The sequence below is a fragment of the Bacillus carboniphilus genome (assembly GCF_020524035.2).
Lineage (GTDB): Bacteria > Bacillota > Bacilli > Bacillales > JAIVKR01 > Bacillus_CC.
Window position 1 is genome coordinate 2,980,343 of record NZ_CP129013.1, and the last position, 57,671, is coordinate 3,038,013.

The 57,671-nt window shown below is 37.8% G+C and carries 47 protein-coding genes, 15 tRNA genes, 3 rRNA genes and 8 pseudogenes (1 of these 73 cut by a window edge); 56 read left to right on the top strand and 17 right to left on the bottom strand.

Annotated features, from left to right (window positions below; genetic code table 11):
- Window positions 1-90: 90 nt before the first annotated feature.
- From LC087_RS15380 to LC087_RS15395, 4 genes and pseudogenes are all read left to right on the top strand, one after another.
- Window positions 91-450 (top strand): annotated as a pseudogene (locus LC087_RS15380) (CAP domain-containing protein); the annotation flags it as partial.
- A gap of 339 nt (window positions 451-789) precedes the next feature.
- Window positions 790-1,155, top strand: a pseudogene (locus LC087_RS15385) (CAP domain-containing protein); the annotation flags it as partial.
- Window positions 1,156-2,028: 873 nt separating this feature from the next.
- Window positions 2,029-2,478, top strand: coding sequence for a hypothetical protein (locus LC087_RS15390; RefSeq protein WP_306019688.1), 450 nt, complete (start codon window positions 2,029-2,031; stop codon window positions 2,476-2,478).
- Window positions 2,456-2,965, top strand: coding sequence for a YncE family protein (locus tag LC087_RS15395; protein WP_306019689.1), 510 nt, complete (start codon window positions 2,456-2,458; stop codon window positions 2,963-2,965). Before LC087_RS15390 ends, LC087_RS15395 begins: the two co-directional genes overlap by 23 nt.
- 610 nt (window positions 2,966-3,575) lie before the next feature.
- Here LC087_RS15395 and LC087_RS15400 read toward each other — a convergent pair.
- Window positions 3,576-4,028 (bottom strand): 2-thiouracil desulfurase family protein, encoded by a 453-nt coding sequence (locus tag LC087_RS15400; RefSeq protein ID WP_226540588.1) that lies wholly within the window; start codon window positions 4,026-4,028, stop codon window positions 3,576-3,578.
- A 95-nt stretch (window positions 4,029-4,123) separates the two neighbouring features.
- Between LC087_RS15400 and LC087_RS19780 the strand changes: the two genes are divergently transcribed.
- The 5 genes from LC087_RS19780 (at window position 4,124) to LC087_RS15420 (ending at window position 7,658) form a co-directional block, all read left to right on the top strand.
- Window positions 4,124-4,216 carry a putative holin-like toxin gene (locus LC087_RS19780; RefSeq protein WP_226540589.1) on the top strand — a complete coding sequence of 31 codons (93 nt, stop codon included), beginning with the start codon at window positions 4,124-4,126 and terminating at the stop codon, window positions 4,214-4,216.
- A gap of 233 nt (window positions 4,217-4,449) precedes the next feature.
- Entirely contained in the window at window positions 4,450-5,097 is a 648-nt protein-coding gene (locus tag LC087_RS15405) for an HAD family hydrolase (protein WP_226540590.1), read from the top strand.
- A 264-nt stretch (window positions 5,098-5,361) separates the two neighbouring features.
- On the top strand, window positions 5,362-5,565 hold the full coding sequence (locus LC087_RS15410; RefSeq protein WP_226540591.1) for an SGNH/GDSL hydrolase family protein: 204 nt from the start codon (window positions 5,362-5,364) through the stop codon (window positions 5,563-5,565).
- A gap of 492 nt (window positions 5,566-6,057) precedes the next feature.
- Window positions 6,058-6,852, top strand: coding sequence for an MBL fold metallo-hydrolase (locus LC087_RS15415; RefSeq protein WP_226540592.1), 795 nt, complete (start codon window positions 6,058-6,060; stop codon window positions 6,850-6,852).
- A 53-nt stretch (window positions 6,853-6,905) separates the two neighbouring features.
- Window positions 6,906-7,658 (top strand): class I SAM-dependent methyltransferase, encoded by a 753-nt coding sequence (locus LC087_RS15420; RefSeq protein ID WP_226540593.1) that lies wholly within the window; start codon window positions 6,906-6,908, stop codon window positions 7,656-7,658.
- Between the two features lie 25 nt (window positions 7,659-7,683).
- Here the strand turns inward: LC087_RS15420 and LC087_RS15425 are convergent, their stop codons facing one another.
- Entirely contained in the window at window positions 7,684-8,001 is a 318-nt protein-coding gene (locus LC087_RS15425) for a thioredoxin family protein (RefSeq protein WP_226540595.1), read from the bottom strand.
- Window positions 8,002-8,563: 562 nt separating this feature from the next.
- Here LC087_RS15425 and LC087_RS15430 point away from each other — a divergent pair.
- Window positions 8,564-9,637 (top strand): D-alanine--D-alanine ligase, encoded by a 1,074-nt coding sequence (locus tag LC087_RS15430; RefSeq protein WP_226540597.1) that lies wholly within the window; start codon window positions 8,564-8,566, stop codon window positions 9,635-9,637.
- Window positions 9,638-9,812: 175 nt separating this feature from the next.
- Window positions 9,813-11,178: pseudogene (locus tag LC087_RS15435) on the top strand (UDP-N-acetylmuramoyl-tripeptide--D-alanyl-D-alanine ligase).
- A 27-nt stretch (window positions 11,179-11,205) separates the two neighbouring features.
- On the opposite strand, the gene LC087_RS15440 reads toward LC087_RS15435, so the two are convergent.
- From LC087_RS15440 to LC087_RS15450, 3 genes are all read right to left on the bottom strand, one after another.
- Entirely contained in the window at window positions 11,206-11,913 is a 708-nt protein-coding gene (locus tag LC087_RS15440) for an ABC transporter permease (RefSeq protein ID WP_226540601.1), read from the bottom strand.
- A complete protein-coding gene (locus LC087_RS15445; RefSeq protein WP_226540603.1) occupies window positions 11,910-12,758 on the bottom strand; it encodes an ABC transporter ATP-binding protein in 849 nt (282 codons plus the stop codon). Before LC087_RS15445 ends, LC087_RS15440 begins: the two co-directional genes overlap by 4 nt.
- A 135-nt stretch (window positions 12,759-12,893) precedes the next feature.
- Entirely contained in the window at window positions 12,894-13,892 is a 999-nt protein-coding gene (locus LC087_RS15450) for a LytTR family transcriptional regulator DNA-binding domain-containing protein (RefSeq protein ID WP_226540605.1), read from the bottom strand.
- A 132-nt stretch (window positions 13,893-14,024) separates the two neighbouring features.
- Between LC087_RS15450 and LC087_RS15455 the strand changes: the two genes are divergently transcribed.
- The 4 genes and pseudogenes from LC087_RS15455 (at window position 14,025) to LC087_RS15470 (ending at window position 18,845) form a co-directional block, all read left to right on the top strand.
- Window positions 14,025-14,717 carry an alpha/beta hydrolase gene (locus tag LC087_RS15455; protein WP_226540607.1) on the top strand — a complete coding sequence of 231 codons (693 nt, stop codon included), beginning with the start codon at window positions 14,025-14,027 and terminating at the stop codon, window positions 14,715-14,717.
- A gap of 531 nt (window positions 14,718-15,248) precedes the next feature.
- Window positions 15,249-16,728 (top strand): annotated as a pseudogene (locus LC087_RS15460) (DEAD/DEAH box helicase).
- 112 nt (window positions 16,729-16,840) lie between these two features.
- Window positions 16,841-17,320, top strand: coding sequence for a PH domain-containing protein (locus LC087_RS15465; protein WP_226540613.1), 480 nt, complete (start codon window positions 16,841-16,843; stop codon window positions 17,318-17,320).
- Window positions 17,313-18,845 (top strand): PH domain-containing protein, encoded by a 1,533-nt coding sequence (locus LC087_RS15470; RefSeq protein WP_226540616.1) that lies wholly within the window; start codon window positions 17,313-17,315, stop codon window positions 18,843-18,845. Before LC087_RS15465 ends, LC087_RS15470 begins: the two co-directional genes overlap by 8 nt.
- Here LC087_RS15470 and LC087_RS15475 read toward each other — a convergent pair.
- Window positions 18,750-19,343: a rhomboid family intramembrane serine protease gene (locus tag LC087_RS15475; protein ID WP_306019690.1), complete on the bottom strand. Its 594-nt coding sequence runs from the start codon at window positions 19,341-19,343 to the stop codon at window positions 18,750-18,752. The two genes, LC087_RS15470 and LC087_RS15475, sit on opposite strands and share 96 nt — an antisense overlap.
- A 97-nt stretch (window positions 19,344-19,440) precedes the next feature.
- Here LC087_RS15475 and acpS point away from each other — a divergent pair, with 97 nt between their 5' ends.
- The 6 genes and pseudogenes from acpS (at window position 19,441) to LC087_RS15505 (ending at window position 25,290) form a co-directional block, all read left to right on the top strand.
- Window positions 19,441-19,803, top strand: coding sequence for a holo-ACP synthase (acpS, locus tag LC087_RS15480; RefSeq protein WP_226540625.1), 363 nt, complete (start codon window positions 19,441-19,443; stop codon window positions 19,801-19,803).
- Between the two features lie 99 nt (window positions 19,804-19,902).
- Window positions 19,903-20,920 (top strand): annotated as a pseudogene (locus tag LC087_RS15485) (LolA family protein).
- Window positions 20,921-21,149: 229 nt separating this feature from the next.
- A pseudogene (gene alr, locus LC087_RS15490) lies at window positions 21,150-22,226 on the top strand (alanine racemase).
- Between the two features lie 192 nt (window positions 22,227-22,418).
- Window positions 22,419-22,700 carry a CopG family ribbon-helix-helix protein gene (locus LC087_RS15495; RefSeq protein ID WP_226540628.1) on the top strand — a complete coding sequence of 94 codons (282 nt, stop codon included), beginning with the start codon at window positions 22,419-22,421 and terminating at the stop codon, window positions 22,698-22,700.
- 4 nt (window positions 22,701-22,704) lie between these two features.
- A complete protein-coding gene (gene ndoA / locus LC087_RS15500) occupies window positions 22,705-23,055 on the top strand; it encodes a type II toxin-antitoxin system endoribonuclease NdoA (RefSeq protein ID WP_226540629.1) in 351 nt (116 codons plus the stop codon).
- A 79-nt stretch (window positions 23,056-23,134) separates the two neighbouring features.
- Window positions 23,135-25,290: pseudogene (locus tag LC087_RS15505) on the top strand (Tex family protein).
- 46 nt (window positions 25,291-25,336) lie between these two features.
- Here the strand turns inward: LC087_RS15505 and cmpA are convergent.
- On the bottom strand, window positions 25,337-25,450 hold the full coding sequence (cmpA, locus tag LC087_RS15510) for a cortex morphogenetic protein CmpA (RefSeq protein ID WP_226540632.1): 114 nt from the start codon (window positions 25,448-25,450) through the stop codon (window positions 25,337-25,339).
- A 76-nt stretch (window positions 25,451-25,526) separates the two neighbouring features.
- Here cmpA and LC087_RS15515 point away from each other — a divergent pair, with 76 nt between their 5' ends.
- From LC087_RS15515 to LC087_RS15605, 19 genes are all read left to right on the top strand, one after another.
- Complete coding sequence (locus LC087_RS15515; RefSeq protein ID WP_226540634.1) at window positions 25,527-25,991, top strand: SprT family protein; 465 nt, start codon at window positions 25,527-25,529, stop codon at window positions 25,989-25,991.
- A gap of 159 nt (window positions 25,992-26,150) precedes the next feature.
- Window positions 26,151-26,225: transfer RNA gene (locus LC087_RS15520), tRNA-Asn, on the top strand.
- A 3-nt stretch (window positions 26,226-26,228) separates the two neighbouring features.
- Window positions 26,229-26,319, top strand: a tRNA-Ser gene (locus tag LC087_RS15525).
- A 20-nt stretch (window positions 26,320-26,339) separates the two neighbouring features.
- Window positions 26,340-26,414: transfer RNA gene (locus LC087_RS15530), tRNA-Glu, on the top strand.
- A 3-nt stretch (window positions 26,415-26,417) separates the two neighbouring features.
- A tRNA-Val gene (locus LC087_RS15535) sits at window positions 26,418-26,493 on the top strand.
- Window positions 26,494-27,074: 581 nt separating this feature from the next.
- Window positions 27,075-27,151: transfer RNA gene (locus LC087_RS15540), tRNA-Met, on the top strand.
- Between the two features lie 4 nt (window positions 27,152-27,155).
- Window positions 27,156-27,231 (top strand) — tRNA-Asp (locus tag LC087_RS15545).
- A 438-nt stretch (window positions 27,232-27,669) separates the two neighbouring features.
- Window positions 27,670-27,744 (top strand) — tRNA-Gln (locus tag LC087_RS15550).
- Between the two features lie 7 nt (window positions 27,745-27,751).
- Window positions 27,752-27,827 (top strand) — tRNA-Lys (locus LC087_RS15555).
- Between the two features lie 11 nt (window positions 27,828-27,838).
- Window positions 27,839-27,921, top strand: a tRNA-Leu gene (locus LC087_RS15560).
- 15 nt (window positions 27,922-27,936) lie between these two features.
- A tRNA-Leu gene (locus LC087_RS15565) sits at window positions 27,937-28,020 on the top strand.
- 99 nt (window positions 28,021-28,119) lie between these two features.
- Window positions 28,120-28,196, top strand: a tRNA-Arg gene (locus tag LC087_RS15570).
- 4 nt (window positions 28,197-28,200) lie between these two features.
- Window positions 28,201-28,277, top strand: a tRNA-Pro gene (locus tag LC087_RS15575).
- A 16-nt stretch (window positions 28,278-28,293) separates the two neighbouring features.
- Window positions 28,294-28,367 (top strand) — tRNA-Gly (locus LC087_RS15580).
- 103 nt (window positions 28,368-28,470) lie between these two features.
- A 16S ribosomal RNA gene (locus LC087_RS15585) occupies window positions 28,471-30,031 on the top strand.
- 175 nt (window positions 30,032-30,206) lie between these two features.
- Window positions 30,207-33,135: ribosomal RNA gene (locus LC087_RS15590) — 23S ribosomal RNA — on the top strand.
- Between the two features lie 66 nt (window positions 33,136-33,201).
- A 5S ribosomal RNA gene (rrf, locus tag LC087_RS15595) occupies window positions 33,202-33,317 on the top strand.
- The 16S, 23S and 5S rRNA genes sit together here with 11 tRNA genes alongside, the layout of an rRNA operon.
- A gap of 326 nt (window positions 33,318-33,643) precedes the next feature.
- Window positions 33,644-33,720, top strand: a tRNA-Met gene (locus tag LC087_RS15600).
- Window positions 33,721-33,725: 5 nt separating this feature from the next.
- Window positions 33,726-33,801 (top strand) — tRNA-Asp (locus tag LC087_RS15605).
- A 185-nt stretch (window positions 33,802-33,986) separates the two neighbouring features.
- On the opposite strand, the gene LC087_RS15610 is transcribed toward LC087_RS15605, so the two are convergent.
- A complete protein-coding gene (locus LC087_RS15610) occupies window positions 33,987-34,772 on the bottom strand; it encodes a PhzF family phenazine biosynthesis protein (RefSeq protein ID WP_226543166.1) in 786 nt (261 codons plus the stop codon).
- Between the two features lie 200 nt (window positions 34,773-34,972).
- On the opposite strand from LC087_RS15610, the gene thiL reads away from it, so the two are divergent.
- The 5 genes from thiL to tsaD are packed head-to-tail and all read left to right on the top strand — an operon-like array spanning window position 34,973 to window position 38,581.
- Window positions 34,973-35,968, top strand: a complete 996-nt coding sequence (gene thiL, locus LC087_RS15615) for a thiamine-phosphate kinase (protein ID WP_226543164.1) — start codon at window positions 34,973-34,975, stop codon at window positions 35,966-35,968.
- 16 nt (window positions 35,969-35,984) lie between these two features.
- On the top strand, window positions 35,985-36,449 hold the full coding sequence (gene tsaE / locus LC087_RS15620; RefSeq protein ID WP_226543169.1) for a tRNA (adenosine(37)-N6)-threonylcarbamoyltransferase complex ATPase subunit type 1 TsaE: 465 nt from the start codon (window positions 35,985-35,987) through the stop codon (window positions 36,447-36,449).
- Entirely contained in the window at window positions 36,430-37,128 is a 699-nt protein-coding gene (tsaB, locus tag LC087_RS15625; protein WP_226543162.1) for a tRNA (adenosine(37)-N6)-threonylcarbamoyltransferase complex dimerization subunit type 1 TsaB, read from the top strand. Before tsaE ends, tsaB begins: the two co-directional genes overlap by 20 nt.
- On the top strand, window positions 37,098-37,565 hold the full coding sequence (gene rimI, locus LC087_RS15630; RefSeq protein WP_226543161.1) for a ribosomal protein S18-alanine N-acetyltransferase: 468 nt from the start codon (window positions 37,098-37,100) through the stop codon (window positions 37,563-37,565). Before tsaB ends, rimI begins: the two co-directional genes overlap by 31 nt.
- A complete protein-coding gene (gene tsaD, locus LC087_RS15635; RefSeq protein WP_226543159.1) occupies window positions 37,562-38,581 on the top strand; it encodes a tRNA (adenosine(37)-N6)-threonylcarbamoyltransferase complex transferase subunit TsaD in 1,020 nt (339 codons plus the stop codon). The genes rimI and tsaD overlap by 4 nt, the downstream gene beginning before the upstream one ends.
- A gap of 254 nt (window positions 38,582-38,835) precedes the next feature.
- Here tsaD and LC087_RS15640 read toward each other — a convergent pair whose 3' ends face one another.
- Both LC087_RS15640 and LC087_RS15645 read right to left on the bottom strand, forming a co-directional pair.
- The gene (locus LC087_RS15640; RefSeq protein ID WP_226543157.1) at window positions 38,836-39,525 is read right to left on the bottom strand and encodes a YjjG family noncanonical pyrimidine nucleotidase; all 690 of its coding nucleotides are present in this window, start codon (window positions 39,523-39,525) and stop codon (window positions 38,836-38,838) included.
- Window positions 39,526-39,538: 13 nt separating this feature from the next.
- Window positions 39,539-40,231, bottom strand: a complete 693-nt coding sequence (locus LC087_RS15645) for a Crp/Fnr family transcriptional regulator (protein ID WP_226543155.1) — start codon at window positions 40,229-40,231, stop codon at window positions 39,539-39,541.
- A gap of 161 nt (window positions 40,232-40,392) precedes the next feature.
- On the opposite strand from LC087_RS15645, the gene LC087_RS15650 reads away from it, so the two are divergent.
- Window positions 40,393-41,034 carry a peroxiredoxin-like family protein gene (locus tag LC087_RS15650; RefSeq protein WP_226543153.1) on the top strand — a complete coding sequence of 214 codons (642 nt, stop codon included), beginning with the start codon at window positions 40,393-40,395 and terminating at the stop codon, window positions 41,032-41,034.
- Between the two features lie 51 nt (window positions 41,035-41,085).
- Here LC087_RS15650 and LC087_RS15655 read toward each other — a convergent pair whose 3' ends face one another.
- On the bottom strand, window positions 41,086-43,005 hold the full coding sequence (locus tag LC087_RS15655) for an ABC-F family ATP-binding cassette domain-containing protein (protein ID WP_226543151.1): 1,920 nt from the start codon (window positions 43,003-43,005) through the stop codon (window positions 41,086-41,088).
- Window positions 43,006-43,323: 318 nt separating this feature from the next.
- Between LC087_RS15655 and LC087_RS15660 the strand changes: the two genes are divergently transcribed.
- The 3 genes from LC087_RS15660 (at window position 43,324) to tatC (ending at window position 44,979) form a co-directional block, all read left to right on the top strand.
- Entirely contained in the window at window positions 43,324-43,962 is a 639-nt protein-coding gene (locus tag LC087_RS15660) for a redox-sensing transcriptional repressor Rex (protein WP_226543149.1), read from the top strand.
- 61 nt (window positions 43,963-44,023) lie between these two features.
- The gene (locus tag LC087_RS15665) at window positions 44,024-44,203 is read left to right on the top strand and encodes a twin-arginine translocase TatA/TatE family subunit (protein WP_371932706.1); all 180 of its coding nucleotides are present in this window, start codon (window positions 44,024-44,026) and stop codon (window positions 44,201-44,203) included.
- Window positions 44,204-44,223: 20 nt separating this feature from the next.
- A complete protein-coding gene (tatC, locus tag LC087_RS15670; protein ID WP_306019691.1) occupies window positions 44,224-44,979 on the top strand; it encodes a twin-arginine translocase subunit TatC in 756 nt (251 codons plus the stop codon).
- Window positions 44,980-45,002: 23 nt separating this feature from the next.
- Here tatC and LC087_RS15675 read toward each other — a convergent pair whose 3' ends face one another.
- Window positions 45,003-45,731, bottom strand: coding sequence for a CPBP family intramembrane glutamic endopeptidase (locus LC087_RS15675; protein WP_226543143.1), 729 nt, complete (start codon window positions 45,729-45,731; stop codon window positions 45,003-45,005).
- A gap of 264 nt (window positions 45,732-45,995) precedes the next feature.
- Between LC087_RS15675 and groES the strand changes: the two genes are divergently transcribed.
- Together groES and groL are read left to right on the top strand one after the other, a co-directional pair.
- A complete protein-coding gene (gene groES / locus LC087_RS15680) occupies window positions 45,996-46,280 on the top strand; it encodes a co-chaperone GroES (RefSeq protein WP_226543141.1) in 285 nt (94 codons plus the stop codon).
- A 49-nt stretch (window positions 46,281-46,329) separates the two neighbouring features.
- Window positions 46,330-47,973, top strand: a complete 1,644-nt coding sequence (groL, locus tag LC087_RS15685) for a chaperonin GroEL (RefSeq protein WP_226543139.1) — start codon at window positions 46,330-46,332, stop codon at window positions 47,971-47,973.
- A 1,398-nt stretch (window positions 47,974-49,371) separates the two neighbouring features.
- On the opposite strand, the pseudogene LC087_RS15690 reads toward groL, so the two are convergent.
- Window positions 49,372-50,525 (bottom strand): annotated as a pseudogene (locus tag LC087_RS15690) (IS3 family transposase).
- A gap of 280 nt (window positions 50,526-50,805) precedes the next feature.
- Here LC087_RS15690 and LC087_RS15695 point away from each other — a divergent pair.
- The gene (locus tag LC087_RS15695) at window positions 50,806-51,507 is read left to right on the top strand and encodes a sulfotransferase family 2 domain-containing protein (protein WP_226543285.1); all 702 of its coding nucleotides are present in this window, start codon (window positions 50,806-50,808) and stop codon (window positions 51,505-51,507) included.
- Between the two features lie 343 nt (window positions 51,508-51,850).
- Here LC087_RS15695 and LC087_RS15700 read toward each other — a convergent pair whose 3' ends face one another.
- Entirely contained in the window at window positions 51,851-51,997 is a 147-nt protein-coding gene (locus tag LC087_RS15700; RefSeq protein WP_226543283.1) for a hypothetical protein, read from the bottom strand.
- 243 nt (window positions 51,998-52,240) lie between these two features.
- Between LC087_RS15700 and LC087_RS15705 the strand changes: the two genes are divergently transcribed.
- From LC087_RS15705 to LC087_RS15715, 3 genes are read left to right on the top strand one after another with little or no spacing between them, the layout of a single operon-like run.
- Window positions 52,241-52,807 carry an SDR family oxidoreductase gene (locus tag LC087_RS15705; RefSeq protein ID WP_306019692.1) on the top strand — a complete coding sequence of 189 codons (567 nt, stop codon included), beginning with the start codon at window positions 52,241-52,243 and terminating at the stop codon, window positions 52,805-52,807.
- Window positions 52,770-53,132 (top strand): hypothetical protein, encoded by a 363-nt coding sequence (locus tag LC087_RS15710; RefSeq protein WP_306019693.1) that lies wholly within the window; start codon window positions 52,770-52,772, stop codon window positions 53,130-53,132. The genes LC087_RS15705 and LC087_RS15710 overlap by 38 nt, the downstream gene beginning before the upstream one ends.
- Before the next feature lie 20 nt (window positions 53,133-53,152).
- Window positions 53,153-53,731: a TetR/AcrR family transcriptional regulator gene (locus LC087_RS15715; RefSeq protein ID WP_226543279.1), complete on the top strand. Its 579-nt coding sequence runs from the start codon at window positions 53,153-53,155 to the stop codon at window positions 53,729-53,731.
- Window positions 53,732-53,866: 135 nt separating this feature from the next.
- Here LC087_RS15715 and LC087_RS15720 read toward each other — a convergent pair whose 3' ends face one another.
- A complete protein-coding gene (locus LC087_RS15720; RefSeq protein WP_226543277.1) occupies window positions 53,867-54,445 on the bottom strand; it encodes a hypothetical protein in 579 nt (192 codons plus the stop codon).
- Between the two features lie 118 nt (window positions 54,446-54,563).
- On the bottom strand, window positions 54,564-55,175 hold the full coding sequence (locus tag LC087_RS15725) for a hypothetical protein (RefSeq protein WP_226543275.1): 612 nt from the start codon (window positions 55,173-55,175) through the stop codon (window positions 54,564-54,566).
- A gap of 554 nt (window positions 55,176-55,729) precedes the next feature.
- Here LC087_RS15725 and LC087_RS15730 point away from each other — a divergent pair.
- A complete protein-coding gene (locus LC087_RS15730; RefSeq protein ID WP_226543273.1) occupies window positions 55,730-56,905 on the top strand; it encodes a chromate transporter in 1,176 nt (391 codons plus the stop codon).
- A gap of 70 nt (window positions 56,906-56,975) precedes the next feature.
- On the opposite strand, the gene LC087_RS15735 is transcribed toward LC087_RS15730, so the two are convergent.
- A protein-coding gene (locus tag LC087_RS15735) for a DUF817 domain-containing protein (RefSeq protein WP_226543271.1) crosses the window boundary here: on the bottom strand, window positions 56,976-57,671 show its 3' portion. It continues 78 nt past the right edge of the window; the window shows 696 of its 774 coding nt (coding positions 79-774); its start codon lies beyond the right edge, outside the window; the stop codon is at window positions 56,976-56,978.

The following is a 57,671-nucleotide window of genomic DNA, read 5'->3' on the forward strand; positions in this document are numbered from 1 at the left end:
AAGTCTAATAAACCTGAAGTTGGTGATGATGTTGAAGAAGGTCCAATAGAGGATGAAGATAATAATCAAACAACTCATCCCTTTCTAGAAGAAGTACTTGAACTAGTCAATTTAGAGAGAGAAAAGGAAGGGTTAAGTCCTGTTAAACTAGCAGAAGAAGTACAAAAAGTAGCGCAAGTTAAAGCGGAAGATATGAGAGATAATAACTATTTTGCACATGAATCCCCAACGTATGGAACTCCGTTTGAGATGATGAATGAATTTGGCGTCACTTATAGGGCAGCAGGAGAGAATATTGCTGCCGGTCAACGTACTCCGGAAAAAGTGATGGAGGGGTGGATGAATAGTGATGGGCATCGAGCTAATATCTTAAGCGAAGATTTTACTCATTTAGGAGTGGGCTATGCTGAGGGTGGAAGCTCCGGAACATACTGGGTGCAGATGTTTATTAAAGATCAAGAAAGCATAGATGATGTTGAAGAAGACCCGATTGAGCCAGAGCCCCCTGAAGAAGATGGAGATGACGGAGGAGAAGAAAACCCATCCGATCCAGAAGAAGGAGGAGATGAAGGAGAAGACGACCCATCTGATCCAGAAGAACCAGAAGAAGGAGGAGATGAAGGAGAGGACGACCCATCCGATCCAGAAGAACCAGAAGAAGGAGGAGATGAAGGAGAAGACAATCCATCTGATCCAGAAGAACCGGAAGAAGGAGGAGATGAAGGAGAAGACGACCCATCCGATCCAGAAGATGATGAGGATAATGACCAATCCCAAGCCTTTTTAGAAGAAGTACTTGAACTGGTGAATGTTGAGAGAGAAAAAGAAGGATTAAGCCCTGTAAGTTTAGCAGAAGAAGTACAAAAAGTAGCGCAAGTTAAAGCGGAAGATATGAGGGACAATAATTATTTTGCACATGAATCCCCGACGTATGGAACTCCATTTGAAATGATGGATCAATTTGGCGTCACTTATAGGGCAGCAGGAGAAAATATTGCTGCCGGTCAACGTACTCCGGAAAAAGTGATGGAGGGGTGGATGAATAGTGACGGTCACCGTGCTAATATTTTAAGTGAAGACTTTACTCATTTAGGAGTAGGGTATGCCGAAGGTGGAAGCTCCGGAACCTATTGGGTGCAAATGTTTATTAAAAAAGATAGTCAATTGCAAAACATTAATATGGAGTCACAATCTCTAAATGAAGCTGAGGAAACGAATGAAAACGAGTTGAATCAAGAGATAAATCAAAGTATAGCTGAATCAAATGAAGAGCAAAAGAAACAAAATTCACAAAAAGACATGGTACAAGCGTCCGAAGAACAGTCAGAAGAGGTTTCTAAATCGCCACAAGAAAAACCTAATGAAAATAAAAATATAGAAGTTGAGGTTAAGTCACCAACAGATGAACAACAAGAAGAGGATTTAGAGTCTCTTGAAAATAATAAGGAAAACGAGGGAGAGGAGTTTAAAGAAGAGCAAAACGATTCTCCTATAGAAGAAAAATCTCAAGAAGAGGTTGACCCATCTCAAGAATCTCAAGAGAAAGAACAAGATGAAAAAGAAGTGTCAAAAGAAGAGATTGATCAGCTTGAGGTAAATCAAGATTCAACTTTGAATGAAGAGGAAAGTGACAGAAAAGATCAATCTTCTTCGGATGCGAATGAAGAAGACCTTGATAATGAGAATAGCTAGTATAAGTATGTAAGTTGAGTAACACTAAGAGCTGTCTAATAAGGCCAAGAAAATTGGTTATTAGATGGCTCCTTTGTTGATATATAGAGAATGTATTGTATGAAGCGGGAAGACGAGGCGCTTAATCAAAAATAGTAAATGGATTAGATGCTCATTGTTCAAAATATGAATTCGAGAAAATATAACCTGTACCATTCAACGATCGAATAACATAAGATTAACTAAACATTTTTGGAAAATAATTAAGAAATTCTGTCCTTCTGCTTTTCTTTTTAAAAAAGTAATGATGAAATGGATTCAGCATATAAGTAAATATAAAAAGGTGGTGAGTAAGAGATGACTGTTTTATATACGACGGGACCGATCCAAAACACGAATCTATATTTAGCTAACATTGAAGTCATTGTGCGAAATACAGACCCGTCAGACAGTGCGACTATAACCACCCGACTTTTCGACGAAAGTTCATCTCCTGAGTCACTTGTTAAATCGAATTCATTTACCGTTAATGCAAAAAGTACGAACAGTGAGTTGTATAATGCTGCCGCTTTAACATCGTTTTTAATTGAGGTGGAGGTGAACTTAGCCAATAAAAGCGACAAGGTTGCCTCTACTGCCGTTCAATCAACAGTGACGGCGTTTAACGGAGTAAGCGAATTTGTTCAATTCATTCGATTGCTGGTATCAAATCCTCAAACTTTGCAAAATATCGAATATCCTATAACTCCTCAGTTCAATCTATTTTTACCCAGTACCATCAGTTGTGAAGGGGAAAATAACGGGTGATGTATCGTTAAACAATGTTCCTCGAGCTGGAGTGGATGTTAGTTTTAAGGCAAATACATCTGGCGTTTCATTTATCCCAAACCCTACAATTACGGATGTGAACGGAGATTATGTGACGAGTGTGGTTTTTCCACCTCAGAAATCTTCGGTGGCTACTAGAATTACTGCGAGTGTAACCGTGGATGGACAAAACGTGCAGTCCGTGGGAGTAGCTGAAGTATTATGTCTACTTTTTGACTTATATGTAACAAATGCTGATTCAAATAACATTTCTGTTATTGATTCTGATACAAATACAGTAATCAGCACACTTACGGGGTTTTTGGGTCCTACCGGAATTGGAGCTAATCCTTCAACAAATTTAGTGTATCCATACAACAGAGATTTGAACCTACTCTCTGTGATTGATGCTACCACCAATTTAATTATTAATACTATTACAGCTGGTGAACAGGTTGTAGCGCTGGAGTTGCTATTAATTCAATAAAGAACCTTATTTGCCTTGTAAACAGTAACCAGCCAACTGTTACAATTATTGATGGTTCGACAAATGCTATCCTCGATACGGTAACAGTAGCAAATGATCTTTTTGCGGCAACATTTGATGAACAACTTAATCTAATCTATGTTACCAGCATTGATTCAACTGTATCCGTTATTGATGGTAATAATAACTTTGTTATTACGGCAACCTTTACTTTTAGTTTGCCTCTCAATGTTGCAGTCGACGAGCAACGAAATTTAGCTTATGTTACTGACGTTACTGCCAATTCTATATCTATAATAGATGGAAATTCATTAGTTATAACGGCTACGTTTAATGTAACTTTGCCAGACAATATTGCTGTAAATGAGGACACAAATCGAATCTACGTAACGACTGATACACCCCCTGGAGGTGTTTTAGCCATAGATGGTGAATCATATAACATAATTGCAACTTTAACTGTTGGAAGTGACCCTCAAAGGATAATCGTTATTGATGAGATAAACCAAATTTATGTTATCAACAGCTTAAGTAATAATGTATCCGTTATAGATGGTGATAATAACATAGTCATTGCAACGATTGGGAGTTGGAAATTCACCACGAGATATCACGTTTCTTTAAGGGTATTTTCCGAAACAACCTCAATACCATTCATTGAAAGTAACGCAGCCGTAACACCTAGTCCTTTTTTCTTTTTGCTTGAGAAGCTACCATCATATATAAAATGACATCCACAAGAAGGGCTATTTTCCTTTAAGATGACCTTATTAACCCCGTGTTCCTTTGCTAATTTCAATGTCTCGTAAGCACCTTTAATGAAGTGTGTCGTTACATCATTTCCATTATTGTCAACGACTTTAGCGGTGCCATTAATGACATCATTTCCACTACCACCAACAATTTCAGCAGGGTTTCGTGGAGTAGAAAGACCTCCTAATAGTTCAGGACAAGCTTCGATTACTTGGTTTTTATGAATAAACTTTTCTACTTGATCATTGGAACAATCAGTCCCATTATAACGACATTTTTTTCCTAATAAACAAGAGCTGATGATATACATGTCTATTCCACCTACATTCATTTGTTGGGTTCTGGTATAATTTAGATGTGTGTAATAGAACTCAAGGGTGAAAGGCTAAACCCCACGTAAAGGGGGTGAGGCCATTGTCAATTTTTGAATCATTGTCATTAATGATCACTTTTGCATTGTTAGTGATTGCGATTTTGTCTTTTGATTCAAAAAAATGACCACCCTTGAGCTTTGGCAGAAGCTTTAGGGTGGTGAATGAGTTGCCATCTAAAGAGTAGAAGCCTTTCCCTCTGAGGATAATTCTATTACACATAAGGGTTGAATGTCTTTCATTCAGCCCTTTCTGCTTTATTATACGTTATTTTATTTATAAGATAACATATTTTTAAAAGAAAAACACATATTTTGAACAAATTCTCAATTAGGACATTTTTCTTTAGGAGATGATTGAATGAAAGCAGTAATTTTTGATTTTGATGGATTAATCGTTGACACTGAAAGTCTTTGGTATGAAGTTTTTTACCAAGTGATGAAGGAATATGGGATGGATTTATCAATTGAAGAATTTTCTCAATGTATTGGTTCTCATGATGGGGTTTTATATGACTTTTTAGATACTAAATGTGGATATTTACTTGATCGCACAGAAGTTAAAATGAAAACGGATCAACTTTACCAAGAAAAAATTAATCAACTTATGTTACGTGAAGGTGTAGAAGAGTATTTAAGAGAAGCGAATGATTTAGGATTAAAAATTGCTTTAGCCTCCAGTTCAAGTAAAATCTGGGTAGAGTCTTTTCTCGATAAATTTAATATTAGGAGTTATTTTTCAGTTATATTCACTCGTGATGATGTGAAAGTTGTTAAACCTGACCCCGAATTGTACATAAAGGCAACAGCCGCCCTGGAATTGTCTCCTTCAGAAATTATTGTTTTTGAAGATTCTTTAAATGGGTTAAAAGCAGCGAAAGAAGCTGGTCTTACTTGCGTGGTTGTTCCAAACCCTATCACGAAAACACTAGCATTTGAAGGACATTTTATGAAGCTGCAGTCTATGACAGAAATAAGACTCGGAGAGCTTTTAGACAAAGTAAAATAAAAAGTTGACAATACTCCTGTAATATTGTTGAATCCAGTCACTATTTCCCGAAAAATAATTTCTTTCTCTAACCCAGTGTATGTCACTTCCTGTACACCTTTTTCATAATGTATAGAAAGAATTTTTAAGTGAAGAGGTGCTTTCATTAGCTTTATAGGGGACTAAAAAGTATGCCGCTATTGGCGATAGTTTAACAGTTGGAACGGGAAGAGGTTTATTTTCGAGAGGGATGGTCGAAGTTTTTCAAAACGGACTTCAGCATAAATGGAAAGAACAAATTGTTTTTGTAAGTGTGCACATGTTAGTTATACGACAAGACAAATTGAGGAAATGGTGAAAAAAGAGTCGGTAACAGATCAAATAAAAAATGTGGAAATCATTACGATTACTGCAGGAGGTAACGATTTAATAGTTGGAATGAAACTCTTTATAGAAAATAACAAAAAAAGAGAGCCGTTCAATCATTAAGAACTTGTCAAGTTGTATATGAGCAATTAATCACCTATATAGTGGGAATCAAAAGAATTCAATATCTTCCATATTTGATCTTGTTGGTAAACCTATATAATACACAAAAACAGGTGAATGATGCTGAAAAATGGGTTCGCTCGTTTAATCAATGGCTCATTTCTTTAGAGAAATAACCACAAGTAAAGGTGGTAAATATTTATCATATATATTTTCTGATAATCGTGATGTTATCGCTAAGGAGGGGGTTCATCCTAACAGAAAGGGTATTATTTGATGAGAAAAGCGTTATTAGAGGCAGTTTAAATAGTAAGAGAATTCTTCATATGTAGGAAATTTTGGTCAGGGGCACTAGAACCCTGACCATAACAATTTTTCAAACTACTCTTGAATTGTATATGAGGATAATAAAAAATGTTGTCGAACAGTGTCTTGAAAATTAAATTTTATGTAAAGTCACTTTTTTAATATTAATTAAGAAGGAGATATTCAGTGAATATTCAATTTAAAAATAATCAACTGACGGTTTTTCAAAGTTCCTTGTATATGACTACATCTACCGTAATTCAAACGAACTCTTCAATAATAGTAGTAGATCCTACATGGCTACCTGATGAAGTGGAAGGAATAAGGAATTATGTCTATCGCATAAAAAAAGATAGACAAATACACCTTATTTTCACACATAGTGACTGGGATCATATCCTTGGTGTAGGCGCCTTTCCAGATGCAAAAATAATTGGTTCAAAGGAACTTTCTGAACACGACCAAAAAGAAAAAATAATTAATCAAATAAAAGAATTTGACGATTTGAATTATTTGTCTAGACATTATCCCGTTTATTACCCTCAAGTTCATGTAGAAATTGAAGGAGATCGGCAACAATTGATCATTGATGAACTTGTCTTAACCTTTTATAAAGCACCTGGACATACTGCAGATGGATTATTCACAGTTATTGAGCCTTATGGTATTTTTGTTGCGGGTGATTATTTATCAGATGTAGAATTTCCTTTTATCTATAGTGGTTTTAAAGATTATTTGCAAACGATACATAAATCGAGAAAAATTGTATCTGATCATGATATACATGTTCTTATACCTGGTCATGGAAATGTTACAACTAGTAAAGATGAAATAAATCAAAGAATACAAGAATCTATAGATTACTTGGAGAATTTAAAGAAAAATATAGACCAAGAAGTTTATTTGAAAAAACGTTATAGGTTTTATAATGGAATGAAATCGACACACGCGAATAATAAAAAGTGGGTGAATAATTGTTAATTGGTTTTGGTCCTTACCATTAAGGGAATCCTAAGGGTGAGGAAGGTGACGATATGATTCATTCTTATGGACAATTGGCAGTAGAAGTCTATGATTTAGAGAAACCTTTAGGAGAATCGTTTAAGGTTGTAGAATATTACTTGCAAAGGTTAGATGGTTGTCAAGGAAGAATACTCGAAGCAGAGGTTGGGCTTGGTAGAGTGTACATCCCCCTTTTAGAGAAGGGGTTAAAAATTGAGGGTTTTGATTCGTCTAAAGATATGTTAGCTTGTTGTGAGGCTCGCTGTAATGAAAAAGGATTGACTCCTTCTTTGTATAAAGGAGAAATGATGTCTTTCTCTCGTCATAAGCTTTTTGATGCTATTATCATACCTGCTGGTACATTTCATCTTGTAGAAAAAAGAAGAGAAGCAATGCAATCACTAAGAAACTTTTTAAAACATTTGTCCCCAAATGGAAGGATAATTATGGATTTATATTTACCGACGCCAGATAAAGGACCTTCTATTCAAACATGGGAAATGAATGATAAAGAGATGATCACATTAACGAAGAGTATCATTGAAAATAATATGCTTGATCAAAAGCGGATTTCTCTTTTGAAGTATGAAAAGTGGTCAAATGGGAAGTCTGTCGCTCAAGAACTTCATAGGATTCCATTTCGGTGGTATGGGTTGAAGGAGTTTAAATTGATCTTGGAGAGAATCGGTTTTTCTGCTGTAACCGTTTCTGCGAACTATCAGTATCGAAAGCAGCCACAATCCTCACAAGACACTTTGACCATCGAAGCGGTAAAAGGAAAGTGAAAGATAGTAGCAACGCTACTATCTTCTATAAATGATTAGATAAAAATGATCTAACTTCCTCTGGTGTCTTAGCATTGGCGCTATGAAGATGACCAAGTTTTTCATTATTTTTGAAAATAAGTATGCTTGGAATACCCATCACTTGATACGTTTCTGCAATTTCAGGGAAGTCATCCTTGTCAATTTCATACCATTGATAGTCGTTATATTCCTCTAATATTTCACCAATAAACATATCCATTCTTGTACAGTCAGGACACCAATTTGTGACAAACTTAATGAGAACTTCCTTATCAGATCCAATTAATTGGTTAAATTGATCGGCTGTTGTGATTTTTTCCATGAGTTATTCCTCCTAAGTAATTGTGATTATTAAATGTGAGCTTTCGCTTTTCTATATTGTCTAGCTCCAGCGCCCAGCGACGAGTAGCGCTTTCGAAGCACACGACGTGCTAGCATCAACGTTAGCCACAGGAAGTGGCTGAACTTAGTTGATGATCCTCTGTGTAGATGATGTTCCATTACCTCTACGTTGACACAGGACGTGTCTGAAATTAGTAGATCATCCACTTTAGGCTTTTCGTGTTTCCTTTATCTCATGCGGCGATGCACACGACGTGCTAGCATCAACGTTAGTTCGCGCTTCGTGACTGTTCTTAGTTGACGTTCCATTTGCTCTGCGTCGCTAAACGGGCGATTGTGCTTTTCTTTATTGTAATCGATTTGGGTAGAAAATTGTTATGAGACGATTTTTGAAACTTAAATAAAATTTCATATCTTCTCTTCAATCTAATAACAATTTCGCCTATAAATGATACAATATATTATCAAGTGTTCCAAATAATCAAATGTTCAATGAACATTTCATGATAAATTTTTAACACATTTTTTCAGGAGGAGTCAAAATGAAAATTAAATTAGGACTCATTTACGGAGGGAAATCTGCTGAACATCAAGTTTCATTACAAACAGCATTAGCTGTTATTAACGCCCTAGATCAAACGAAATTTGATGTACACCCTATCTATATTAAAGAATCAGGTGAGTGGGTACAAGGACCACAAATAGAGGGGACTGTGGAAAGTGTTGAGAACCTGAAGCTGGTAGAAGGAACACAATCAGTATCTCTTTTGAATACACAACTTGTACTTGAAGATAGCTATGAAAATGAAATTGATGTCGTTTTTCCTTTGTTACATGGTCCAAATGGAGAAGATGGAACCATTCAAGGGTTACTTGAAATGATGAATCTACCCTATATAGGAAATGGTGTTTTGGCTTCAGCGACGGGAATGGATAAAGTCATTATGAAAAATATCTTCGCTCAAGCTGGGTTACCTCAGGCAAATTACTTGGCCGCTTTCAGACATGAGTGGGAAGAAAATCGTTTGACTTTATGTGAACAGGTGGAAAATAAGTTAGGTTATCCATGCTTTGTTAAGCCAGCTAACCTCGGTTCAAGTGTTGGGATTAGTAAAGCGAAGGATCAAAGATCATTTGAGCAAGCTTGTGAAGAAGCGTTTAAATATGATCGGAAAATTGTGATCGAAGAAGCTGTAGTAGGAAGAGAAATAGAGATCGGTGTTATGGGAAATGATCAGCCAGAGTGTTCAGTCGTTGGGGAGATTGCACCAAACACTGAATTTTACGATTATCAGGCTAAGTACGTTGATGGAGACACAGACTTAATTATACCAGCGTCTGTAACAGATGAAGAATATGAGCTGATTAAAACACTCGCCATTAAAGCCTTTAAATCCATTGATGGATCAGGATTAGTAAGAGCAGATTTCTTCTTAAAAGAGGATGGTGCGGTCTTAATTAATGAAGTGAATACCATGCCTGGTTTCACACCTTACAGTATGTTCCCGCTTTTGTGGAAGCATTCCGGTGTAAGCTATCCGCAATTAATTGAACGTCTCGTACAGTTAGCGTTAGATCGTTATGAGGAGAAACAAAAGAATAAATATACTATTTAGTAATGTTTAAAAAACAATTGGGGCTGTCCAAAAAGTCCATGTTCTTAGTAAATGAGGACAAATTGAAAACCCAAAAATGTCGATATAATAGCATTTTTGGGTTTTACTTTTATCAAGGTTTTGTCTGAAAAGTTACTTTATAGACAGCCCCTTTTATTTAAGGAAGGTGAATCCATTGATTAAACGTTCAATTGAACAGATCGTAAAGATGTTGAATGGATCTTGCGATGAAACACATAAACAAAAAGAAATTGAAGGCGTTTCAACGAATTCTCGTGAAATAAAAAAGGGTCAGCTGTTTGTCCCAATCGTTGGAGAGAACTTTAATGCTCATCATTTTGCAGAGCAAGCACTTAAAAATGGAGCATTGGCGACTTTTGGAGTGGAATAAACATGAGAAAAAACCTCCTAAAAATGGGATCGTTATTTTTGTAGAAGACACGCTTGTTGCCTTGCAAGCCTTAGCCAAAGCATACATAGTAGATGTGAATCCAACGGTCGTAGGTGTAACGGGAAGTAATGGTAAAACAACAACAAAGGATATGATTTCATCTATTCTAAGTGAGCGTTATGTTGTGCATAAAACAAAAGGGAACTTTAATAATCATATTGGATTGCCTTTAACTATTTTAGAGATGAAGGAACAGACTGACATTGCCGTTTTAGAAATGGGAATGAGTGGTCTTGGTGAAATAGAACTCTTATCTAGACTGGCTGAGCCTGATATTGCGATCATTACGAATATTGGAGAAGCTCACTTGCAGGATTTAGGTTCAAGAGAGGCGATTGCTGAGGCGAAGCTAGAGATTACAAAAGGGTTAAAAAATAATGGGACACTTATATATGATGGTGAGGAACCGTTGTTACAAGAGCGGGTAGATCAACACTATAAAAAAATAACCTTTGGTTATTCGAATAAAATGGATTTTTATCCGTTAACAATTGAACAAACAAATGAAGGAACCACTTTTACTTGTTACCCATTCAATGATTCATTTTACATGCCTGTTTTAGGAAAACATAATGTAAAAAATGCCTTAAGTGCGATGGCTGTAGGTAAAACACTGCACTTATCAGAGGAAGAAATAAAAAGAGGTTTAGCTTCCATAAAGATTTCGAGCATGCGCTTGGAGATGGAAAAAGGAAGCACAGGTGAAGTCATTATTAATGATGCCTATAATTCTAGCCCAACAGCTGTTAGAGCGGTAATGGATCTCGTCTATGATTTGTCTGACTATAAAAGAAAAATTGTCGTACTTGGTGATATGCTCGAACTAGGGGACGATGAAGAGAGACTCCATTATGAGGTCGGTAAAACGATCATTGGCGAAAAGGTTGACTTTGTTTTCACATATGGACCACTAAGTGCGCATATTTCACGGGGAGCTCAAGAAAGATTTAGAGACGGTTATGTTTTTCACTATGAAGATAAACAACGTTTAATTGAGGATTTGAAGGAATTACGTACAAGTGGGGACTTAATTTTAATAAAGGCTTCTCGAGGAATGAAATTAGAAGAAGTGGTGAAAGCATTAAAGTAGGGGCGCTTTGAAACGCCCCCCTTTCTATCAATGATCAAGGGCCCCTCTTTTGTTGAATGCGATGAAAACGAGCAACCAACATAAGACAGTCCAAGCGAGGATAATCATAAAAGGAGAGAATATGTTTCCTGTTGAACTACCTTCTTCGACAATCGTGGCTAAGTGTAGCAACTGTATGTTTGGTAAATATTCTAAAGGTTTTAAAAAACTAGCTCTTGCTATAAGACTTTGTATGAGAAGTGGGAAACCGAATATAAACATGATTGGAAAAGATAACACAGAAGCTTCCGTCACCGATTTAGTATAGAGACCCAGCAAAGTACCTAACCCTAAATAGAAAATAGCAGATATAAAGAGTGCTAAAGAGATGATGGTAAGGTTTTTGGGTTGGTAGCCTATAATAAAGATACAAACAATGACTGTCCCTATTGTCATAAGAAAGGTCAGTATACTCTTTCCAATTAATATTTCTAACGTTGTTGCAGGTGATAGAATCAGACCACGTAGCGTATTTTTTTCTTTTTCTTCAGCAATAAGCGCACTTTGAATAAAAACCGTAACTAAGGCAAATGTTATGCTGATAATTGTATAGCTAATATCTAAGCTATCTCTATCTTTGAAAAAAACAGCATAAATTATTGGGACTGTAATCACACTTAAAACAAACAGGTTTCTAAATAAATCTTTCATGTCTTTTTGGAAAATGGCATAAATACGGCTCATTGAATCGGTCATATTAATTCTCTCCCTGTAATCTTCAAAAATATATCCCCTAAAGTCGGTTCGTTTGAATAAATAGACTCTACCTCGTCTGCCGTCATATATTGATAGATGATTTTCGCACTGTCCTTATCCTTTTGGAGAACTTCCTTTCTTCCATTTTTTAATTCGATTGTAATCGTTGTATCTGAAAAGTCTCTACGAATCTTTTTCGGTTCACCGAGTAATTGAATTTTCCCATGATTAAGAAAGGCAATTCGATCACAGAGCAATTCAGCTTCTTGCATGTTATGGGTAGTTAAAAAAATCGTTGTTCCTTTTTCATTTAACTCTTTGAGTCCTTTGTATATTTGCTGTGCATTTACTGGATCAAGTGCCGATGTCGGTTCATCTAAAAATAGCAGTTCGGGTTCATGTATGAGAACTCTTGCAAGTAACACGCGTTGCTTCATTCCTTTTGAAAGTTCTGATACCTTTTTTCTTTGTTCATCATACAGTTTCACTAATGAAAGTACTTCATCCATTCGTTCTTTTTGTACATCAAATAGCTTACAATATAGCCGTAAGTTCTCTTCAATGGTTAAACGATCATATAAGCCGCTATTATCCGTTAAAATACCTATCTTTTTAAAGAGTCCTTTTTTCCGTATGAGTTGTGAGGGAACGCCAAATAATGTTGCTTCGCCCTTTGTCGGTGAAAGTTGCCCTGTTAATATCTTTATCGTTGTTGTTTTCCCTGACCCACTAGGACCTAAAAATCCGAATATCTCTTTTCGATGAACTGAAAAGTCTATCCCATCTATTGCAATTTGTTTTGAAAAACTCTTTACTAATGATTTTGTTTCGATTACTGGTTCCAATATGATGCCTCCTTTTTTTCTCATTTTATGACAAGGCTCTGAAAAGTACATTAAAATCAGATTGAAAGGAGAATAGGTTAGGCTGAAAAGAGTAAAATGATCGGTAAATGGAGTATTATATAGGTTGAATGGAGACTATTTAACCCCTATAATTTCTTTCAACACGGCCATTTTCGCTTTTGAGAGCGGAACTTCAGATTGGTCCTCCATAATTAAGCTGTAGCTGTTTTTTGTCCAAGTAATGATTTCTTTTACTTTTTGTAAATTAACAATATAGGATCGGTGGCATCGGAAAAAGCCGAAAGGTTGCAACTTCTGCTCAAATTCTATTAAGGTAAAGACGCCTTCAAATTCTTCTCCATTTATATGGACATTTACTGAACCTTCACAGCTCTCGATAAAGGTAATGTCCGTCGGGTCAAATAAAACAATTTTCTTATTGATCTTCATGGGAAGTTTATTAAAAGCATAATGAAGAGGTTTTTCATTTTCTTCCTCTTTCACATCGTCGCTTTCTATCAAGATTGGTTTTAATCCTTCTTTATCTAGATGATAGGCCTTATTCGTGAGTGTCCTCGCGTTTTCTTTGTTATCTGTTAAAACGAGAATACCCTTCTTTTTTTCTTCCAGCCATGTGATTAATCGAACAAAAACTTCTTTGGATTCAATATCTACATTTTGAACAGGCTCTTCGAAAACATATAAACATGCGTCATGAAACAAGGTTCGTCCATACTGTACTCTTCTCTTTTCAGAGGGAGAGAGATTCTTCACTTTTTTTAACTTTTTTTCATCAAGCTTAACTATAGATAAAATGCTTTCTATTGAGTGTGGTGATTGATATAACCTCTTAAAAAACTTAAAATGATCCATAACCGTTAATCTCTCGTAAAGTGCTTCTTTTAATAATAAAAAGGAAACAGAGTGAAGGTTAATTGATATTTTTTCATTATTGATGTGTATTTGCCCAACAGATACGGCTTCCTTCCCAATAAGAATATTAATAAGGGAATTTCTTACGCTTGTATTTGTATGAAGAGATACAGAATCTCCATTGTTTATTTCTAAATTAAATGAGGAGAAGACGGTTGTATCCTTTTCGTGCTTCTCTAAATTAATTATTTTTAAGACCATGATGAATTCCTCTCTTAAGGTAAATAAATATTTTATAATTATGGCTATGATTGTGAGTCTTTCGATGAATAGATGGGAAATCCCTCTATTTATCAATTATACAACAGCTATTTGTACAGGAGGTTCTATAAGATGATCGGTTGTCTATGTATTCACGGGTTTACAGGTGATACTTGGGAAGTTGAACCCATCGCGGACTATTTAAAAAAGGAAACCGATTGGGTTATCGTTACCCCGACATTACCTGGTCATGGGCCCTCTTCAAATTTAAAAGGCTATACGAAACAAGACTGGATTGAAGAGGCGATAACGGCCTATAAAAAGCTTGAAGAACAAGTGGATGAGATCATTGTTGTTGGATTCTCAATGGGAGGAATGATTGCCTCTTATTTAGCTGCTCACTATTCAGTGAAAAAGCTAGTGCTCTTAAGCGCAGCAGCTTATTATGTCAACCCTTCTCAGTTTGCTGTAGATATTAAGCAAATGTTTGAGGATGCCCTCAATCGAAACCTTAAAGATAACGAATTGTTTAATCGATATAAAAAAAAGATTATAGAGACTCCTCTTTCCTCCACTTTAGAATTTCAGAAGCTTGTTCGTGAAGTGAGACCTTTATTAGAGAAGATACACCAACCGACCCTCATTATTCAAGGAGAAGAGGATGGAATTGTTCCTGCTAAAAGTGCTCATTTTTTGTACGACCAGATTGGGTCAAAGGAAAAAGAACTATGTTTTCTTCCTTCATCCAAACACCACGTTTGTCATGGCAATGATTTTGATACGTTAAAGAAGAAGGTTCATGAATTTTTAATTTCTGGAGAGTAGTTTGAATGGGTTTTCAAAAGTCGGAAAAATTGGTTAAGTTGAAATGAAGTCCGACAGATGGTATGATAGCTTTTAAAGTGTATTGTGCTTTGTTTAATAGAATCGGTCGTTAAAAAGGGACTGAGTGGCCATACGTTTATGGTTGAAACCCCTTTTTCTTTTTGTGGAAACGACCTTCCAATTTTTGAGCATAAACATACATGATTCATGTTATGTTTCAGAAGATAGGTGGAGAAAGAAAGCCCCACCTCCTTATAATCTCCGTTTGTAGATAAACATCATTTTTTTCAAGCTTAAGCGTTTGTCAATGACCTAAAATTATTTCTTTCTTTCATTTATTATGGGGAATGCTAATAAAAAGGTAAGGTGTTTGTCTTTTGGAGATACGAAGGAAGAAGACCTTTCATATAAAACGTATTCGTTGAAGGGCTATTAACACGGGTAGGTAAGGTTCACAAAGAAAGCCTAAACAATCCACCTTGACCTCTAAAAAGGCATGCAGGAAGTAATAATGAAAAGAAGAGAAGGAGAATGAAGACATTGACAAAAAAGTTTGAAGAATTAGGGCTAAGCCCGAGTATGATGAAATCAATCGAGAGAATGGGATTTGAGGAAGCGACACCTATTCAAGCTCAAACAATTCCTCTAGGTTTTGAGGGGAAAGATGTAATTGGCCAAGCGCAAACTGGAACGGGAAAAACGGCTGCATTTGGTATTCCACTAATTGAAAAAATTGATGTACATTCATCTATGATTCAAGGAGTGGTCATTGCGCCAACAAGAGAATTAGCGATTCAGGTATCTGAAGAGCTTTATAAAATAGGATCAGGAAAACGCGCGCGTGTTCTTCCGATATATGGTGGACAAGATATTGGACGTCAAATTCGAGCGCTAAAAAAACGCCCACATATTATCGTAGGAACACCTGGACGTTTAATTGATCATATGAATAGAGGAAATATTCGTCTTGATGGAGTCCATACAATGGTATTGGATGAAGCGGACGAAATGTTAAACATGGGCTTTATTGAAGATATTGAAGCTATTCTTTCTAAAGTACCAGAACAGCGTCAAACGTTATTGTTCTCAGCAACAATGCCTGATCCAATTAGAAAAATTGCTGAACGATTTATGGATAATCCAACCGTTGTAAAAGTAAAAGCGAAGGAAGTAACGGTACCTAATATTCAGCAATATTATGTAGACGTGCAAGAGAAGAAAAAGTTTGATGTTTTAACACGCTTATTGGATCTTCAATCACCTGAGCTAGCTATCATCTTTGGTCGTACAAAAAGACGTGTGGATGAATTGTCAGAGGCTTTAACCTTGAGAGGTTATGCAGCTGAAGGAATTCATGGTGATTTAAGTCAAGCGAAGAGAATGTCTGTGTTACGCAAGTTTAAAGAGGGGTCTATTGAAGTACTAGTGGCAACAGATGTTGCGGCTCGTGGGCTTGATATTTCAGGTGTTACCCATGTATATAACTTCGATGTACCACAAGATCCTGAAAGCTACGTTCACCGAATTGGTCGAACAGGTCGTGCCGGAAAAACAGGTTTAGCTCTTACGTTTGTTACACCAAGAGAACATGGTATGTTAAAAATGATCGAAAAAACAACCAAGCGTAAAATGGATAAGATGAATGCCCCTACGTTAGATGAAGCGTTAGAAAGCAAGCAGAAAATAACCATTGAAAAAATACGCTCAACGATTGAGACGGATAACCTTTCTTATTATAAACGCGCGAGCGGAAGAGCTTCTTGAAGAAAATGATTCTGTTGAATTATTAGCGGCTGCAATAAAAATGATGACGAAAGAACCAAGTACGACCCCTGTTAAGCTAACAGAAGAAGCACCGCATGTGGTAAAAAGACATTATGATAATAAGCGTGGGAAAAATAATCGTAAAGATTATTCTCACAAAAAAGGTCAAAGATCATCATCGTACTCGAAAAATCGTTCTCAAAATAGATATAACAAAAAGTCACGTTCACAATCACGTAACTCATAAATTAAAAAAAGGTGCTGATCAGCACCTTTTTTTAATATATCTTGCTAAATCAGGGAACATTGCCTATGCTTATTCGTAGAGAAAATAAACAGTACATGAGGGAGGGGATCGAGTGAGAAAAGAACCGAAAAATAAGATTAGCCCTAAAGCGTTAAAAGTTTGGAGAATTTCAGGTGCGATTAACTCATCTTTCGTTTTGCTAGTTGCAATCGCCCTTACAGTTGCAACGTTCTTTTTTGATTGGCCGCGATGGTTAATTTTTATCTACTATTTGTTATTTGGTATTTTCACCTTTTTCTATGTTTATCTAATACCAAAAATACGCCTGAAAATATGGAGCTACGAGGTACATGAGCATGAGATTGACTTAAAGTTTGGTGTTTTTGTTGTAAGCCGCGTGTTAGTACCAATGGTTCGTGTTCAGCATGTCGATACTGAGCAAGGGCCTATTTTACGAAAATACAACTTGGCATCTGTTTCTATTAGTACAGCGGCGACAGTGCATCAAATCCCAGCTCTTAACATGGAAGAAGCAGAAGAGTTAAGAGATTATATTTCAAGGCTCGCAAGGGTGGCGAAAGATGATGTCTGAGGCAAAACGACTACATCCTATCGGTGTCCTATACCAGATCGTAAAAGTGATAAGAGAATCGATTTTTCCAATCTTGTTATTATTCATTACGGATGTTAAAGAGTTTTTAAATGGATATTTGGTTCTTGTTATTGTGATTGGGATTTTACTAATCGGACTCATCGGTTTTTTACGTTGGTGGAAGTTCACCTATCGAATAGAAAATGATGAATTTAGGGTAGAACAAGGAGTGTTTATAAAAAAACAGAGATACATTCCTATAGAGAGAATACATGCTATTAACATTAAAGCCAATTTATTTAACCAAATGTTTAAGCTTGTTAAGCTTCAAATTGAAACTGCTGGTGGAGGTTTTGAATCAGAAGTAGACTTAACGGCTATTTCCAAAGAAGACGCAGAAAATATTAAATCAACGATACAAAAAAGAAAAGTTCAAAAGGAAGGTCAGTTAGAGGACGAAAGTTTAGGACAGGACTTTGAGGAGCAACAAGTCAACAAAGATTTCGTTTATTCACTTGGAAACAAAGAATTGTTTATTATGGCGACCACATCAAGCGGGATCGGAATCATCTTTTCGGCTTTTGCAGGTGCAAGTCAATTCTTTGATAACTTTTTAAATGTTGAAGAGCTTTGGAATCGATTTTATGGCTTATCTAACGTATTTGAAATTTTACTAACTGTCTTTGTGCTTTTCTTTCTTTGGGCTTTAAGCGTAGTAGGGACCTTTTTGAAATATGCTAATTATCAAATTGAAATGGATGATGAGATGATTTACATATCGAAAGGAATTCTTGAAAAGCAGCAATTGTCTGTTCCGTTGTCGAGAGTACAAGCGATCACAATTGAAGAAAGTTTGTTAAGACAGCCTTTCGGTTATGGAACAGTGAAAATGATTAGTGCAGGATCAGGAAGTATTGAAAATCAAGATGAAAGTTCAATGCTGTTTCCGCTTATACATAAAAAGAATTTGAAACGATCGTTGGCAGAGATTTTCCCTAACTATGAAGCTGATAACGAGACTCAAAAACTACCATTAATATCGAAACGACGATATATTTTTCGTTCTGTCGCTCCATTTGTGATTCTTTCCTTGTTCTTTATCATTATGTTCAAAGGGATAGGAGCACTCTCGCTTCTTGTGTTACCACTTGCTTGGTGGTTTGGTGTGCTGAGATATAAAGATGCTGGATGGAATATTGATCGTGAAAACCATCAACTCACCTTAAAGTATCGTCGCTTAGTGAAGAGCAAAGTGTTAATGAAAAAAGCAAAGATTCAATCGTATCATTACTCTCAATCCTTCTTGCAGAAACGTTACTTACTAACGTCTGTTCATACGAATTGTATGAGTGGAGCAATTGGACTCCATACAAGTGTAAGAGATGTAGATCGACGCTCTGCTGAAGAAATTTACCAATGGCTATCAAGATCACAAACGCTTCATACTCAGGAAGGAACCAATCAAGAAGCCACAGAAACAACCGGCGAAATGAGCAACAATGTTGATGGATGGGTCAATGAATGAGAAAAACAAGGCAATGATAGAGAAGATAATAATTATTTGCGAGTCTTGTTTAGTCATCGTGTAGTTTTTTGAAAATAGTAGAAATAAATAAAACCCAAGAATACCAAATAATGAACCTGATGCTCCGATGTGAACGTAAGAAAGAGGTTCAATAAGAAAGGTAACAATGTTTCCTAAAACACCGCTACTTATAAATAGTAGAGAAAAGCGGAAATGACCAAGTAGTTGCTCAGCAGCAAAGGGAGCTAAAATAATAAGGGTAGCAAGGTTGAAAAACAGATGTTGAAAATCTTTGTGTAAGAATATTGGAGTGATCAATCTCCACCATTCTCCTACTTCAATTGCTCCGTTAAAACCAACAAGCATAGCGAACACTAAAGATAGAATGGGATGGGGAATAAGGAACAACATCCATAGAATAAGGATCATGCATCCGATCGTAAATACTACCGGATAATTATTTCGATAGGACTCAAAGGTTTCTCGATGAATAAACATAAAAAAACACCTCCGTGACGTTGTTGGGAGACTCTCTACATGTTATGAGCTTTTAGGTTATTTTAGTACAAGCATTTTAAAAGTGTAGGAGGTACAGATGATTATTGGAGTTGGCATCGATTTAGTAGAAATAACCCGAATTGACGAATTGAAAAACAAGAGTGAAAAATTCGTCTCTCGTATTCTGACAAATAATGAATTAAGCGTTTATCAAACGTTATCTGAAAGAAGGAAAAATGAGTTTCTAGCAGGAAGGTTCGCGGCAAAAGAGGCATTTAGTAAGGCTTACGGAAGTGGAATTGGTAAAGAAGTGCAATTCCATGATTTAGAAATCATGAACAATAATAAAGGGAAACCCGAACTAATACAAACTATTACACAACATAGAGTGCATATTAGCATTTCCCATAGCGAGCAATATGCGATTGCTCAAGTAATAATTGAAAGCTTGTCAAGCTAGTCTGCATATTTGAACTTCTTGTCTCATATAGATGTAATGCGATAGGGAAGAAGATTGTATCTTCCTTGATACGTCAATTGAGACAAAGGGGTTGAAGTTGTGAGGAAGTTCTATCAAATTAGGTTTATTGGACTTTTTGCCATTATGCTCTTACTACTGACCGCATGTGGTGAAAAATCTCAGTCTGATGTTGCGACTGCTCTAAAAGAAAAAGTAGACGAAATGAATTCATACAAAGCAGATGCAAAAATGACCTTGATGACAGGTGAAGAAGAACAAGTGTATGACATCGAAATCTTGCATATGAAGCCGACCTATTATCGAGTCAAATTAGAGAATGCACAAAAAGAGCAAAGTCAAATTATTATTCGTAATGACGAAGGGGTTTTTGTTTTAACGCCAGCATTAAATAAATCATTCCGCTTTCAAAGTGAATGGCCGCAAAACAGTAGCCAAGTGTACTTGTATGAATCACTTGTAGAAGATGTGCTTGAAGATGCAGAAGCTACATTCGAAGCAGGAGAGGGGCAATATTTATTTGAAACAAAAACAAATTATCAAAATAAAAAAATGCTCCCATTTCAAGAAGTAACGTTTGATAAGAAAACGCTCACTCCGAAAAATGTAAAAGTGATGGATGTCGATCGTAATCCTCTAGTTACTGTCGAATTTTCTTCTTTCAACATGAATGAAACGGTGGAAAAAGCAGCCTTTGATACAGAGAAGAATATGTCCAGCGCTTTGATCGATGTTCCTACACTGGCTCAGCAAGAGGAAGAACCATTTGCTGTTAAGTATCCAATGGAACCAGTCGAAGGGGAGTAAACTAGTTGGGAAGAAAGAAGTTGAAACCGATGTAGGAAAACGAGTGATTATGACATTTGGCGGTGAAAAAAGCTATACGTTAATTCAAGAAAGGGCGACAATTGCAGCGGCGACTACATCAACTTATGTGATGGGAGAACCAGTTGATCTAGGATTTACAGTGGGTGCTTTGAAGGAAAATTCAATCTCTTGGTCTTACGAAGGAGTCAATTACATGCTAGCTTCTGAAGAATTATCACAAGATGAATTAATCAAAGTAGCCTCGTCTGTTCAAGGGCAATCCTCTAAATAAACAAAAAAAAGAAAACTCTATCATTGGGTTTTCTTTTTTGTTGAATTGGGTATATATATTTCTTTATAAAAACCTCTACTTTGAGGTTTTTTGTTTTTCTATTGACAAATACATCATTTTCAAATCATAATCACCCATAAAGAAAAGCTAATTGAGGTGTATAGATTTGTTGTCTTCATATAGAGATACATGGGTTGAAGTAAATCTTGATTGTATTTACGAAAATGTAATGAATTTAAAAAAGCATTTAAATCATAAAACAAAAATAATGGCAGTTGTAAAGGCGAATGCCTATGGCCATGGTTATGTTCCGGTAGCTAAGACGGCTCTAGAAGCAGGTGCAAGTGCTTTAGCGGTTGCCTTCTTAGACGAGGCGATCTTTTTACGGAAATCGGGTATTGAGGCACCGATATTAGTAATGGGTGCAACTAGTGTTGATCACGTAAAATACGCAACCGAATGGAATGTTACCTTGACTGCGATATCATTACAATGGTTAAAACAAGTGATAAACCTAAAGCAAAAGGTGAATATTCATGTGAAACTAGACACTGGGATGAATAGACTGGGACTAAAAACCGAACAAGAAGTAAAAGAAGCAATTGCATTGTTGGAGGGGAATGAAGAGATTCAATTAAAAGGGATATTTACTCATTTAGCTACGGCAGATGAAGATAATACATCCTATCTTGATGAACAAATAAACAAATTCCAAGGTTTGATCTCGTTATTTAATAAAGATCAGCTAATGATTCATTGTGCAAACTCAGCTATGAGTTTAAGATTCCCTGATCAAGTGTTTAATATGGTGAGATTCGGTATTTCGATGTATGGCCTTGCCCCAGCCACAAACTTAAAAAATTCACTTCCTTTCGAGCTAAAAGAGAGTTTTTCTTTACACTCAAAACTTGTACATGTTAAGAAACTTAAAAAAGGAGAAAGTGTTAGTTACGGAGTACTTATACAGCCGAACAAGAAGAATGGATTGGAACTGTTCCAATTGGTTATGCTGATGGATGGATAAGAAAGTTGGCAAAACGTTCTGTTTTGGTAGATGGAAAGAGGGTTCCAATAATTGGTCGTGTATGTATGGATCAATTCATGATAAAATTACCTATTCAAAAACCTGTTGGAACAATTGTAACCTTAATTGGGGAGCAAAAAGGTGAAACGATAGGGATGGATGAGCTTGCAAAGGACTTAGATACCATTAATTATGAAATCCCTTGCATGATTACTTCAAGAGTTCCCCGTATTTTTTTTGCGAAATCAGAGTATAATGGAAGTGAGTAATGCTTTACTATAACAAGAGCTTAGTTGATAAACTAGAGTTTTTTATGTGATTTGGCTTTTTGAAGATATTAAGTTTCCTTAGCGAAGAAAATTGAACATTTTAAAGGATTAGTTAAAGAAAATTGCTTTGCTTACAACCGTTTAAATGATATGATTATTGTTGGAATAGATAAACGGGTTGTAGTTTTGGTGGAGGTGTATGTTTGTGTCTGAATCCAGCGCAACAACAGAAATTCTTATTCGCTTACCACAATCATTAGTGACGGAGTTGGATGGTTTAGTGAAACAGGAAGATGGCAACCGTAATGATCTAATTTATCAAGCTACGAAAATGTATATTCGTGAAAGAAAAAAAAGGCAAATCCGTGAATCCATGAGACGTGGCTACATGGAAATGGCGAAGATTAATTTAAATATTGCTTCTGAAGCATTCTTAGCTGAATATGAAGCGGATCACACCGTTGAACGATTAGTAAGCGGGGGTTAAGCTGTTGATTGTCAAACGTGGCGATGTATACTTTGCTGACTTATCTCCGGTTGTTGGTTCTGAACAAGGTGGGGTACGACCGGTATTAATCATCCAAAACGATATAGGGAATCGCTTCAGCCCTACGGTTATCGTTGCAGCAATAACAGCGCAAATACAAAAAGCAAAGTTGCCAACACATGTTGAAATTGATTCGAAGAAATACGGTTTTGAACGAGATTCTGTTATTTTACTAGAACAAATTCGAACAATAGATAAACAGCGTCTAACAGATAAAATTACCCATCTTGACGATGAAATGATGGATAAAGTAAATGAAGCTTTACAAATTAGTTTAGGACTAATCGATTTTTAAAAGGATAAATATTTTACAAGCATTGCTCCTCTTGAGGAGCTTTTTATTTTATCTTTTATCTAGATACAGAGGTGATGTTATGGAAAAACAAGCGTTATTACAAGTAGTAAGTCAAGAGTTATCTCTACCCTTAAAAGGGGTTTCGAATGTTATTGAATTGATAGAAGAAGGGAATACCGTTCCTTTTATCGCAAGGTATCGAAAAGAAAAAACAGGTGCTTTGGACGAAGTGCAAATTAGAGAAATTTCAGAGCGTTGGCAGTATTTAAATAATTTAGAGACAAGAAAGAAAGAAGTATTGAAATCCATTCATGAACAAGGAAAATTAACGGAATTATTGCAAAAGAAAATACAAGAAGCAACTAAACTGCAACAAGTAGAGGATTTATATCGACCATACAAGCAAAAAAGACGGACGAAAGCAACGGTTGCAAAGGAACAAGGACTTGAACCGTTGGCAAAATGGTTTTTCTCCCTTCCAGAACAGGGGGAAATTTCACAAGAAGCATCTTCGTTTATTGATGTGGAAAAAAAGGTTCAAACCGTAGAAGAAGCTATACAAGGGGCTAAAGATATAATCGCAGAATGGATTTCCGACGATCCTACTTACCGACAACGTCTACGTCAAATGACGAAAAATGAGGCGATGATCGTAACGGAAGTGAAAGACGAAGAAAAAGATGAGAAAAACGTATATGAAATGTATTATCAGTACGAGGAACCGATTAAAAAAATGGTCCCTCATCGAACGTTAGCAATTAACCGCGGTGAGAAAGATGGTATTCTTAAAGTGGATTTGCTTCCACCTACTGACAAGATCATATCCTACTTAGAGGGACAAGTTTTAGGAAAAGAGACGATAGTTCAAAGTCATATACAGGAGGTTATAGAGGATAGTTATAAAAGATTGATTAGACCTTCTATTGAAAGGGGAAATCCGTAAAGAGCTGTCAGAGAAGGCGGAAGAACAAGCGATACATATCTTTTCAGAAAATCTACATAACTTACTTCTTCAGCCTCCCATTAAAGGAAAGACCGTTTTAGGAGTGGACCCAGCCTATCGAACAGGTTGTAAATTAGCCGTCGTTGATGAGACTGGAAAGGTTCTTCAAATAGATGTCATCTATCCTCATGCACCTGTTAAAAAAAAAAGAAGAAGCAATTGTGAAGGTTAAAGAACTGTTAATGAAATACCATGTTCCCATTGTTGCGATTGGTAATGGTACTGCGTCCAGGGAAACAGAACAATTCATTGCAGAAGTGATTCATTCATTAAAACAAGAAGTTGCTTATGTGATTGTCAACGAAGCTGGAGCTAGTGTATATTCTGCTTCAGATATTGGACGAGCTGAGTTTCCTGATTTTCAAGTGGAAGAGAGAAGTGCTGTTTCTATAGCGAGAAGGTTGCAAGACCCTCTTGCAGAACTTGTGAAAATTGATCCGAAATCTGTCGGCGTCGGACAATATCAGCATGATGTTTCGCAAAAGAAGCTGACAGAGCAATTGAGCTTCGTCATAGAAACGGTCGTAAATGGTGTAGGAGTCAATGTTAATACGGCCTCTGTTTCATTATTACAAAATGTATCAGGTTTAACTAAAGCTGTCGCTCAAAATATTGTAAAAAAACGTGATGAACTAGGGAAATTTACGAATCGAAAACAATTGAAAGACATTCCTAGACTAGGTGCCAAAACATATGAGCAAGCAATCGGCTTTTTAAGAATCATCGACGGTGATAATCCTTTAGACCGTACTTCAATTCATCCTGAAAGCTATTCATTCGCAGATCAACTCTTGGATTTACTGAATGTCAGTAAAAAGGATTTAGGTACAGATTCTTTAAAAGAAAAAGTTAAGTCATTAGATCAAGAGAAAGTAAACGAAGAGTTGGATGTAGGTTTATTTACGCTGAAGGATATTTGCCATGCTTTTATCCAGCCAGAACGTGACCCAAGAGACGATGTGGCTCAACCAATCCTAAGGAAAGATGTTTTGAAAATGGAAGATTTAAAAAGTGGTATGGAACTACAAGGTACCGTAAGAAATGTTGTTGATTTTGGGGCGTTTGTTGATATTGGCGTTAAACAAGACGGGCTTGTCCATATCTCAAAACTAAAAAAAGGATTTGTAAAACATCCTTTAGAAGTTGTTTCAGTTGGTGATATTGTTAAAGTATGGGTAGACGATGTTAATATTCAAAAAGGGAGAGTTTCTTTAACAATGATAGGGGATTAGCATTACCTCCCTCTCCTTATTGAGAGAGGGAGGTTAAGTACTCCTTTTAGAGGCAATGTCGTTTTCTATAAAAATACCAGCATTGGTTAAGAAGTTTGATTTGGTAACGATCTTTTTCTAAAAAGGCACGTTGAATCTGATTTTGAAGCCAATTTGGCATGGTTCTCCCCTCCTAGTGATATATTGTATGCACATGGGTTATGTCCTGTTGCACAAACAGTAAGTAGGTGAATAGGTTGAACGATAAAGAACTACAAATATTAGTTGAGAAGATATCATTCAAGTATTTTAACAAACCATTTTTTCACAGAGCGTCCTTCAACAAAAGGCTACGAACAACGGGAGGTCGCTATTTGCTTAAAAGTCATAATATCGAAATTAACTACAGTCATTATGAGAAGTTTGGAGAAAAAGAACTTGAAGGTATTATTAAGCACGAGTTATGTCATTACCACTTACATTTAGAAGGAAAAGGACATATGCACCGTGATCGAGATTTTAAGGAGTTACTTGCTAAAGTAGGTGCCCCAAGGTATTGCAAACCATTAGAGAACACTCAAACAGCAAAAAAGAGATATGTATATCAATGCGACAGTTGCAATCATCAATATATTAGAAAGAAACGAATGGATCCAAGTAAATATTCATGCGGTAGATGTCGAGGGAAAATAAAGCTGGTTGATGCGGTAGTTCAAAGTTAAAAGAGCACTTGGAATAGTTGAAGTTTTTCTTAGAAGCTTGCATAAAAAACTCCTTCAGTTAGCGTGCTTGAAGGAGTTAATAGGTGTATAAAAAAGGTTGACGATAGTCTGAATTTATGATAAATTATAATAGCTTTCGTTAAACAATATGCATTATTTTCCGCAGTAGCTCAGTGGTAGAGCATTCGGCTGTTAACCGAACGGTCGTAGGTTCGAATCCTACCTGCGGAGCCATAAGGAGAAGTACTCAAGTGGCTGAAGAGGCGCCCCTGCTAAGGGTGTAGGTCGCGCGAGCGGCGCGAGGGTTCAAATCCCTCCTTCTCCGCCATTATTTTTTTGCTTAAAATCGGCCCGTTGGTCAAGCGGTTAAGACACCGCCCTTTCACGGCGGTAACACGGGTTCGAATCCCGTACGGGTCACCATTTGGAGGATTAGCTCAGCTGGGAGAGCACTTGCCTTACAAGCAAGGGGTCGGCGGTTCGATCCCGTCATCCTCCACCATTCCTTTACTATTATCGCGGGGTGGAGCAACGAGCAAAAGCATCGTCGAAACTACAGCGAGTTGTACCGATCGAGTAACATCTTGAGTAACCAACCTGAGATCGGGACAGTCCATGCTAACTAAGAGCATAGAAATTCAATGTAGTTTAATATTATCGCGGGGTGGAGCAACGAGCAAAAGCATCGTCGAACCCACAGCGAGTTGTACCGATCGAGCAACATCTTGAGTAACCAACCTGAGATCGGGACAGTCCATGCTAACTAAGAGCATAGAACAACAATATACTTTATTATTATCGCGGGGTGGAGCAACGAGCAACAGCATCGTCGAATTCACAGCGAGTTGTACCGATCGAGCAACACCTTGAGTAAACAACCTGAGATCGGGACAGTCCATGCTAACTAAGAGCATAGAACAACAATATACTTTATTATTATCGCGGGGTGGAGCAACGAGCAACAGCATCGTCGAATTCACAGCGAGTTGTACCGATCGAGTAGCATCAAAGAGTAACAAACCTGAGATCGGGACAGTCAATTGCTAACTAAGAGCATAGAACAACAATATACTTTAATATTATCGCGGGGTGGAGCAGTCTGGTAGCTCGTCGGGCTCATAACCCGAAGGTCATAGGTTCAAATCCTATCCCCGCAACCAAAAAGGTCCCGTGGTGTAGCGGTTAACATGCCTGCCTGTCACGCAGGAGATCGCGGGTTCGATTCCCGTCGGGACCGCCATTTTTAATCTTGACTTCTACCGTTATTTAATATATTATATTTAATCTAGTGAATTTTTGTGACTAGTTGGAAGTTATGTCGATGATTTTTCTTGAAGCAACTCAATGGAGAAAATGCATAAAAAAATATTGTGCGAACTACATTCTTGATGTTTACTTACTATAATTAGTATTTATTTTATAGGTATGTCAATGATTTTTCTTGAAGTAACTCAATGAAGAAAATGCATAAAAAATCATTGTGCGAAGCTAACCTTCAATATAAATTACTATTATGAATTGCGGACATATAGTGGATATCATAATTATTCAGTTTATGTCGATGATTTATATGTTCTTGAAGAGTTTCAAGAAGCTTAGTCTTTCGAACACAAAAATCATCGTGCGAAGTGAATTCATGAAGTATACTCGGAGAAGCTAATTCATGAAGTAACATCAATGGGCTATAGCCAAGCGGTAAGGCAACGGATTTTGATTCCGTGATGCGCTGGTTCGAATCCAGCTAGCCCAGCCATTATTAAGAGCCATTAGCTCAGTTGGTAGAGCATCTGACTTTTAATCAGAGGGTCGAAGGTTCGAGTCCTTCATGGCTCACCATTTTGAATTTCGCGGGTGTGGCGGAACTGGCAGACGCGCTAGACTTAGGATCTAGTGTCCTTGTGACGTGGGGGTTCGACTCCCTTCACCCGCATTCATTTTTATTTACGCGGTAGTGGCGGAATGGCAGACGCGCTAGGTTGAGGGCCTAGTGGGGGTTAACCCCGTGGAGGTTCGACTCCTCTCTACCGCATTATCATCATTTGAAAATAGTTTTTAAAAAAGTGTTGACTATACGATAGATTACATGATAAGATATTTCTTGTCGCTAAAACAAAACAAATTAAAGAAAGCGCCCGTAGCTCAATTGGATAGAGCGTTTGACTACGGATCAAAAGGTTAGGGGTTCGACTCCTCTCGGGCGCGCCATTTGCGGGAAGTAGCTCAGCTTGGTAGAGCACATGGTTTGGGACCATGGGGTCGCAGGTTCGAATCCTGTCTTCCCGACCAGCTGCTTCAATTATTTGCGGGTGTAGTTTAGTGGTAAAACCTCAGCCTTCCAAGCTGATGTCGTGGGTTCGATTCCCATCACCCGCTCCAAATTATGATCTTTGAAAACTAAACAAACCAAAAGCGTCAATTTTTTTGAAACAACAATGAGTTAGCAAACTCATAAAATGATCAGATTGAATCTGACACCATTTTATCGGAGAGTTTGATCCTGGCTCAGGACGAACGCTGGCGGCGTGCCTAATACATGCAAGTCGAGCGGACTTGATGGAAAGCTTGCTTTCCATCAAGTTAGCGGCGAACGGGTGAGTAACACGTGGGCAACCTGCCTGTAAGACGGGGATAACTCCGGGAAACCGGGGCTAATACCGGATAAACCTTAAGACTACCTAGTCTAAAGTTGAAAGGTGGCTTTTAGCTATCGCTTACAGATGGGCCCGCGGCGCATTAGCTAGTTGGTGAGGTAACGGCTCACCAAGGCGACGATGCGTAGCCGACCTGAGAGGGTGATCGGCCACACTGGGACTGAGACACGGCCCAGACTCCTACGGGAGGCAGCAGTAGGGAATCTTCCGCAATGGACGAAAGTCTGACGGAGCAACGCCGCGTGAGTGAAGAAGGTTTTCGGATCGTAAAGCTCTGTTGTTAGGGAAGAACAAGTATCGTTCGAATAGGGCGGTACCTTGACGGTACCTAACCAGAAAGCCACGGCTAACTACGTGCCAGCAGCCGCGGTAATACGTAGGTGGCAAGCGTTGTCCGGAATTATTGGGCGTAAAGCGCGCGCAGGCGGTTCTTTAAGTCTGATGTGAAATCTCGCGGCTCAACCGCGAGCGGTCATTGGAAACTGGGGAACTTGAGTGCAGAAGAGGAGAGTGGAATTCCACGTGTAGCGGTGAAATGCGTAGAGATGTGGAGGAACACCAGTGGCGAAGGCGACTCTCTGGTCTGTAACTGACGCTGAGGCGCGAAAGCGTGGGGAGCGAACAGGATTAGATACCCTGGTAGTCCACGCCGTAAACGATGAGTGCTAAGTGTTAGAGGGTTTCCGCCCTTTAGTCTTTCGCGACAAACGCATTAAGCACTCCGCCTGGGGAGTACGGTCGCAAGACTGAAACTCAAAGGAATTGACGGGGACCCGCACAAGCGGTGGAGCATGTGGTTTAATTCGAAGCAACGCGAAGAACCTTACCAGGTCTTGACATCCTTCGCTACTTCTAGAGATAGAAGGTTCCCCTTCGGGGGACGAAGTGACAGGTGGTGCATGGTTGTCGTCAGCTCGTGTCGTGAGATGTTGGGTTAAGTCCCGCAACGAGCGCAACCCTTGATCTTAGTTGCCAGCATTCAGTTGGGCACTCTAAGGTGACTGCCGGTGACAAACCGGAGGAAGGTGGGGATGACGTCAAATCATCATGCCCCTTATGACCTGGGCTACACACGTGCTACAATGGATGGAACAAAGGGCAGCGAAGCTGCAAAGTGAAGCCAATCCCAAAAATCCATTCTCAGTTCGGATTGTAGGCTGCAACTCGCCTACATGAAGCCGGAATCGCTAGTAATCGCGGATCAGCATGCCGCGGTGAATACGTTCCCGGGTCTTGTACACACCGCCCGTCACACCACGAGAGTTTGTAACACCCGAAGTCGGTAGGGTAACCCTTTTAGGGAGCCAGCCGCCTAAGGTGGGACAGATGATTGGGGTGAAGTCGTAACAAGGTAGCCGTATCGGAAGGTGCGGCTGGATCACCTCCTTTCTAAGGAAAAATGTCTCTTTCGAGACATAAACGTAAGGACGCTTCTTGGTTTGTTTAGTTTTGAGAGATCATCTCTCAAACAGAAAGACTTCGTTCTTTGAAAACTAAATAACGAAATGACAAGACATCAAAATTGTGATTTATGACTTTTAAAGTCGATGTAATAAATTCTAACGGTTAAGTTAGAAAGAGCGCACGGTGGATGCCTTGGCACTAGGAGCCGATGAAGGACGGGACTAACGCCGAAACGCTTCGGGAGCCTGTAAGTAAGCTTTGATCCGGAGATATCCGAATGGGGAAACCCCTACTCGTAATGGAGTAGGATCCATATCTGAATACATAGGATATGGAAGGCACACCCGGGGAACTGAAACATCTAAGTACCCGGAGGAGAGGAAAGCAAACGCGATTTCCTGAGTAGCGGCGAGCGAAACGGAATTAGCCCAAACCAAGAGGTTTCCTCTTGGGGTTGTAGGACACTCTATACGGAGTTACAAAGGAATGAGATAGATGAAGAGGTCTGGAAAGGCCCATCAGAGAAGGTAACAATCCTGTAGTCAAAATCTCATTCTCTCCAGAGTGGATCCTGAGTACGGCGGGACACGAGGAATCCTGCCGGAAGCAGGGAGGACCATCTCCCAAGGCTAAATACTCCCTAGTGACCGATAGTGAACCAGTACCGTGAGGGAAAGGTGAAAAGCACCCTGGCGGGGAGTGAAAGAGATCCTGAAACCGTGTGCTTACAAGTAGTCAGAGCCCGTTAACGGGTGATGGCGTGCCTTTTGTAGAATGAACCGGCGAGTTACGATCCTATGCAAGGTTAAGCTGATAAGGCGGAGCCGTAGCGAAAGCGAGTCTTAAGTAGGGCGAATAGAGTATAGGGTCGTAGACCCGAAACCAGGTGATCTACCCATGTCCAGGGTGAAGTTCAGGTAACACTGAATGGAGGCCCGAACCCACGCACGTTGAAAAGTGCGGGGATGAGGTGTGGGTAGCGGAGAAATTCCAATCGAACTTGGAGATAGCTGGTTCTCTCCGAAATAGCTTTAGGGCTAGCCTCAAGATGAGAGTTATGGAGGTAGAGCACTGATTGGACTAGGGGCCCTCATCGGGTTACCGAATTCAGTCAAACTCCGAATGCCAGAAACTTATTCTTGGGAGTCAGACTGCGAGTGATAAGATCCGTAGTCAAGAGGGAAACAGCCCAGACCGCCAGCTAAGGTCCCAAAGTATACGTTAAGTGGAAAAGGATGTGGAGTTGCTTAGACAACCAGGATGTTGGCTTAGAAGCAGCCACCATTTAAAGAGTGCGTAATACTCACTGGTCGAGTGACTCTGCGCCGAAAATGTACCGGGGCTAAACGTATCACCGAAGGCGCGGACTGTTCCGTATGGAACAGTGGTAGGAGAGCGTTCTAAGGGCGGTGAAGCCAGACCGGAAGGACTGGTGGAGCGCTTAGAAGTGAGAATGCCGGTATGAGTAGCGAAAGAGGGGTGAGAATCCCCTCCACCGAATGCCTAAGGTTTCCTGAGGAAGGCTCGTCCGCTCAGGGTTAGTCGGGACCTAAGCCGAGGCCGAAAGGCGTAGGCGATGGACAACAGGTTGATATTCCTGTACCACCTCCCCACCATTTGAGTGATGGGGGGACGCAGGAGGATAGGGTAAGCGCGGCACTGGATCGCCGCGTCCAAGCAGGTAGGCTGATGAGTAGGCAAATCCGCTCATCATGAAGGCTGAGCTGTGATGGCGAGGGAAATAGAGTACCGAAGTTCCTGATTCCACACTGCCAAGAAAAGCCTCTAACGAGGTGGGAGGTGCCCGTACCGCAAACCGACACAGGTAGGCGAGGAGAGAATCCTAAGGTGATCGAGAGAACTCTCGTTAAGGAACTCGGCAAAATGACCCCGTAACTTCGGGAGAAGGGGTGCTCTGGTAGGGTGCAAGCCCGAGAGAGCCGCAGTGAAAAGGCCCAGGCGACTGTTTAGCAAAAACACAGGTCTCTGCGAAGCCGTAAGGCGAAGTATAGGGGCTGACGCCTGCCCGGTGCTGGAAGGTTAAGGGGAGCGCTTAGCGTAAGCGAAGGTGTGAACCGAAGCCCCAGTAAACGGCGGCCGTAACTATAACGGTCCTAAGGTAGCGAAATTCCTTGTCGGGTAAGTTCCGACCCGCACGAAAGGCGCAACGATCTGGGCACTGTCTCAACGAGAGACTCGGTGAAATTATAGTACCTGTGAAGATGCAGGTTACCCGCGACAGGACGGAAAGACCCCGTGGAGCTTTACTGTAGCCTGATATTGAATGTTGGTACAGCTTGTACAGAATAGGTAGGAGCCATAGAAGCCGGAGCGCTAGCTTCGGTGGAGGCGTCTTTGGGATACTACCCTGGCTGTATTGACCTTCTAACCCGCACCCGTCATCCGGGTGGGAGACAGTGTCAGGTGGGCAGTTTGACTGGGGCGGTCGCCTCCTAAAAAGTAACGGAGGCGCCCAAAGGTTCCCTCAGAATGGTTGGAAATCATTCGTAGAGTGTAAAGGCACAAGGGAGCTTGACTGCGAGACCTACAAGTCGAGCAGGGACGAAAGTCGGGCTTAGTGATCCGGTGGTTCCGCATGGAAGGGCCATCGCTCAACGGATAAAAGCTACCCCGGGGATAACAGGCTTATCTCCCCCAAGAGTCCACATCGACGGGGAGGTTTGGCACCTCGATGTCGGCTCATCGCATCCTGGGGCTGTAGTCGGTCCCAAGGGTTGGGCTGTTCGCCCATTAAAGCGGTACGCGAGCTGGGTTCAGAACGTCGTGAGACAGTTCGGTCCCTATCCGTCGTGGGCGCAGGAAATTTGAGAGGAGCTGTCCTTAGTACGAGAGGATCGGGATGGACGCACCGCTGGTGTACCAGTTGTCTTGCCAAAGGCATCGCTGGGTAGCTATGTGCGGAAGGGATAAGTGCTGAAAGCATCTAAGCATGAAGCCCCCCTCAAGATGAGATTTCCCATCTAGCAATAGAGTAAGATCCCTGAAAGATGATCAGGTTGATAGGTTCGAGGTGGACGTGTGGTGACACATGGAGCTGACGAATACTAATCGATCGAGGACTTAACCACACACATGCGATTCTTGTCACCTTTCGTTATTTAGTTTTGAAAGAATGAACTTTCTTTCAAACATAGCCTGGTAATAAGGGCAAAGAGGCCACACCCGTTCCCATGCCGAACACGGAAGTTAAGCTCTTTAGCGCCGATGGTAGTTGGGGGTCTCCCCCTGTGAGAGTAGGACGTTGCCAGGCTATTTTATTTACATAATATATTTTTAAAAAACACTACTATTATCGCGGGGTGGAGCAACGAGCAAAAGCATCGTCGAATCCACAGCGAGTTGTACCGATGGAGTAGCATCTTGAGTAAACAACCTGAGATCGGGACAGTCAATTGCTAACTAAGAGCATAGAACAACAATGTACTTTAATATTATCGCGGGGTGGAGCAACGAGCAAAAGCATCGTCGAATCCACAGTGAGTTGTACCGATCGAGCAACACCTTGAGTAAACAACCTGAGATCGGGACAGTCCATGCTAACTAAGAGCATAGAACAACAATATACTTTAATATTATCGCGGGGTGGAGCAGTCTGGTAGCTCGTCGGGCTCATAACCCGAAGGTCATAGGTTCAAATCCTATCCCCGCAACCAAAAACGGTCCCGTGGTGTAGCGGTTAACATGCCTGCCTGTCACGCAGGAGATCGCGGGTTCGATTCCCGTCGGGACCGCCATATTAAAATAGTCAAACATTCATTATTGGATGTTTTTTTGTTTTCTAGAAAATATTAAATTTTGACTTTTGTATTACTATGCGTATTATTTATATTGACACCCAGTTCCTTCATATGATAAGACTCTGATTGAGTCTTGTGATCACTATTTTCAAAGGTTAAAGGTATATGAATTAGTTTATTCACTAAATCATAATTGTGTCTTTATGTGTTATTACGCAGCGGCCATATAGGTCTATTCCATCTTCATATACATTTAATTTCAACTCACCACCCTGTTCTGAATGCTGATATGCATAAAGGAGGGATTTGTTAAGCCTTTTTTTCCAATAAGGACCTAAGGCACAATGAGAGGAACCTGTTACAATATCTTCGTTCACACCAATCTTTGGTGCAAAATATCTTGATACAAAATCATATTTATCTCTACAACTGCTCGTAATAATCACACCAGTTCCTTGTAATCGTCGAATACTTTCAAGGTTGGGTACTGCTTTTTGTACTAGTTCTCTTCCCTCTAGTTCGAGAATATACCTATCTTCCGCCCATTCAACATTTACTATATTTTGATTAATGGTGCTTCTTAATTCGTCAGTGAGTGTAACTGGAACTGACTTTTTTGCCTTCATCCTTATGTTAATAAAATCTCCACTTTTTTCAGCATGTAATTTTCCTGAATTTGTGTTAAATATAATAGGGGATTGATTAGAAACGAAACCTTCCTTAAACAATACATAAGCAGCCCCTAAAGTACCATGACCACAAAGGGCTATTTCACATATAGGGGTAAACCATCTTATTTCAAAGCCTTGGTTTTTTTCAACGATAAAACAAGTAATAGGTTGATTGAAAGATGTAGCACAAGCTTGCATCCATTTGCTTGATTGTTCATTCTTCAAAAGGACAATGACAGAGGGGTTACCTCCTTCATATTCTTGATTAGTGAAAGCATTTACTAAATAAAACCTCATCTAAAACACCCCCAATATTGTTTATTGAATATCACGATATTCTCATTTCTAAAAGCCAATACGCTGTTCGTGTTGGAGATTGGTCTAGATTGTTGTAAACTAACTGTATAGCTCATAACTTATAAGATAAAATATATTTAATTGTTCAATAAGTCCGATGTATTATCCTTCATAGCAATTCTTAACTTTATATAGAAAGAGTGGTCATTATTCGAGACGAGTTTTCAATCATTAATTCCATTACACCTTCATCACTAAAAAACAAAGATGTCTTGGTAGGTATTGGTGACGATGCGGCCGTCATAAATAGTCCAAAGCATTTAATTGTTTGTGTTGACACGATGGTAGAGGAGATTCATTTCACAAAACAAACGATGGGGCTAGAAGACATTGGCTATAAAAGTTTGGCGATTAATGTTAGTGATATTGCCGCAATGGGTGGAAAACCTTTGTATTACTTAGTCTCTATTTCAATTCCAAACGCATGGAGTGACGAAGAAATTCAATCCATTTATAAAGGGATGGAGCAATGTGCTAGTCTTTATCAAATGGATCTAATAGGCGGAGAAACGGTTTCAACGAGAGGACCCCTTACAATAGCTGTTACCGCTTTAGGAAAGATGGAAAGTGGTCGCTTTACTAAGAGAAGTAACGCAAAAGCTGGTGATATCATCTTTGTCACAGGATCTTTAGGTGATAGTGCCGGTGGCTTAGATATCCTCTTAAATGATTATATAAAACATACGGATGATCATAGTTACTTAATTAAAAAACACCAAAGACCTACACCTAAAGTAGATTTAGGCTTACAATTGGCAAAGATTAATCGGGTAAGTTTAAATGATATAAGCGATGGATTAAGTAGTGAGCTTTATGAAATAGCCGAAGCCTCATCGGTTTCAATGATGATTGAAGAAGAGGCAATCCCAATGAGCACATCGTTAAAGAACCTATATGGAAAAGATCAATCTTTACAATATGCCTTAACAGGTGGAGAAGATTTTGAACTTTTAGGCACGATGCCATCAGAGGATTTTCATCAGTTACAACAATTAACTGAACAAAAAGGTTGGTCGATTACTCAAATTGGTGAGGTTATTCTCCAAGAGGATAAACCAGAAGTATTTTTAGTTAAAAAAAATAATCCGATTCTTCTTACCAAAGGCGGGTACAATCATTTTTCCGAAGAGAGGTGAGGATTTGGAAAGACATATGATCTATTCTAATTCTGCTGAAAGAACGACACTACTAGCAAAAACATTAGCACAGCTTCTTCAAAAAGGAGATGTGATCACGTTAGAGGGCGATTTAGGAGCAGGAAAAACGGCTTTTACAAAAGGGTTAGCCCAAGGCTTAAATATAGAACGGAATGTGAACAGTCCTACATTTACGATTATCAAAGAATATTTAGACGGGAGACTTCCTCTTTACCATATGGATGTCTATCGATTAGAAAACGGTGTAGAAGAACTAGGATTTGACGAATATTTTCATGGAGACGGAGTAACGGTGATCGAGTGGGCTCATATTATTAAGGAAGAGCTTCCTGAAGAGCGTTTACAAATTGAAATTTATCGAAAATCTGAAAATGAACGGGAGCTTGTATTTATCCCTTTAGGTGACCGATATAAGCAGATGTATAAGGAGTTTGAGGAACATGAATGTGTTGGCCATTGATACGTCCAATGAAACGTTAGGAGTTGCCATAAGTAAAGACAAAAAAATAATCGCAGAATCTATTACGACTGTAAAGAAAAATCATTCTGTCCGAGCGATGCCAACGATTGTTCAACTGTTAGCTGATTGTGATATTCATCCTAAACAGCTAGATAGGATCGTAGTTGCGAAAGGTCCAGGCTCTTATACAGGTGTTCGAATTGGAATGACGATCGCAAAAACGATGGCATGGAGCCTTAAAATCCCAATAGTAGCTGTATCTAGTCTTCAAGTAATGGCGATGAATGGACACTTTTTTAAAGGGAAATTGTCTCCATTATTAGATGCGAGAAGAGGAAATGTATATACTGGCCTTTATTCATTTAATGATCGTCTTTATGTAGAGAAAGAAGATCAAAATGTTTCACTCTCTAAGTGGTTACATGAGCTAAAAGAGGAGCAAGAGGAAAGAATTTTGTTTATAGGAAAGGATACAGTTCAATTCGAGGACGAAATTAGAAGTATTTTAGGTAATAAAGCGTTCTTTACGAATGAGGTATTACATAACGCAAGACCTTCTTCCTTATTGAAAGTATCAGAACTACAAGAGCCTGGAGAGGTTCATTCTTTGACCCCAAATTATATAAGATTAGCTGAGGCAGAGGCAAAATGGTTAGCAGAAAACAAAATGAAGAGCTGATCATCCGTTCAATGACGATACATGACATTGACTCTGTTTATGAAATTGAAAAACAGTGTTTTGCTACTCCATGGTCGAAGGAAGCGTTTTATGAGGAAGTTTCCCAAAATCGCTTCGCTCATTACTTAGTACTGGAAAAAGATCTCGAAATCATTGGTTTTTGTGGGTTATGGGTGATGTTTGATGATGCCCAAATTACCAACATCGCAATTGCTCCAGCTTATCGAGGAAATCAATTAGGAGAACAACTAATGAAAAAAGCAATGGGGATTGCATTATCATTAGGGGCTGAGCAAATGACGTTAGAAGTGCGAGTATCGAATCATGTGGCTCAATCTTTATATAAAAAGCTTGGATTTATAGGTGTTACGTTAAGGAAAAACTATTATCAAGATAATTTAGAAGATGCTTTATTAATGTGGGTGAAATTAAAATGACGAACGAAGATGTGTACATATTAGGAATTGAAACGAGTTGTGATGAAACAGCAGCAGCGATTGTAAAAAATGGGTCTGAATTAATTTCAAACGTTGTTGCATCACAAATTGAAAGTCATAAAAGATTCGGTGGTGTCGTTCCTGAAATTGCATCAAGACATCATGTTGAACAAATAACCATTGTTATGGAAGAAACGTTAGCCAAGGCAAATATGGAAATAGAACAAATAGATGCAATCGCTGTTACAGAGGGACCAGGTCTTGTTGGGGCATTGCTTGTTGGAATTAATGCCGCAAAAGCTCTTGCCTATGTTCATAGTAAACCTCTTGTAGGTGTTCATCATATAGCAGGACATATTTATGCTAATCAGTTAATAGGGAAATTATCTTTTCCGTTATTATCGTTAGTGGTTTCTGGAGGGCATACGGAGCTCATCTACATGAAGGAGCATGGACATTTTCAAGTTATCGGTGAAACTAGAGATGATGCAGCTGGCGAGGCTTATGATAAAGTGGCAAGGACATTAGGTCTTCCTTACCCAGGAGGACCTCATATCGATAAGTTAGCTCAATTAGGAAGCCCAACTATAGACTTACCAAGAGCTTGGTTAGAGAAAGACTCTTATGACTTTAGCTTTAGTGGTTTAAAATCGGCAGTTATTAACACCGTCCACAATGCAAAGCAAAAAGGAATTGAAATTTCAAAAGAAGATTTAGCAGCAAGTTTTCAAGAGAGCGTGATTGATGTACTTGTAACAAAAACGAAGCAAGCAGCAGAAGAACTAGAAGTAGAACAAGTGTTGTTAGCGGGAGGAGTCGCTGCAAACAAAGGACTTCGAGCTGCCCTACAAGAGGTATTTGTGGACAATGGTAAGCTTGAACTAATGATTCCACCTCTTCACTTATGTACAGACAACGCTGCCATGATTGCAGCAGCTGGATACATTTCTTTTCAACAAGGAAAATACGGTGATATGTCGATGAATGCTCATCCTGGTTTGTCAATTGAGGGGTGAGAGTGTCAAAGCGGGTAGCCTTGAAAGAGGTTATCCTTTTTTTATCCACAAAAATACTCACACCTAAAATTAAAATGTGAGTAATCTAAAAAGAACCTGGTACAATAAGCTTTAAAAAATTTATTAGTGATGTTGATAATTTCTACTTATCTTGTGGATAAAGTGGATAAGTTAAAAATTATGAGGAAAACAAAGCCCTTTACTTGTGGATAAAAAAGAAGAGTAAAAGTTATCCACATAAGTTGGTAACTCCATTATTCATTTAGTATAAAATGAATATCTTCAAGACTCTGTATTTCATAGGTTGGGATAATATCAGTATGATTTGTTTGTTTTTGTGGATTAAACCAACAAGTATCTATACCAACAAGGTTTCCTCCCTTCATATCAGAACTTAAAGAATCTCCAATAATTAAAGTTTGTTTGCTTGAGAAATGGGGAATTCGTTTAAATACATAGTCAAAGAATTCCTTCATCGGTTTTTGATACCCCGTATCCTCAGAAACAAAAACCGCTTTAAAAAATTCATGGAGTCCTGAGGAATGTAGTCGCTTGAATTGTGTTTTTGAAACACCATTGGTGACTATATATAAATCATAGTTATTATGAAGCCTTGAAACGGTGTCTAGGGCACCGTTTATCAAATGATTTCCTTGTTCTAAATAACTACAATAAATTTGTTCAAAATATGCGCCATCAACCTTTTGGTTAAACTGATCAAACAATATAGAAAATCGTGTGTTAACTACTTCATCTCTGCTCGTTTCCCCTCTTTCAAATGACTGCCATAATTTTCGATTAATTTTTTGATATTCTGTTTCAATTTCATTTGTTAGGAGAAAATTTTGGCTCTGGAACAATAGTTGTAATGCGGCTTTTTCAGATGCGTGGAAATCAAGTAACGTATGGTCTATGTCAAATAAAAGCGTTTGATATTTCTTCACTACAGCTCCTCCTTCATTCATAAATATTATAGTTTGCGAGTTCTTTTAACCTTTTCTGATCCTTAATGATGATGGAGTCTTTTGACCGTTCAATGACACCTTCTTGAGTCATATTTAGAAGGACTCTATTTAAGTGTCGATAGCTTGTACCGATTAAATTAGCCGTGTCTTTTAAGTAAGAAGTACTTATTTGACCATGTAAACTAGAGGAGTCAACTGAAACTGATAATAAGTAACTGGCTAATCGTACTTCGACTGGATAGAGCATATTCAGGCTCATAGATTGTGATTTGATATAAAATTTTCTTGTGACAATCTCTAATAAAAATTGTAGAAATGGCGTAAAATCATCTGCGTATTTTCGAAGCCACTCATGCTTTATTCCAATCATATGGACAGGAGACATCGCTTCTACTGTATTTAGTAGGGATTTTTTTTGAACATATTCAATATCACCGATGACCTCTAATGGCTGTTTAAAAGAGAGAATAAGTGCTTTTCCTTCTAAGGAAGTGTTGTACACTTTTACTTTACCCTTTACCAAAATAAACATATATTCTGCCTGATCACCTTGTGAACAAATAAAGTCACCTTGTTCAAAGGTGTAAAGGGATAAATGAGGGAATGTTTTTTCGTTAAATATATGGTTAATTTCATAATGATTTAGATAGTGATTTAGTTGATTACGGTCATTTACTTCTCTCATACTTAACGTCCTTTCTAGCAAGTGGTTATTTCCTTTTATTAAAGTATAGCTTGGAATGATTGGAAAGGACATATGTCCTTTAAGACATATTATTTGCTCATTTTTCCAAGAAGGTGTTAGCATTTTAATAAGATTTATTAAAAATTGGGAGGTTAAAATTCATGACCTTACTCGAAGATATAAAGAGTTTCAAGGAAAAATTTAAACAAAATGCTCCTCAAGAGAAGCAGGAACTGATGAAAAGAGCGACAGAAGAATTAGAAAAGTCTGGGGTGGCCAAAGGATTAAAAGAGGGAGAGAGAATTCCCCGTTTTCAATTATCTGACGCGACAGGAAGAATGGTTTCAATTGATGAAGAACTTTCAAAAGGTCCTATGATTCTTACCTTTTATCGTGGTGGATGGTGTCCATATTGTAACTTAGAATTAAGGGCTTATCAAAAAGAACTCCAATCAATTAATAATGCAGGTATTCAATTAGTTGCGATTAGTCCTCAAACTCCTGATGCTTCACTGTCTACAAAAGAAAAGAATGAATTAGCGTTTACTGTTTTGAGTGATGAAGGGAATGAAGTAGCCAACCAATTTAATTTAGTTTTTCAAATGCCTGACTATTTAGTAGAAGTGTATAAAGAATCTGGGCTAGATGTCCCTGCTCATAATGGAAATGATAACTGGGAGCTTCCTAAACCCGCAACCTTTGTGGTCGATCAGTCTGGAAAGATCGTGTATGCAGAGGTTCATTCTGATTATACTGTTCGTGTTGAACCTTTAAAAGTAGTGGAATTAGCCAAAAATATATAAAATGAAAAAAGCTGTATCTCTTTAGGTGAGGTACAGCTTTTCAAATTCTTTCTATTCTTCTACGAGGGTTTCCCATTCTTCTAGAAGGTTCAATAATTGGCTATTTAAATCATTGTTTTCTTCCGTGAGTTGTTGTAAGAGTTCATGATCTTGAGCATTGTTAGGATCGTGTAGTTTCGTTTCAATCGAATTAATATTTTGCTCGATTTTCTCCATTGTTTGCTCAATCTCTTCGATTCTTCTTTTTCTTTGTCTCGCTTGTTTTTTGAGTTCTTTTTCCTCTTCAAACGAGCGGTTAGACTTGTCTTTATCTGTTGTATTGATTTTAGCTTTGTTGTTTTCTAACTCTTTTAGTTCCATCTGTTCGGCCTTTTTTGTTAAGAAATAATCATAGTCTCCTAAATATTCAGTTAAGCTATTTTGACTAAGTTCAAAAACTTTAGAACCGATTCGGTTAATAAAATAACGGTCATGGGAAACAAATAAAATCGTACCAGGATAATCAATAAGTGCATTCTCTAATACTTCTTTACTATCTAAATCTAGGTGGTTGGTCGGTTCGTCTAAAATTAGAAAGTTCGCTTTCTGCATCATCAGTTTAGAAAGAGCTAAGCGGGCTTTTTCACCACCACTTAAGGTAGAAACCGATTTAAGAACATCATCACCTGTAAATAAGAAGTTCCCTAAAATGGTGCGGACATCTTTTTCAGAAGTGAGAGGGAACTCATCCCAGAGCTCATTTAAAACCCTTTTGTTAGATGTTAAGTTTGCTTGTTCCTGATCATAGTAGCCAATGGAAACATTTTTTCCGTATTCAAGCTCGCCTGTTTGGAGTGATAATTTTTTTATAATGGTCTTTAATAATGTGGATTTACCAACACCGTTTGGTCCCACAAGAGCAATGCTATCTCCTCTTGACACATGGAACGAAACATTTTCAAAAATAGGTAGGTCCTCATAAGCAAAAGCAAGTTTTTCTCCTTTAAGAACATCATTTCCACTAGGGCGATCGATGGTGAAAGAAAAATGAGCAGATTTTTCATCCCCTTGAGGTCGATCTAATAGTTCCATTTTCTCTAACTGCTTCCGCCTACTCTGAGCTCTTTTTGTTGTTGACGCTCTAGCTAAATTTTTCTGAATAAATTCTTTTAAGGAAGCAACTTCATCCTGTTGTTTTTCATATAGTTTTAAATCTTTTTCATAATCTGCCGCTTTTTGGTCAAGATAGTCACTATAATTGCCATGGTATTTTTTCGATCTTGTTCTAGAAAGCTCATAAACAAGGTTGACGACTTTATCTAAAAAGTAGCGATCATGAGAGACGATCAAAAGGGCACCGTGATACGTTTGTAAGTATTGCTCAAGCCACGTGAGCGTTTCAATATCAAGATGGTTGGTCGGTTCGTCTAAAATTAATAAATCAGGCTTAATTAATAATAATTTTGCTAAAGCTAGTCTCGTTTTTTGACCCCCACTTAATGTAGAAATGGACGTTTCATAGTCAAAGCTTCCGAAACCTAATCCATGCAGGACTGAACGAATATCCGCTTCATATTGGTAACCACCTTGATCGCTAAATTCATGTTGTAGTTGGTCGTATTTTTTTAAAATCGATTGAAACTGTTGCGAGCTTGGGTCAACTTCTGCCATTTGCATTTCTAAATCACGCATTTGTTGCTCTGTCTCTTTTAAATAAGAAAAAATCAACTCCATCTCATCCCATATTGTAAGGGAAGAAGAAAGGCCACTATTTTGTTCTAAGTAACCAATTGAAACCTCTTTTGGTTTAATAATTTCACCAGAATCATAGCTGAGTTTACTAGCGATAATTTTGAGTAAGGTTGATTTTCCTGCCCCGTTTCGGCCGACAATGGCTACGCGATCGCCACTTTTTACTTCTAATTTTATATTGGATAAGATAACGTCTGCTCCAAATGATTTGGCTAGATCGTTTACTTGTAGTAGTATCATCTATTTCACCTCAAGTAGTATTACTCCAAGTGTAGCTTATTATTTGCACGAGAGGCAACCGTTTAACGGATCTATACATTTTCTTTAACCACTATAATAGCTTACTAAACGCAATAAACGGACAAAAAGTTGTAACAATTAACAACCAAGACAACTTACTTAAAATAGTGTATAGTCAAGGTATATAGTTTTTGTTTAAGATAGTACAAAAAAGTGAATTATGTATGATAAAATAACAGTGATAAAAGTAAATAGGAGGAAGCAGTTAGGTGGTTGTTCGGAAGTTTTTCCTCCTAGATATGAATGTGGGGGAAAAAAGTGTATATTGATCAATCCAAAATACCACAAGCAACAGCAAAGCGCCTTCCACTTTATTATCGATTTTTGAAAAATATCCATGCTTCAGGTAAGCAACGAGTATCTTCTAAAGAGCTTAGTGAAGCAGTAAAGGTAGATTCTGCGACGATAAGACGAGATTTCTCATATTTTGGTGCTTTAGGGAAAAAAGGTTATGGATACAATGTTAACTATTTGTTATCTTTCTTTAGAAAAACGCTTGATCAAGATGAACTAACAAAAGTAACCTTAATTGGTGTTGGAAACTTAGGTACAGCTTTCTTGCATTATAACTTTATAAAAAATAACAACACTCAAATTACACTTGCCTATGACATAGATAAAGATAAAGTGGGTAAAGTTGTTGGGGATGTTCCTATTTTTAATTTAGATGAATTAGAAGAAAGTTTACCGGAAGATGTAACCGCTGCGATTTTAACTGTTCCATCTCAAGTGGCTCAATCTATTACAGATCGTTTAATTTCAAAAGGAATTAAAGGGATACTTAACTTTACGCCAGCAAGGTTGACTGTACCGGAACACATTCGTGTTCATCATATTGATTTGGCGGTTGAATTACAGTCATTGGTTTATTTTATGAAACATTATCCTATAGAATAGGAAAGATTCAAGCATCATAAGACATTATTACAAATATTTTGAAAAAAAGGGGGCAGAAATGATGGGTCCAGGTATGGGGAGTATTCTAGTTATTGGATTAATTGCATTATTAATTTTTGGACCGAAAAAATTACCGGAGCTAGGAAAAGCGGCTGGTAATACGTTGAGAGAGTTCAAAAATGCAACAAAAGGCTTGGCTGACGATGACAGCGAAACAAATACAAATAAAGAAACAAAATAGAAAGATAGGATGGAGCTCATATGAACGAACGAGAGATGTCGGTCCTTGAGCATATTGAAGAACTAAGAAGACGGCTAGTTATAGTAGTCGTTTTCTTTTTAATTGCTTTTATAGGTGGCTTTTTTTTAGCAAAACCGATGATTCTTTATTTACAACAAACGGATGAAGCAAAACAATTAACGCTGAATGCATTTAGACTGACCGATCCATTGTTTGTGTATTTACAATTTGCCATCATCATTGCGTTTGTTATTATTTTTCCAGTTATTTTATATCAATTATGGGCCTTTATTAGCCCAGGTTTATATAAGAAGGAACAACGAGTGACGTTAGGCTATATTCCAATTGCCATTTTGTTATTTTTGTCAGGTATTTCCTTTTCTTATTTTATTTTGTTTCCGTTTATCATTGATTTTATGATCAATATTTCAAACAATTTAGATGTTCAACAAACGATAGGCTTAAACGAATATTTCACTTTTTTATGGCAGTTGACCTTGCCTTTTGGAATTTTATTTCAGTTACCTGTTGTGATTATGTTTTTAACGAGATTAGGAATTATTACTCCGCAATTTTTAACGGTGTCACGTAAATATGCTTACTTTGTGCTCTTAGTGGTGGCAACTTTAATTACACCACCTGAGTTAATGTCTCATCTTTTAGTGACAGTGCCTTTGTTATTACTATATGAATTCAGTATTGTGATCTCTCGATTTACTTACAGGCGAACGTTAAAAAAGCAAGCTGACGAGGAAGAAAAAGAAAAAAGCCGCTAATTATAAAGCGGCTTTTTTGTCGATTAAAATAAAGAAGAAATAAAATTGCTCACTATCTCATCCAACAGAGGTTTATAAAATAGTTGAATAGCAACGACAAATGTATTCATTAAAACATGAGCCATGATTGGTACAATAATACGTTTCGTCTGATAGTATAAGAAGGCAAATGTGAAGCCCATTGCTGTATAAATTAAGGTGTGCTCTAGATCACCATGAACCACTGAGAATAATAATGAGCTGATCAGAGCAGCTATGATGAAATTACTCTTAGAGTAAATCACACCAAAAAGGATTTTTCTAAAAATGATTTCTTCAAGAATTGGACCTATAATTGATGTAACGAGGATGAGTACCGGTATTTGCTGAATAAATGAGGTAATCATCTCTGTATTTTCAGATCCAGGCTCGATATTAAAAATGTACATTTCAATCGATGCGGCAATTCCTTGCGCAATTAAAGCAATAAAGACTCCAGAAATAATCCAAGAGATTGAAATAGGTATTGACACTGGTTTTCCGATCAGTTCATTTCTTTGATATCGTTCATGCCATAACAGACAGATGGTAATCCCCAAACATACGATAAAGCTGCCAATTAACCAGTAAAAGGAGGCGTATAGAATAGCATTTTCAGTGCTTTCAATATGTTCACCTATACCGAACTGAAAATATAATAAAAATCCACCTGGGCCAGCTGATAATTGAGCAATAATGTATGTGAGGACAATAAACCAATATTGTTTTTTCAATAGATGTAACTCCTTTTGACAGAATAAAATGCATATTATAAAACACATTTTATCATAACTTAAGCCCTATGAGTGGCTGTAAAACTTGCTATATTTTATTGAGTGTTTTCAGTATTAGCATGAAAAAATTTGTCGAAGATTTTTTTATGCTTGATACTTGAAATTGTGAACCTAATTATATATTATATTAATTGTGTTAGCACTCAACAAAAGAGAGTGCTAATAAATAAGATCTTACATATTTATTTGAGGAGGTAGTTTCACTTGTTAAAGCCATTAGGTGATCGCGTAGTTATTGAGCTTGTTGAAACAGAAGAAAAAACAGCAAGCGGAATTGTGTTACCCGATTCTGCTAAAGAAAAACCTCAAGAGGGTAAAGTAGTAGCAGTAGGTACAGGTCGTGTTTTAGACAATGGTGAGCGTGTAGCTCTTGATGTAGTAGTAGGTGACCGTATCATCTTCTCAAAATATTCAGGTACTGAAGTGAAGTATGAAGGTACGGAATACTTAGTTTTACGTGAAAGTGACATTTTAGCTGTTATTGGTTAAGAATAGCTTTAGTTAAATAAATATAATCATTTGAGGAGGTTTCAGTACGATGGCAAAAGATATTAAATTTAGTGAAGACGCTCGTCGTTCCATGTTACGTGGTGTGGATACGTTAGCAGATGCAGTAAAAGTAACGCTTGGACCAAAAGGACGTAATGTGGTTCTAGAGAAAAAGTTTGGTTCTCCTTTAATTACTAACGATGGTGTGACAATTGCAAAGGAAATCGAACTTGAAGATGCATTTGAAAACATGGGAGCAAAACTTGTTGCTGAAGTAGCAAGTAAAACAAACGATGTTGCTGGTGACGGAACTACTACAGCAACCGTTCTAGCTCAAGCTATGATTCGTGAAGGATTAAAGAACGTTACTTCAGGTGCAAACCCTGTAGGTGTTCGTAAAGGGATTGAAAAAGCAGTTGAAACAGCTGTTAAAGAGTTAAAAACAATTTCTAAGCCTATTGAAGGTAAAGAATCAATCGCTCAAGTTGCTTCTATTTCTGCTGCTGATGAAGAAGTAGGTCAATTAATTGCTGAAGCTATGGAGCGTGTAGGTAACGATGGTGTTATCACAATTGAAGAATCTAAAGGCTTCAACACTGAGCTTGAAGTTGTTGAAGGTATGCAGTTCGATCGCGGATATGCATCCCCATACATGGTAACGGACTCTGATAAAATGGAAGCCGTTTTAGAGAATCCATACATTCTTATCACAGATAAGAAGATTACCAACATTCAAGAAGTTCTTCCATTGTTAGAACAAGTGGTTCAACAAGGAAAACCATTATTAATGATCGCTGAAGATGTTGAAGGAGAAGCTCTAGCAACATTAGTTGTGAACAAACTTCGCGGTACATTTAATGCAGTTGCTGTTAAAGCTCCTGGATTCGGTGACCGTCGTAAAGCGATGCTTGAAGATATCGCAATCCTAACAGGTGGTGAAGTGATCACTGAAGAACTAGGATTAGACCTTAAGAGTGCGACAATTGATCAACTTGGTACAGCTTCAAAAGTAGTTGTAACAAAAGAAGATACAACGATCGTTGAAGGTGCTGGTGAATCTGATCAAATCGCTGCTCGCGTAAATCAAATTCGTACACAATTAGAAGAAACGACTTCTGAATTTGACCGTGAAAAATTACAAGAGCGTCTTGCTAAATTAGCTGGCGGAGTAGCTGTCATCAAAGTTGGTGCAGCAACTGAAACTGAATTAAAAGAGCGTAAACTTCGTATTGAAGACGCATTAAACTCAACTCGTGCTGCAGTAGAAGAAGGAATTGTTTCTGGTGGTGGTACAGCATTAGTGAACGTTTATAGCAAAGTTTCTTCTATTAAAGCTGAAGGTGACGTAGAAACGGGAATTAACATCGTTCTTCGCGCACTTGAAGAGCCAATTCGCCAAATCGCAGACAACGCTGGTCTTGAAGGATCAATCGTTGTTGACCGCTTAAAACGTGAAAAAATCGGTGTTGGTTACAACGCTGCTACTGGTGAGTGGGTAAACATGATCGACAGCGGTATCGTTGATCCTACAAAAGTGACTCGTTATGCACTTCAAAACGCTGCATCTGTCGCAGCTATGTTCTTAACAACAGAAGCAGTTGTTGCTGACAAACCAGAAGAAAACGAAGGTGCTGCTGGAATGCCTGACATGGGCGGTATGGGCGGCATGGGTGGAATGGGCGGCATGATGTAATCTGCCCCTAAACTCCCTTTATTCATAAGGTTTTGATGGTCGCGGGTTCGCCCGTGACCACATTTTGACTAAGAAAAGTCATTCAAAAAAGTCACAAGAATAATTGAAAATTATCCTTGTGACCTTTTGAAGGATGTTTCCGAAAGTACTTGTTACTTTTCCGGAGGCATCCTTTTTCATTTTATTGATTCCATCTAAAGAACATATAATAGAAAACTAGAAGCCCTTACATTGGTTTCAAGAGGGAAAGAGTTATTGGTGAATTGGTGTTCTCATATGGGATTGTCCCTTTCCTTTATTATGAGAATTCGTGGTTGATTTTTTCGAGGAACGTTCTGAGTTGAAAAGAGCATGATTTTACCAAAGAGGTATTTAACATGCTCTTTGAAGGGGATCTTATGTTAGCTAAGTTTTATTTCACATAGATTGAATAGGGGCAATATTTCTTACAGAGTAAGAAAGCATTCCTTGATTTAAGTAAAAATGAAGATCGGACAATATTATGAAGCGAGATGTCCGAAGTATGAGAGAAAGACCCTTTAATAGATTAAGTAAAACTTTAATACTAATTTTTGCGAGGTGTAACATGAATGGTATTCTTTTACTCCCGTTTTTTATAGCGGGTATGTTTGCAGTATTTCTTATTGTTGTTGTTCGAATGAACAAAAATAAAAAATAACGTCTATTAACAGATAGGTTTTCTCCTCTCTGTTTTTTTAAGGCCCCTTTATGAGGCATGTATTTTTTTGTGGAAATTCACTTTATATGTTCTTTAACTATAGTGCAAATCCATAATAGACTAGATATGTTGTGACTGATTAATAAAATGATATGATTATCCCTATTTAATTTGGTAACCTTCTTTTGTTATAAACGTGTGTTTTACATGGGAAAGCGGACATAATATCTATAGAGAGAAAGGCTTGAGACTTAGTAGGACCGTGTTTTCAAAGAAATTTTTTCGTAGAGGCTCCTAGTTAAACGACGTGGGATACGAATTAAACACCAATAAAGTATCCTTTTAAAAAATAGCGAAATCTGTTTAAATTTAAATATGGTTTACAGATACGGGGAAAGTGCAGGAGATTTAATCGCTTTAATTATTCTAAATGACAAAAAAGTAAATATTCACTACATAAATGCATCCAATTTGGGTGCTTTTTATTTATGTCAACAAGTATTTTATGGATCTGAGTCAAATTTTCGGACACAAAAAAGTTAGTTCACTTTAATACCTATGCTCGAAGAAAACTTGTTTTATTTTGACGCTTGACAGGGTCCCTCCGCGGGCATGATTCTGTTGCCGAGAAACCAGATGCTCCGACATCGGCATCGCCAAAGGAGGCTATCATGCCCGCTACTCCCTATAAAGCTTGATTCACACATGTTAGAGAGTCGCTATGCGCATGCCCGAATGCTGTCTTCTACTTCTTGTGGAGTTCGATACCCGATACTTCCATGGATTCTTTTTCGATTGTACCAGCCTTCAATATATTGAAATAAAGCCATGTTAGCCGATTGATAGTTCAGGTATTTAACTTGATGGACTTCTTCTTTTTTCAAAATGGCGTGAAATGATTCAATACAAGCATTATCATATGGGCAACCTTACGGCTAAATGAATGTTTGATCCCCTTGGAACGGATGGATTCTGCAAATTCTTCACTTGTATATTGAGAGCCTAAATCCGAATGAAAGATGAGGCTCCTTTTTAGGAGATTGCGTTTCATACGCATGATTCAGTGCTTTTATCACTAGGTCTGTCGTCATCGTTTTTGAAAAGGCATAACCTATGATTTTCTTAGAATGTAAATCCATCACTGAAGCTAAGTAGCACCAACCATCTTTAATCGTATGGATATACGTAATATCTCCCACCCATTTTTCATTAATCGTTGTGGTGGTAAAGTCTCGGTTTAATAAGTTTCCTTGTTCTGTTACTTGGTGCTGACTAGTATAAGGGCGATATTTCCTTTGTATAATGGAGCGGATTCCAACTTTTTTCATTAGCCTTTGAACTCTTTTTAGACTCACGGAAAATCCTTTTTTTTCGAGTTCCATATGAATTTTGGGTGCTCCGTACCGTTTTTTACTATCTGTATGAATTTCTATCATTTCTTTGGTTAGTTCCTTGTTCTCACGATCACGATTAGACTCTGTTTCATGTAGTGATTGATAATACGTACTTCTTGGAATATCTAAGACTTCACACAGTGCTTGTATAGGGTGTTGATCTTTATACTTTTCAATCGTAGCGGCTAACTCAGTTTTACTTACTTTTTCGCGAATATGGCCATAGCCTTTTTTAATATTTCATTCTCCTCCTGAAGGCGGCGCATTTGTTTTTTTAATTGGATTAAATCGTCCGTCGTAACGGTCGAACCATCTTCTAAATCGATTGGAGAGAATCGTTTAATCCATTTATAAATCGTTACTTCAGACACGCCATATTCGCTACTTAGATTGCTTACTGAGTTGCCAGAATGATAAAGATTAACCACCGTTTTTTTGAAGTCTTCATTGAATTTTTTATTAACACCTTGGTTACCCATCAAGGACACATCCTTTCGTTTTTTATTATAGTCAATAATTAGAAAGCTTAACTAAGGTGTGTCCATGAAACTATACTAGCATCCTTACTTAGGTGTTAGTGGAATTTATGAGCGAATACTACGAACTATGGACAGGTATCTAAGCAAATGTTAAACCTCATGCATTAACTATATTACAGGTTGAAGATGTCTTATCATGGATATTTATGCCCTGACATCAAATAAGAGGAGGGGATTTAATGAAAAAAGAAAATGCTATAAAAATATCTTTGGGGAAAATATGAATAAACCACTATTCTCTAACAATTTACCTTTCCTTTTTCTTTGTAGTGCAAAATGTGGTTCAACAAGTTTAACGAAATGGTATATTGCTCAAATGGGACAATTGGGGGTTGTGAAATCTCCAAATTATTATCGTTATTTAACAGTCAATCAAGATGAAGTGATAAAGAGTTTACAAAAAGAAGAGAAAAAGGTATATAAATTAACTCGCAAACCTTATTCCAGAATGGTCAGTTGTTTTTTTCATATTATTAGGCACCCTGTATTATGGGAGGAAACAGGCATTAACGGAGAAAAGGGTCTTTCATTTATAAAATTTCTGAATGAGCTTTCAAAGAAAGATTTAAGACGTGGAGTAGCTAATGGACATATTGCCCACCAATATATTGAGGGTGAAAAATGGTTGATAGATCAGTATATAACCTTAGAAAACTTATCAAGTGAGCTGCGCCAAATTGAGATTATGCACAACTTGAAACATGTTCCTATTGAAGATTTAAATAATAGAATTAAATATGGAGACAGCGAAAAAGAAATAGATGAAAACCTTTCAGATACTGTTTTTGAAAAGGATCAAGTAACAAAAGAGATCAAGATTTTTAGTCATAAAGCCTTTTACAGTAAAGAGGCAAAAGAACTAGTCGATCATTTATATAGTATTGATTTCGAAAGGTACAATTATAAAAAGAACTTAGTTTAGTGTTATGTGGATGAGGGTTAAAAACAACCCTCTATTCGTTTAAATAGCCAATATTAAGGACGGCCCGACTTTTTATCCAATTTTATTTTAAGTGCGTGTTCAAAAAGTAGGGAAAAAGGACGCTGAAGAACAAGGCGGTCTGCTTAATGAACACAGGCTAAGTACAGCCACGTCCTGTGGCAACGCCTGCGCTAGCCCGTCCTGGGCGTCGAAGCACTCACAGTGTACGTACAGTATGGTTCACGGGCTAAGAACGTCCCCATCCTAGGGACAACACCCGTGCTAGCCAATCCTGGCGTCGGAGTGTCGGAAAAGCAAACCAACAACGTTATTCAACCGACATTTAATGAACATCATCTAAGTACAGCCACGTCCTGTGGCTAACGATGATGCTTGGCCATCCAGGCCATCGTAGGACTTTTTGAACAACCTCTTTAAGTTCAATATCTTCGTATTCCTCTTCATCGTAAGGTTCTATTTTCAAGATCATTATAATCTATTCAATTTCTTCTATGTTTTTCTCTTCCGTTTCGATAAAACTCCAATATAACTTATCGAATGCTCTTGTTTTATACCTTCCCAAAATGCCTTCTTTGAATTCGTAACCTACATATGCGGTTTTATTATAAATTTTTGGTGATAGAGGGATAGCAAGAAAAAGATGCCCTTTATATTGAAAAAATAGACCAATTGGTCTAAAATAATCATATATACAATTAGGGGGGAACGAGAGATGAAAAAAATCCTAGTTGCTGGTGCTACTGGATACTTAGGAAGGTATTTAGTTAAATCGTTTAAGGAGAAGGGGTACTATGTGCGAGTGTTAGTAAGGGATGAACAAAAGTTATCGAAACAGGGTTCTTTTTTGGAGCCAAAAGTGAACGAGTATGTAGACGAAGTTTTTATCGGTGATGTGACAAAACCTGAATCGATAAAAGGAGTTTGTCATGGAATGGACATGGTTTGCTCCTCTATAGGCTTAACAAGACAGAAAGGTAAACAATCTTTTCACGAGGTAGACTACTTAGGAAATCTTCATTTATTACTTGAAGCAAAATCGGCAAAAGTTGAAAAATTTATGTATATACATGTATTTGGAGCTGAAAAAGTAAACAATCCACTTATTCAAAAAAAATCTTCCTTTGTTAACAGGTTAAAAGAATCAACGATTAATTATGTCATTATTAAACCAACAGGGTATTTTTCTGACATCAGTGAAATTTTAAAGATGGCTCAGAGAGGAAGAGTTTTTTTAATCGGTGATGGCAAAAAAAAAATTAAATCCTATTCACGGTGCTGATCTTGCAGAATATTGTGTGAGAGAAATGTCAAATGAATCAAACAGAGAGTTAGAAATAGGTGGGCCAACTGTCTTTAAACATCAAGATATTGCAGAACTGGCTTTTCAATTACTTGACAAGAAACCAAAGTTTTTTCACATCCCTCCTTTCTTGTTATTATTAAGTTTAAGGGTTGTTAAAATTTTCAATAAGAAGTATTATGATATCGGGATGTTTTTCCATGATGGGATGACTCAAAATATGATAGCCCCAACATATGGTTCCAGAAATATCAGCTCTTTTTTTAATGAGTATTTAGACGCTCAACAAGGCGATGGGAAATAAAGATAAAGGAATGATCAAGATTGGTCACCCAAAAAGGTGAAAAAACGAAAGAACAAATAATGAAAGCAACCGTATCGTTTATTATGAATAATGGAATTGAAAACATTGGGATTAACAAAGTAATAAAAGAAGCTCATGTTAGTAAGGGGAGCTTTTATCATTACTTTTCAAATATAAATGATTTAATGAAGGAAGTAGCGATTTATACATTTGAAAATACTTTGAGTGGTTTTTATATTCATGAGACGGATACGGTTGAAGACCTTGTCAGAGGTTTGGGGGAGTATATTTATCATTCTGTCCAGGTTGATAAAGGAAGATATTATATCCTTTTTCTATGTATTAGCAAAAGTTTTTTTGATGATGGTTTAAAGGAGTCTTTCCAATCAATCTTCAGACAATTGGTACAAGAAAATTTGGTTGCAAAGCAAATAATGAAAATAAACCATGATGAAAAGAAAGAAACGGTTATAAAAAAGCTACAAGGTTTAGATATGATTGCGTTAGGTTTTATCATTCATTGCCAATTATTTGATGGTGACCAAGAGCATCTACTATCTGTTTGGAGCAAAATAACAAGAGATCTATATACGGACTAATGACAAAAAGGCATGGCCTAGTTGAACCATACCAAAATAAATTAGTGAAAATTTAGTCTGATTTTCTAGATTTCAGGATATATTATTTTATTAAAAAAGATGATATTGTACGTTTTTTATCAATATCAGATTGTTTTAAAAACAATCGCAGTCATTACATCCGATGAAATTTAAATAAACAATAGCTTCCGCAATTAAAATTTCCCTGTCACATTCATCCGTTGATAGGGTGAATTCAGCAAAACTGCGTTCTACTTCATAGCATGGTGTGCATGGAGGTTCAGCATCACATGTGAACGTTAATGTTTGATTTACACATGTAGTCGTACTACAACTTACGGCACATCCAGTTTCAGTTCCATTTCTAGTATCATTAGGAACAATACTTCCAACACTTGCAAGCATTCTAGCGCAACCCACTAGCTTAACGGCCTGAACGTCTACAGAGCAACTGATTTCTGTCCCATCACCACAAGGATTAGGAATGGTATTAAGGGTTGTATTTTCTAAACAACAGCTTAAATCACTAAAATCAAAACAAAAATTAGTGAATGGTTCGTCAAATGAAAGAGAAAAACCATCAGGGACAGTTGCTATACAACAAAAGAAAATGGTATTGGAACAATCTTCATTCTCAGAACGTGTTACTTCAAATGGTTCAATCTGCTGACCATTTTTATCTAAATAAATTTCGCTTATTTTCCTCTTAGTCATGCTCTAGGCTCCTTTTATTTTGAGTTCTCTATATCGTATTCTTTTTCCTTATATAGTGAGTGGACTTATATCCTTGCTAAAGAGCCTATTTTAAATACATTATTTGAAAGACCTTTCCTTAAAAACAATCACACTCGTCACAGCCAATAAATTCTAAAAAGGCACAAGATTCAACAACTAAAATTTGTCTCCCGCACTCATCCTCAGATAAGAAAAACTCATTGATAGAAGAAGTTACCTGGAAACAAGGTCTACAAGGAGGTTCAGAATCACAAGTGTAATTAAGCGTTTGGTTCACACATGTAGTGGTACTGCAACTAACGGTACATTGATTTCCTAATCCTGTATCTGCGGTAAGCGGACCAGCGCTAGCGACCATTCTAGCACACCCAACAAGCTTAACGGCTTGCACTTCTATTGAACAACTAATTTCAGTACCGTCCCCACAAGGATTAGGAATAGTATCAAGAACAGTAGTCTCTAAGCAACAATTTACGTCACTAAAATCCCAGCAAATGGATGTTAAAGTTTCATCGAAATCTTCAGATAAAGAAAAACCATCAGGAACTGTAGCTATACAACAAAAAGTTACGGTATTTTCACAATCCCCACTTCCAGTTGGTCCAGTTGGTCCCTCACTAGGATAAAAGTCTAATAAGTTCATATCTTCAGGATTTATTTTCTCACCATTCTTATCAATGTATATTTCATACACTTTTCTTTTTGTCATTTTTTTACTCCTTTTTAGAAAATTAAATTCCATATATATTATTCTTTGTCTTAATTATGTGACTAGGCGGTTATCCCAGGCTTACTAATAAATTGAGCCCTTTTTTTACTGATATTGCAATTAGGAATATATCCGATTGTGCAGAGCGAATTGGTGAGGCAATCGATATAAACCAGCTTCTATGATGGTCTCTAAACTGGGTCAAGATATAGATAATAAACGGTCAAGGATTTACGGAAGCTTTAAAGGGGTTTGTTTTAGCGGCTATCTTAAATGAACCTTTGTTATTGGTGGAAAATAATGGTGTACCAGAATAAATGATGGAAATATTAACTTCAAACGATTTTATTTATCATGTATTTGTTGGAGGAACACCTGTTATTCGTTCCCAATTTGTTGGATGTTTCAAATAATGCAACTAGCTTTAAAAGGGGAGCATTATTGGAGCCTTACTTTTAATACACGGAGGAAAAAATAGATTAGTTGTTTGCACTATGAATAGCCTCTCCATATAATGAAGCTAAGAGACAAAGGAGAGGAATGAATACATAAAGATGAAAAGAGATATTAAATCATATTTTGAACTTTTTTTGATTTCATTACGTTTAGGGCTAACTTCTTTCGGTGGGCCCGTTGCACATTTAGGTTATTTTCATGAAGAGTACGTTCGGAAAAGGAAATGGATGGATGAAAAAGGCTACGCTGATTTAGTGGCGTTAGCGCAATTTCTACCTGGTCCCGCAAGTAGTCAGGTTGGAATAGGGATTGGTGTCATTCGTGCAGGAGTTTTAGGAGGATTCATTTCCTTTCTTGGTTTTACTCTTCCATCAGCTCTTGCTTTAATTATTTTTGCTCTAGTGATACAAGGAACAGGCTTAGTAGAAGCAGGTTGGATCAATGGATTGAAAATAGTTGCCGTAGTAGTAGTTGCTCATGCCATTATCGGAATGGGAAAAAAGTTAACGCCCGATTTACAGAGGAAAACGATTGCGTTAGTTGCGTTAGTTGTGACCCTTGTTTGGCAGTCAGCCTTTACCCAAGTTACTGTGATTATCATCGCTGCTATCATTGGTGTAATGATGTTTCAAAAAGTGAAGCATGAGCAGAATGAAAGGATGAACTTTCCAATTTCTCGCAGGTTTGCTTTGGGGAGCATTGGTCTTTTCATAGCGCTACTCATATTCTTACCGATTGTAAATGAACTTACTTCTTCTAAATGGATTGCTTTATTTGATCAATTTTATCGTTCAGGAGCACTCGTTTTTGGAGGAGGACATGTTGTTTTACCTCTTCTTCAACAGGAATTTGTCGCGACTGGTTGGTTGACAGAACAACAATTTTTAACTGGTTATGGTGCGGCTCAAGCTGTTCCAGGACCACTTTTTACTTTTGCAGCTTATATCGGTGCAGTCGTAGGCGGTTGGCAAGGTGGACTCCTAGGAATCGTGGCTATTTTCTTACCAGCATTTCTATTAATTTTTGCAGCATTACCCTTCTGGAATTCTCTTCGTCAAAACCCTAAAATGAAAGGGGCATTAATGGGTGTCAATGCCGCCGTTGTAGGGATTTTAATTTCAGCTTTTTACCAACCGATCTTTACTAGTTCAATCAAATCTCCAATTGATTTTGCTTTAGCTGCCATTCTCTTTACGTTACTTGTTTATTATAAAATGGCTCCATGGATCATTGTTTTGTTAGGTGCAGTAGGTGGTTTTTTAATTGGATTATGATAAAGGAGGAAAATGATTAGAAGAATGTGTAGCCTGTTTCCCAGAAGAGGGACAGGCTATTATTAATCTCTTATTCGTTTAAACTTTTTATTGTACGTTTTTCTTTTACATGTTTTAAAGAGGCTACAATTAAAAAGCTCACGATAACGAGTAATAACCAGGAACTAATCTTTCCTATATGGACGATTTCCCATTGCTGTTGTTGATTTGGATACTGCCAAGCGCTGAAGTAAGTCGCAATATTTTCAGCAATCCAAATGAAAAACCCAATTAAAACAAATGATAATGCTAAAGGCATTGAATACGATCGTTTATTGACTGTAAAATAAACGAATGTTTTAAAGAAAATCAATAGTGTCAATATCTTTAAAATCCATCGAAAATCGTATAGGTAATGGTGTGTATAGAAGTTGAAATAAATACTGGCACTAAGGATGACAACCATCCAGGTCGGTGGCCAATTGGACAATTTCAAATGCAATCTTCTCCATGCTTGACACATATAACTAGCGACACTTGCATACATAAAGCCGCTATATAAAGGCACTCCCCGAATTTTTGTGACTGCTTCTTCAGGATAACTCCATGACCCCATATGAACTTTATAAATCTCTAAGGCAAGTCCGATGAGATGAAAGACACAAATAACTTTTAGCTCATCTACCGTTTCCATTTTAGTGATAACCATTAACACTTGTGTAATAAGGAAAATAATCAGTATTAGGTCGTATCGTGCTATGTAAGGAATATCTATGAACTTCGTTAC

Excerpts from the sequence above, each read along its gene's own strand:
- LC087_RS15390 (WP_306019688.1), top strand. The coding sequence starts at position 2,029 with ATGACTGTTTTATATACGACGGGACCGATCCAAAACACGAATCTATAT.
- LC087_RS15400 (WP_226540588.1), bottom strand. The coding sequence starts at position 4,028 with ATGTATATCATCAGCTCTTGTTTATTAGGAAAAAAATGTCGTTATAAT.
- LC087_RS15405 (WP_226540590.1), top strand. The coding sequence starts at position 4,450 with ATGAAAGCAGTAATTTTTGATTTTGATGGATTAATCGTTGACACTGAA.
- LC087_RS15410 (WP_226540591.1), top strand. The coding sequence starts at position 5,362 with ATGGAAAGAACAAATTGTTTTTGTAAGTGTGCACATGTTAGTTATACG.
- LC087_RS15420 (WP_226540593.1), top strand. The coding sequence starts at position 6,906 with ATGATTCATTCTTATGGACAATTGGCAGTAGAAGTCTATGATTTAGAG.
- LC087_RS15425 (WP_226540595.1), bottom strand. The coding sequence starts at position 8,001 with ATGGAAAAAATCACAACAGCCGATCAATTTAACCAATTAATTGGATCT.
- LC087_RS15430 (WP_226540597.1), top strand. The coding sequence starts at position 8,564 with ATGAAAATTAAATTAGGACTCATTTACGGAGGGAAATCTGCTGAACAT.
- LC087_RS15440 (WP_226540601.1), bottom strand. The coding sequence starts at position 11,913 with ATGACCGATTCAATGAGCCGTATTTATGCCATTTTCCAAAAAGACATG.
- LC087_RS15450 (WP_226540605.1), bottom strand. The coding sequence starts at position 13,892 with ATGGTCTTAAAAATAATTAATTTAGAGAAGCACGAAAAGGATACAACC.
- LC087_RS15455 (WP_226540607.1), top strand. The coding sequence starts at position 14,025 with ATGATCGGTTGTCTATGTATTCACGGGTTTACAGGTGATACTTGGGAA.
- LC087_RS15470 (WP_226540616.1), top strand. The coding sequence starts at position 17,313 with ATGTCTGAGGCAAAACGACTACATCCTATCGGTGTCCTATACCAGATC.
- LC087_RS15475 (WP_306019690.1), bottom strand. The coding sequence starts at position 19,343 with ATGTTTATTCATCGAGAAACCTTTGAGTCCTATCGAAATAATTATCCG.
- acpS (WP_226540625.1), top strand. The coding sequence starts at position 19,441 with ATGATTATTGGAGTTGGCATCGATTTAGTAGAAATAACCCGAATTGAC.
- cmpA (WP_226540632.1), bottom strand. The coding sequence starts at position 25,450 with ATGCCAAATTGGCTTCAAAATCAGATTCAACGTGCCTTTTTAGAAAAA.
- LC087_RS15610 (WP_226543166.1), bottom strand. The coding sequence starts at position 34,772 with ATGAGGTTTTATTTAGTAAATGCTTTCACTAATCAAGAATATGAAGGA.
- tsaE (WP_226543169.1), top strand. The coding sequence starts at position 35,985 with ATGATCTATTCTAATTCTGCTGAAAGAACGACACTACTAGCAAAAACA.
- tsaB (WP_226543162.1), top strand. The coding sequence starts at position 36,430 with ATGAATGTGTTGGCCATTGATACGTCCAATGAAACGTTAGGAGTTGCC.
- rimI (WP_226543161.1), top strand. The coding sequence starts at position 37,098 with ATGGTTAGCAGAAAACAAAATGAAGAGCTGATCATCCGTTCAATGACG.
- tsaD (WP_226543159.1), top strand. The coding sequence starts at position 37,562 with ATGACGAACGAAGATGTGTACATATTAGGAATTGAAACGAGTTGTGAT.
- LC087_RS15645 (WP_226543155.1), bottom strand. The coding sequence starts at position 40,231 with ATGAGAGAAGTAAATGACCGTAATCAACTAAATCACTATCTAAATCAT.
- LC087_RS15650 (WP_226543153.1), top strand. The coding sequence starts at position 40,393 with ATGACCTTACTCGAAGATATAAAGAGTTTCAAGGAAAAATTTAAACAA.
- LC087_RS15655 (WP_226543151.1), bottom strand. The coding sequence starts at position 43,005 with ATGATACTACTACAAGTAAACGATCTAGCCAAATCATTTGGAGCAGAC.
- LC087_RS15665 (WP_371932706.1), top strand. The coding sequence starts at position 44,024 with ATGGGTCCAGGTATGGGGAGTATTCTAGTTATTGGATTAATTGCATTA.
- tatC (WP_306019691.1), top strand. The coding sequence starts at position 44,224 with ATGAACGAACGAGAGATGTCGGTCCTTGAGCATATTGAAGAACTAAGA.
- groL (WP_226543139.1), top strand. The coding sequence starts at position 46,330 with ATGGCAAAAGATATTAAATTTAGTGAAGACGCTCGTCGTTCCATGTTA.
- LC087_RS15695 (WP_226543285.1), top strand. The coding sequence starts at position 50,806 with ATGAATAAACCACTATTCTCTAACAATTTACCTTTCCTTTTTCTTTGT.
- LC087_RS15700 (WP_226543283.1), bottom strand. The coding sequence starts at position 51,997 with ATGATCTTGAAAATAGAACCTTACGATGAAGAGGAATACGAAGATATT.
- LC087_RS15705 (WP_306019692.1), top strand. The coding sequence starts at position 52,241 with ATGAAAAAAATCCTAGTTGCTGGTGCTACTGGATACTTAGGAAGGTAT.
- LC087_RS15710 (WP_306019693.1), top strand. The coding sequence starts at position 52,770 with ATGGCAAAAAAAAAATTAAATCCTATTCACGGTGCTGATCTTGCAGAA.
- LC087_RS15720 (WP_226543277.1), bottom strand. The coding sequence starts at position 54,445 with ATGACTAAGAGGAAAATAAGCGAAATTTATTTAGATAAAAATGGTCAG.
- LC087_RS15725 (WP_226543275.1), bottom strand. The coding sequence starts at position 55,175 with ATGACAAAAAGAAAAGTGTATGAAATATACATTGATAAGAATGGTGAG.
- LC087_RS15730 (WP_226543273.1), top strand. The coding sequence starts at position 55,730 with ATGAAAAGAGATATTAAATCATATTTTGAACTTTTTTTGATTTCATTA.